Consider the following 40581-nt stretch of genomic DNA (forward strand, 5'->3'; position numbering starts at 1 on the left):
GTTAGCTTCGGTCCCGCTAATGCTGCAAGCAACAATGAAAAATTGTTGGCTTTACGCGTATATCGGGTTTAGGTGGCAAGGATAATCGATATTTTATCGCTAATTCCTTAATTAGTTTATCGACTTTATTATATGCTTTATTTCAGAAAGTCAAAAAAAATATAAGCCATGTTTACTTATCTCAATTTAACCATCTATAAATCGTAGATAGTAAATATATTAATAAACCCCAATCAAGCTTTCTGCAGGAATATTCAAAACCTCGTGAAGTTTCCTAATCATACTTAAGCTCAATTTGCGTTTACCACTCAGTATTTCAGACTGACGACTTCTCGCTCCAAATATTTTTGATAGTTCTGTTGGTGTTTTACCTAATTGTTCTAATCTGAATTTTATAGCCTCGATTGGTGTAGGAGGTAGTACAGGATAATGGCTTTCTTCGTAATACTCAATCAGTAGGGTCAGCAATTCCAATTCATCAGCTTGTTCAGAACCTAAAACAATATCTTCTTGCATAAATGAATATGCTTTTTCCAAAGCTATTTCATATTCTTCCTCTGTCTTAATTATTTTTAACATAGCTTATTTCCTCCACTTTTATTTTATCATATTCAGCATGTGTTCCAACCCAAACAATAAAAACAATCTTTAATTTAAATTCAACATCTACTATTAATCGGTAATGGTTACCCTTTATATTAAAAACAAATCGTTTTCCCGTTATTACATCTGCGGTGGAATAAAGCCTAATAATATCTTCAGGTTTATCCCAACTTTGTTCCACTACTTCTCCATACCATGCTTCTAAGCTTCCTTTAGCAGAGGCATGTTTACTAAAAAAAATTACAAGTGTTTTTTTCGAAATAACTCGCATGGTAAATTTTCAAACAAATATATTACCAAATTGGTAACAATACAAATTAGCAATTTAAAAAGTTATAAAAAATAGCTGCCCTTTCGAGCAGCTATCTAACCAACCAATTTAAACTTATAATTTTACGTAGGCCTCAAAGTTGGCCAAACATGGGTAAGGGGTGCCTTCTAACAAGGTGATTTTTATATACCTAATTGCCGATGATGGTGATACAGCGAACTTCTGTTCATTAATTGTAGCTGGATTAAAATTGCGCTCATCACCAAGATTTGCATATGTTGTACCATCTACACTTCCTTCAATCTTAAACTTACTAAAGCCTTGCTTTGCATCTGTATGTGCATTTAGACCAATATAAGTAAGCAGATTTGCCTTTTTCATGTCAACAATGATCCAGTGCGGGTACGGATGAAAAACATCATAATCTGCTTGCCAGAAAGAAGGAGTAGATGTAGCTGTTGGGCTTTTTGCAGAGATTGGGTCAACTATAAAAGCAGCCAAATTTGTTTCATCACCCGGAAAGTTTACTTCACTCGATGCGGTAGCTGTCCAGCCAGTTTTATCAAGAGCAACATCCGTAATAGGCACTCTTTCTTGCAAACCTCTTATATTAAATTCTGCTAAAAAGGTAATAGATCCGGTTTGCGTAGCAGCTTTATCTGATGCAGTCAATTTGATGAAACGCACATTTCTTGCAGGGGTAATCGCAAAAGATTGCTCGGTAATTAAAGCCGGGTTAAATGTGAATTCGCCAAAGCTTGTAAAAGTTGTGCCATCTGTACTGCCTTCTAATTTAAATTTTGTAAACCCTTTTACATTATTTTGTCTGGCTGTTAAATTAACCTGTGTAATTACATTTTGCTTTTTCATATCAATAAGAAGCCAATGAGGGTATGGAGTTTGGCCCCCTGTATAATTTGAGTGCCAAATGGTATTTACATTACCATCTAAAATTGCTGTTGCAAGACCAGTATTGTCCCCAGTTAACTGCTCGCTCGAAGCAGTAACAGTCCATTTGGATCTATCAAGCGTAGTTTCTTCCAAGTTGGAGGTTAATTCTGCGCTTTTATCTTTCTTACAAGAGCTGATTACTCCTATTATTGAAAATAGCAGTAATAAACCGTATAATTTTATTGTTTTCATTTTGATTGAGTTTAATTAGTTGGCAAAGTTGCAAGGTTTACTGTTGGTGCTACAGCTGTAGGAGTTCTGGTAAAATTGGTATTGTTGGGCACAAAATCGTTAAAGAATGCCCCATTCTGCAGATAAAATTTGCCGTCTTCTATACCACCTTTAAAGTCCATACGTTGTTCGGTAGTTCCGGTTGGATCACATGTAAACCTTGCTGTAGTAACTTCCGTCCAAGTTCCTGCTGTATTTCTGAGCCATAAATTATTGTATAAGGCTTTTCTTCCAGTGTAACCTAATTCGACATTAAAATTCTCTAAGAAAGAATTTAAACCTGTTGCATAAGTTGAGGTTGCAGGTCGTTTAAAAGTAGCCATGAATTTCCATACACCGAGTTCTGGCGCATAAAACCAAGAAGAATAAATGGTATTGCCTGAACCATCGGGCTTAATTTGTGTTAAGAATTTATAAGTATTACCTGCTTTCCAGTTGTAAACCAGGTAACTTTGACCTCCAGTTCCTTCACCACTAAAATTTCCATTAGTTACATCTGCACCTTTACTTGTTAGAACTGTTTTAGCGCCAGAATCTGCATCCCAAACGGAGAACAACACCCATCGTTCTGTTGCAGATTTAACCTGAATACCAAAATAGCCTCCACTAAAACCGTTAGACATATAATAAGAACCAATATTATCTTGACCTACCGGCACCGTAAGTTCATTATACATCCATTCGCTATTTCCTGCTGGATTGGTGTAATTTAAATGCACAGATGGCCCTCTTCTTGACCAGTAATATTGGTTATCAGCACTAACACTTGCATATTGTAAGTTGCTTGCAACAGCTGTTCCGCCAACCATAATATCAGAAACTTCTGCAAAGGTTATTCCCTCCTTACTAACGCCCTGCAAATCTACTTTGACGTAACCAGGTGTAGTAATATCTATTATTCCTGCCGGAAATACCGCTGGTGTAGCGCCAGTTAAAGTCACATCAAAAGAAGTTCCATTAACAGTAAGTTTTACAACACTTTTCCCAGTGATTACAGAACCCTTAATAGCCAGATTTAATTTACCGGATTGACCAACCTTAAAATAGGTACTAATTACACTAGTGGTATTTTTCCAATTAGAAATGGTTGCTCCAATAGCTTCGGTTGCACCAGATGCAGATTGAGTTATATAACTATTTCCCTCTACTGGTATTGCCTTATTGGTCTCTATCACAACCGGAGTAGGTTTATAAGTATTTTCAAGAGTTTGCTCTCCACCTTTCTTACATGATAAAAAGAAGACACCTAGGCTTAGCATCACTAAAAAGCAACATATTTTTTTCATGGCTTTGTTATTAAGGGTTTTGAGCAAGATTTTTATTATTATCGATTTCATATTGTGGTATATAAAATATAATGCGGGCATCAGTTGGTAAAATTGTTTGTGTTATATTGGTTGAAGGTGTATTATTTAGTGCATGGGTACCCGGATAATTTCTAGTCATAGGTCTATTGTTTCTAAATAAATCATAGGCACGTTGTCCTTCAAATGCAAATTCCAATCTGCGTTCTTCTAAAACGACATCCAATGCTGTTTTACCCGCTGTAGCAATTCCAGATAGCGTTAATGCTGGGACACCGGCACGGCTTCTAATAATATTTACATCGTTTAAAGCAAGTTGTGCATTGCCAAGCTTTGCATTTGCTTCTGCCTTATTTAGATACATTTCTGCGAAGCGCAAATAAACAGGTGAACTTAGGTTGGCTATTCCTTCTTGTAAATTATATTTGGTTACATAATACATAGGTACGTTGGGCGCAATTTTAGTGTTATATTGCAGTACACCATTTATTTTATATGGAGCAACAAAACTATGCCTCAAATCAGCAGGGTTCTTATCCAATTCCGTTATATATTGTTGCGAGGCATAAATCTCGCCATAACCTGTACTACCTTGAGGACCTGGCGTAGCTAAGCTTCCAGGTGTACCGCTGTAATACATAGAGCCAATGGCACCAAAATCTTGATCTTCGGTTTTTGTGTAACGAATCGCAAAAATAGTTTCCGAATTTGCTTCAGGAGTTTTCGTAAAATAACTCTGATAATCGGCACCTTGAAGCAATTTGTAGCGGCCAGAAGCAATTACCAAGTCTGCATATTTAATAGCATTATCATTGTCTCCCATATTTAAATAAATACGAGATAGTAAAGCATAGGCAACTTCTTTTGATGCAAATACATTTTGCTTGGCAACAGTTAATAAATCTGCTGCTTTAAGTAAATCAGCTATTGCAGCATCATAAACCTCTTTAACTGTTTTCCTTGCTGGCGTTGTTTCGTTTGTCCCTTCCTTTAAAACCGGAACCCCTGGATTAGCTCCACCACCTTGTGTGTAAGGCCTGCCAAATACGCGAACCAAGTTAAATTCCATCATTGCTTTTAAGTACAGGTTTTCGCCTTTAAGCTGTCGTAGTTCGGAAGAAGCATTATCTGGAATTGCAGCTATAATTTTATTAGCTGCAACGATTACATAGTATGCCTGTTTCCAAAAATTAGCGCCGTGTGTACCTGTTGGAATGTGTGTGTAACGGTAACATCTCGAAAGATCATCAGAAGATGGTTGTCCTTGGGCTATGTTATCACCTTGGTACTCTGTTAAAAAATGGGCACTTCTTACATAGGTTGCATTTCTTAAAACGGCATATGTACCAATTGTTGCAGTTTCAATATCACCCGGATTAGTTAACGCAGATTGATCATCAATCGCTGTAGAAGGTTTAACTTCCTTTTTACAAGCACCTGCACTTATAAATAATGCAAGTACTCCTGTATATAATTTTATTCTAATTGTCTTCATTATTTTATCCTCCTATAAACCAATATTTAAACCAAACAATACCTTTTTGCTAAGTGGATATTTGAAGCTTGAGATCCCTGAACCCAAATCAACTTCCGGGTCTAATCCAGAAAACTTAGTACCAGTCCATAAGTTATCTCCACTTACAAAGATGCGGACACTGCTAATTTTAATTTTGCTTAACCAATTTGTAGGAATTTGATATCCTAAAGTAATATTGCGCAAACGGATATAACTTCCATCTTCAAGATAGCGGGTAGATTGCTGATTTGAATCATGATTTCCACCCAATACTGGCTTTGGATGTGTGGCTACATCGCCGATTTTTTCCCATCTGGTCCATCCAGATTTTAGAACCATTGCATTATAACTTTCGTATAATCCATCGTTATCAAAATAGGCACGACTATTATTATACACATCATTGCCATAAACAAAGTTGAAAAATGCACTTAATGAAATCCCTTTATAAGATAATGTATTGGTGATACCACCGGTAAATTTAGGCGATGCCGATGTACCAGTGTATTGGCGAGTTGCCTGGGCATATGTGTTTGTTACCGCAATATGATTAGTACCATCCGCATCGGTGATAACTTTTTCCCAAAGCGGATCTCCATTATTAGGATCTACGCCAGCCCAAACAGGCATTTTCCAATCAAAAATATCATGCCCTACAGCTCTAGGCTGTGAACCTCCAGGTGTTATGGCATCTTTACCTTCATTAAGTTTTAAAATCGTATTTCTATTGAATGCCATATTTAAATTAGTCTCCCATTTAAAGGCACCTGTGAAATTTTTGGTAGTTAAATTAAATTCTAAACCCCTATTTTTCAAAGCACCTACATTTTGAAAAACATAAGAATAACCTTCAGTAGATGGCAGTGGAACCTGGAATAATAAAGCGTTAGAGCGCTTATCATAAAGATCGATAGTTAAATCAATTCTATTCCAGAAACCCATATCAAATCCAATATTTGCGGTTTTTTGCTTTTCCCATGTTAAATCGGGGTTTCCCTTTTGTGATGGACTGGCACCTGGTACACCAGCATAACTAGCAGAAACATCAATAGCATAAAGACCTAAAGAAGGGTAATCGCCTATTTCTGCATTACCCGTTGTACCATAACTGGCCCTTAACTTCAAAAAGCTTATAGGTTTAACGCTTTTCAAAAAGTTTTCGTTGCTTAAAATCCAGGATGCCCCTAGTTGATAAAAATCTCCTCCACTTTTATTTATCCCAAAGCGAGATGAATTTTCATGAACAAAAGAGGCAATGGCGAAATACTTTCCAGCATAATTATAATCTATCTGGCTCAAATATTTGCTAAAGTTATATTCATTCGTTCCTCCCGAGGGATTACTAATAATATCGGTAGCGGTTGACATTACCGGACGGCCAGCAGGTAGGTTTTTTCCATTCAAACTGGCAACGTCATAATAAGATTTCTCAGCCTCTCCAACTGCTAAAACGGTTAGGTGATTTTCTCCAAAGCTATTTTCGTATTTTAACCTGTTTGAAGATAAAAGACGATTTTTGTAAGACGTTGTATTGTACAACTCACCATTGTTTGCACCACCCTCTTTTGTTCTTTTGTCATAATAATCAACATAAAAATCATTAAAGAAATTGGTTCTGTTGTAACTTGCAAAGGTTAAATTTTTAGCGATGCTATAATCTAAATTTAAATCAGCACTAACATTAAAACTTCTGCCGTTTGAGAAATTGTACTGATTTGAATGTAAAAAATTCTCAACATCTCTACCTAACCAGCTCGGTGTAATTCTAGGGTCAACGGGTGTGCCATCAACATTATAAGCCGGGTCAAAAGGTAAGTTAAGATAAGCATCTCCAAGGGTATTGCTAGTTTGGTAGTTATCTTTTGAGAAAACACCATTTAGCAATAAACTAACTTTTAATTTCTTAGTTAGCTGGCTATTTAAATTGGTTCTTAAGTTGTAAGCGTTCTTATCATTGTTAACAATTGTACCTTGTTCTCTATAATAATTACCGGCAATGTAATACTTAACCTTTTCTGAACCGCCAGACGCTGATAATGTATAGTTTTGAGTCATTCCGCTTCGGGTTGCTAAATCCCACCAATTCGTATTGGTATTTAACACGGAAGATTTAGGATTAGAAAAGGTTTTCTGATAATCATGTAATTGCTGACTATCCATTAATTTAAAATTACCCGTTGTGGGTGTACTGAAACCTAAAGTAGAATTAAATTCGATTTTTGATTCACCAGCTTTTCCTGTTTTAGTAGTAACAATGATTACACCACTACCAGCACGAGAGCCATACAAACCTGTGGCTGCCGCATCTTTTAAAATCGTTATGCTTTCAACATCAGCCGGGCTATAAGTTGCACCTTCTGAGCCATAAGCGCCTAAAATATTTCCATCAACAACTAGCAAAGGAGCTGTACCACCATTGATGCTGCTTACACCTCGAATGTTAATGGATGGAGCTGCAGTTGGATCTCCAGAACCTGAAGAAACTACAACACCAGGCGCTTTACCTTGTATCATTGATATAATATCATTTGAAGCAATACCTTTAAGTTTTTCTGCGGAGATTACTGATACAGAACTGGAAAGCTCGCCTTGCTTTTTTGATGAATATCCGACAACAACGACATCCGATAGATTATTATCTTCTTCATCCAATGTAATATTCAAAATTGTTTTACCTGCCACCGGAACTTCTTTTGTTTTATATCCGATAGATTTAATAATCAGAATACCATCTGCAGGTGCGGTAATTACATAGTTTCCTCCTCCATCGGTTGATGTACCAATATTTGGATTGGATTTAAGTGATACTGAAGCGCCTGGTACTGCCCCAGATTTATCAGTTATTTTGCCTTTAATCTGGATATCCTGAAATGCATTGGGCAAAATGCTTGCAACGTTACGATTGCCAGAAATAAACTTGTTTTTTTTGCTTAAGAAATCAATTGTGTTTGCCTGACTTTTTGGTAGCCAGAGCAGTACAATTCCACCTAAGAGCAGGACTAACTTGATCTTCATTGGTTTGGTTGTTGGTTAGGGAATAGTTGTATAATTTTGAGTCGTATATCATAAGTTTCTCATGCATACGCTTTCGCTTGGTAAAAACGAAAGCTCAAACTGGTTTTATTAAAGCCTAAATTATAAGATTTGTGAAAGGAAAAATTTACAAACACAACGCAAACGTTTGCCTACTTATCAGCATTAATTAAGGTATTTTCGGGAAACTGGAAATGTAATTGGAGTGTAAAGAACTATTTATGCTCCGACATAAAACTAAAAATTATCATTTTTTAGATTTTATCTTTTTAATGAGAATTTTTGTTGAGAAATGAACAAACAGTTTTTTAGATAATTGCCATCTTACGTTGTTAAGGCGGCTTTGACAAACGTTTGCGTTAAAATAAGTTACAAAATTTAATTAAATAATAGCCGCAAACATCTGATTAAGATTATCCTGTTACTATCAATGGATATTTGTATGTTTAGTTAGCTATTTACCTGGGTTCGATTCTTAAATTTAATATTTTGCTGTTTTGTCGCCGCACTGCTTCTACGACACATCATGCTAAATTGATTTCAGCATCTTTCTTGCATAAAAGACCCTGAAGAAATAAATTCAGGGCGACGTAAACTAAATCATTGAAAGTTAAAGATCTTAGAGAATAGTATTTATTGATTTTTATGAATCAAATTAAGATGTTTGTTGCCTAAACAAAATATTTACACATACTAATCATTAGAAAAGATTAGTATATATAAAACTATTTATGAAACGTTTCTAAAAATAAATCTTCTACCTTTTTACGAGCCCAGGGCATTCTGCGTAAAAATTTCAAGCTCGATTTAATGCTTTGATTATTAAGAAAACAATCTATTTTGATAAGCAAACCTAATTTTTCCCAACCATAATGAGTTTGTAAATCGGTAACGACTTTTTCCAAGGTAATACCATGTAATGGATTATTTTTCTGCTGTTCAGCCATAGCACAAAGTTAAATCAATTTGTAAAATTATTGAGGAGTAATTTGCCTTCAAAAAAGAAAAGCCATTCTGAAATCAGAATGGCTTTATAAAAAGTTTAATTTAACCTTAGTTCGCAGTTCCGCTCCAGGTATTATTATCTGGGTTAGAATCTGGCAGAACCTTATTGGGATCTAAAACAACAGAAACCACTTCCTCTGTTGTTGGATAGCGAACCGTCCACGATGTGTTTTTCATCCAAACATCAACCGGAAGTTTAATTATATCTGTTTTACCACTTTTTGTTTTTACCTGCAAAATAATTGGCATCGGCATTTTTTCTAAATTGTTTACTTTAATGGTATATGCAGTAATGTTTCCATCTGTTTTTACTGCTTGAACATCTGCGATTGCCTGGTCCATTTTCCAACTGTTTAAGAACCAGCTTCTCCAAAACCAAGCTAAATCTTCTCCTGCTCCATTTTCCATCGAACGGAAAAAATCAAACGGTGTTGGATGTTTAAATGCCCAGTTTTTAATATACTCACGGAAAGCATAATCAAATCTATCTTCGCCCAAAATTTGATTTCTTAAGATATCCAATCCCCATCCAGGTTTGCTGTATAAGTTTATTCCAATATTTCTTTCTGCCATCCCATCTGGCATTAGCATAATGTTTTCTAACGCAGGATTACCAATTGCTGATTTTCCGATACGGTTCATGTCAGTAGGGCGAGGTTTATATTCGCCATTGTTAAAACTTTGAGCAGAAATTCCGTTGATGAATGTGTTAAAGCCTTCATCCATCCAACCGTATTTGCGCTCGTTCGAACCTACAATCATCGGGAACCAGCTGTGTCCAAATTCATGGTCGATTACACCCCAAGCAGAACCTTTTTTAGCTTTCCAGCCACAGAAAACAATTCCTGGGTATTCCATTCCACCAATGTTGGTTGCAACATTAACTGCCATTGGATATGGGTATTCGAACCATTTTGTAGAATAATGCTCAATTGTAGATTTCACATATTCAACACCACGTCCGTATGCATCCATCCCATTGCTTTCTACAGGTTGCGCAGAAACCGCTAAGCCTTTTCTTCCACTTGGAAAATTGATGCGGGCGGCATCTAAAACAAATGATTTTGATGAAGCCCAGGCAGCATCTCTCGCATTTAAAATTTTAAATTTCCAGGTAAGTTTATCTTTTGCCGGACGAGATTTAGCATCGGTAACCTCTTCGGCAGAACGAATGTGTATTGTTGCATCACTTGATTTTGCTGCATTCCATCTTTTCAATTGTTCTGCTGTAAAAACTTCTTGTGGATTTAATAACTCTCCCGAACCCATAACAATATGAGTTGCTGGTGCAGTAATTGCAAAGTTTATATCACCATACTCACAATAAAATTCTCCTCCACCCCAATAAGGTAAAGTGTTCCAACCCAAAACATCATCATAAACACACATACGAGGAAACCATTGCGCAATGGCAAAGATTTCGCCATTTTGCGTAGTTAAATGTCCTGTTCTATCTGAGCCTTCTTTTGGAACGATGTAAGAATAATCCATTTTCATGGTAACAATACCTCCATTGGCAGCTAATGGTTGAGCCAAACGAATTTGCATTCTGGTATCTTCTACAATTGAGGTAAATTTTACATCACCAGTTTTCTGAGAAACATTTACATTTTGAATTTTGTAACCACCATCGAAAGCTTCGCCTTGAGCACCGTAGCGACTACGGGCAGGCGTAACTTGCTTACCACGAGAACCTTCTTTAAATGTGTTCTGATCTAACTGTAACCATAAATATGGCAACTTATCAGGACTGTTATTTTTATAAGTTATGGTAACCGTTCCAGTAACCATACTTTTGGTTTCATCAAGGCTTGCCGTAATGCTATAATCAACACGGTTTTGCCAGTATTTTGCACCAGGTGCACCATTTGCAGAGCGAAATTCATTTCCGTTTTGCGTGTAAAACAATGGTCCAAACGCCTCTGCAGGACTATAATTGGTTGTTGGAGTTGTGGCAGCTTGCTGTGCAGATGCAGAAAATGCAACCGCAAGGCTTACTAAACACATAGTAATTAATTTGTTTAGTTTGATGTTCATGATGTTTATGTATTTGGCGGCAAATATAAAAAATAAGCACAAACAGAAATGTGTGTGCTTACATTGTTACTTTACAAGACTTTAAAATCTATAATCACAAAGCTTAAATTGTTTGAGAATCACATAATCAATACTCAATTAAATGAACAAGATTAGGTTTAGTTTTTCTTACCTAAATCAGGTAAATCTTGTAACTTTCTTTCTTTTGGAGATAATTTTAACCAGGCATGATAAGCCTGTACAATGTAGTATGAATATTTGAATGGTCTTTCAGATTGTACTTTAAGAACCGATGGGCGATAAATAATCATGAAATTCTTTAAATCGTCACCTTCCAATTTTAAAAGATTTCCTATAGTTTTCTCATTAAAGTTTTCATCAATTTCTGCCAGGTAGGTTTCTCGCTCTTCCAGCTCTGCTTCTTTACGTTGCTGGCGTTTGTATTTTCCATAGCCTAAGTTTAGACTTAAACCGCCCACTTTATCAGTCATCTTTTTTCTTTCTAAATTACCTCCAGTGCCCATTTGTGTATATTTTTCTGCCATTGGGTCGGGAGATAAGATAGACTTATTTATTTTTACACCTCTAATATCAACATCATTCAAACTGTTACTTTTATCAACCATATAAACCGCTTTTGGAAGTAGGCTGGTTAAATAAACAGTATCAGTAACATATCCTATCAAAGAAAATTCGAGTAAATCGCCAACTTTTGCATTTATGCTAAATTTACCTGCTGCATTTCCACTAACTATTTTTTTACTATTTAAGTTTCTAACCGTTACTCCCGGCAAAGTCATTGTTTTTTTAGAAAAATCATAAATAGCACCTGTTGCCACACTACTTTGCGCAAATGTGCCAAAAGGAACAGCAATTAATAAAAATAAGATTAGCTTGTACATATTCAAAAGTAGATTAGTTTAAATGTTAAAACTTCGTTTTAACAAACTTTAACATTAACAACTTGATTAGCCAAGTGTTTCAGCATAACTATCTTCTTGAAAAGAAATTAAAACCGCTTTATTGTTTTTTTCGATAATTGGACGCTTAATCGCACTAGTATTATTAATCATATATGAAATGGCTTTATCCTGATTATCAATCGCTATTTGTTCATCCTTTGTTAGTTTTTTCCAGGTTAAGCCTTTGCGGTTTAATACCGCTTCCCACCCAAAAGTGTTGCACCATTCGGTCAATTTTTCTGCAGTTATTCCTTTCTTCTTAAAATCATGAAATTCGAATTCTATATTGTGCAGCTTTAACCAATCAAGCGCCTTTTTTACTGTATTGCAATTGGGTATTCCGTAAACTATCATTTGAGTTCTAAGTTATGGGTTCTAAGTTATAAGTCTAGTTGCAAATCATCAACTTTGATAGCTTTTCTTACTTAAAACTTACAACTTATAACCTACAACTCCATCATTCATCACATTTTTCTTTAATTCCATCACATTTATAAAGTTTATTGAAATTAGCGAAGTAAAATTGCACCAACAAATCATCAGAAAATGAATATTAAAGATTTACAAAAGGTAGAATTTTGGGTAGCAACAGCTTTGTATGTGTTAGTAATAATCTTATTAATTTCAGGCGCCGATGGCCGGATTAATAACAACAGCTATTATCAATTTAGAGGGGCAGATTTAGAATATTCCTATTTTTCAAATTATCTTGTTCCAGAGTTGTTTCGATTCACGATTTTGTATTTAAGCTTTTTAGCTATAAACTTTTCTATCATTCCTGCCTTAATCAACAAGAAAAATGTTGTCGCCAATAGCTTCTTTTTAGTAGGAATTTTCGTTTTCGGCGGATTAATATTTAGCATTTGTAAAACCTATACCGATGCATACCTATTAGATGAATATGATGATTTACAACACGCCTACAATAGAATATTTTTTAAAGGATACATATACAGTATGTGGTCTATTGTAATTATCTCATCTTATGCGCTATTAAAAATTTTTGTAAAACATCTAAGCGAAAACAAGTATAAAGATGCTAGTGAAAACACTTTAGCAAAAGTAGATATGTCTTTCGGTTTAGCGTTTTGGTTTGTAGGTTTATTGTTGTGGATATCTACAAATTCGGCTTTAGAAATTAGCGTATGCTGGACATTGGTAATCTTCTCATCAATTGGTATTGTAATTTATTCTATTTATAAACTTTTACCAGAAAACTTTGCAAAAGGCAAACCATTCAAAGTTTACTTTTGGCAGGTTTTTTTCATATCTATTCTTTTAGCAGTTCCTTTAGGTTTAATATCAACTTTGTTTATTTGGCGGGTTGAAATGTTTTTCATTGTTTTTCTTTTTCATCTCCCAACACAGTTAGTTATTAGCGCACCATTATCGTGGTATATTTATAAAAGACGATTGGCTAATCGTACAGAAATTAAAACCCTAAAAACTGAATTAGGCAAATCAGATGCGAGTTTAAGTTTCTTGCAATCGCAAATTAATCCTCATTTTTTATTCAATGCATTAAATACACTTTTCGGAACTGCCTTACAAGAAAATGCAGAGCGTACCGGTGAAGGCATACAAAAACTTGGCGATATGATGCGTTTCATGCTCCATGAAAACATGCAGGATAAAATATCACTAACACGAGAAGTAGAATACTTAAGCAATTACATAGACTTACAAAAACTTAGAACTTCACGCTCTGCCGATATTAAAATTGAAACGCAAATAGATGAGCAATTAAACAATTTGCAAATTACACCTATGCTTTTAATACCCTTTGTAGAAAATGCATTTAAACACGGCATTAGCTTACAACAGCCATCTCATATTAAAATTACACTGCAAACTAAAGAGCAAACACTTTACTTTGATGTTCATAACAGCATTCATTTAAAGGCTGATAACGACCCTGAAAAATTAAAAAGTGGTATAGGTTTAGAAAATGTAAAACAACGATTGGCTTTACTTTATTTTGGAAAACATGAACTAATTATCCGCGAAAGCGCCAAAGAATTTTTTATTCATTTAACACTTCAATTAGACTAGCAATTGCTTTTTTTGAAAATGAACGTTCTATGCTATTAACGGTGTGCAGCCCCGCTATCGCCAATAGTCCTCATTCGTGCCTCACTCCGGGCTATTTGGCTTTATCGGGTTTATAAACAAAGGTTTTTGCTGTAAATTGCCAAGCGCAAAAAACCTAGTTAAATAGCCCCGACAAACACGAAAATACTTTTGGTCGAATAAACTACAATAAGCAAAACCATTAACCAAAAGATTGTAGTATAGGCGGGAATACTTTGCCAAGGATTAATGGCTATGTGCTGCAGAAAATAATTTTTAGAAAGAATTTTAAACCAAATCGTACCTTTAAAAATGATTGCAATTGCTATAGATGATGAGCCCATAGCGCTCGAAATTATCAGGTCTCACGCATCAAAAGTGCCATTTATTGAGTTAAGTACTACTTTTACAAATGCATTTGAAGCCATAAGTTATTTGCAGCAAAATAAAATCGACCTGATTTTTCTGGATATAAAGATGCCTGATATAAGTGGTATCGATTTTCTTAGAAGCTTGAGCAAACCGCCAATGGTGATATTTACCACCGCATACACCGAACATGCAGTACAAAGTTTTGAACTTGATGCGGTTGATTATCTATTAAAACCATTTTCGCTATCTCGATTTTTAAAGGCTTGTAATAAGGTACACGAATTATACAATTTTCGTAATCAACGGGCAGAAAATAAATCAGAATACATTTTTATAAAAGATGGTTACGAGCAGGTAAAAGTAGAATTAAACGAAATTGTATTTGTGGAGGCTTCAGGAAATTATACCCAAATACAGCTAAAAGATAAATTGCTGAGTTCGAGAATTACCATAAATGATTTGGCAGAACTCTTACCTAAAACAGATTTTATCCGTTGTCACCGGGCATTCATTGTTGCAAAAAATAAAATAACCAAATTCGATCGCAGTCAAATATTTATTGGCGAAAGAATAATTCCTATTGGAGCAACTTACAACAACTTGCAATTGCTTTAACAAATTACAACATTTAAACATTACTACTTTTATCATTCGCTGCATAGCACTATCTTTGCCGCATGTCAAGTCAATTAAAAAACCTTTCCGATTTTTCTCATACAACCGTTCCTAATGGTGCAAACTATAAATTTGGGATTATTGTTGCGGAGTGGAACGCAGAAATTACAGGTGCATTGTATAATGGTGCTTTAAAAACGCTGCTAGATAATGGAGTAAAGGAAGAAAATATCATTTCTTTAGCTGTACCTGGCAGTTTCGAATTAACCGGTGGGGCTGAAATTTTATTGAGCAAAAAAAGTGATTTAGATGTTGTGATTTGCTTAGGCTGTGTAATTCAGGGTGATACGAAACATTTCGATTTTATCTGCGATGCTGTGGCTCAAGGCGTTACAAATGTTGGTATTAAATATAGCAAACCAGTTATTTTTGGTGTGTTAACTACAAATAATTTAGAACAGGCGCAAGATCGGGCAGGTGGTAAACATGGCAATAAAGGCGATGAAGCCGCAATTACAGCCATAAAAATGGCCGATTTTTCTGCAAATATTTAATATTGCCGTTTAATAATTATTTGTACATTAGAACTTTAAAATCACTATCTGAATGAAAAAAGTTGCAATCCTTTTATTGTCGGTATTTTGTACCATTACTATTTTAGAGTCTTGCTCTTCAAAACTTTGTCCGGCATATAGTTCATATCCTGAAGGCAAAAGAAGAAGAAATTAATTTACAAACTCGTATTTCATTTTTAAGTCATTTGCAGAACTTTCTGTTGTGCAAAACGTTTACCTATCAAAATCATTAATATAAATTATGACCTGGGTTAATTTAACTTCTATAGATCAGCTTGACGATATTAAGGGCGCAAGTGGTTTCAGCCTTATTTTTAAACACAGTACACGCTGTTCTATCAGTATGATGGCCAGAAAAAATTTTGAAATGGATTGGGATGTAATTCCTGAAGATACAAAATTGTACTTTTTAGACTTGATTGCTTATCGCGAAATTTCTAATAAAATTGCAGAAGTTTTTCAGGTTGCACACCAATCTCCACAAATATTATTAATTAAAGATGGCGACTGTGTATTGGAATCGTCACACAGTGATATCTCTGCAGATGAAGTTGCAGAAGTGATAGCTGCCTAGTTAATAAAGCCAAAATCAATATTATTCTTAATATACTTTAGCCACAGATTACCAGATTAAAAACTAAAAATCTGTTAATCTGTGGCTATCAAATTTAAATGGTTTCTATTTTTAATATTTGTGACGTTCTGCTTCGGATTGATTTACAAAGTTCTGTATCAGCAGCTAAATATTATTTTTAATATACTCTAGCCATAGATTACCAGATTAAAAACTAAAAATCTGTTAATCTGTGGCTATCAAAATTAAATCGTTTCTATTTTTAATATTTGTGACGTTCTCCTTCGGGTTGATTTACAAAGTTGTGTATCATCAGCTAAAGCTTTCCCATAAGTAGGAATCATATCTTTAACCTTTGCTTGCCATTCTGGAGTTGCCAAATCTTCTGCGAAACAACGATTCAACAAATCAAGCATAATCGAAACCGCGGTCGAAGCTCCTGGTGAAGCACCAAGCAAAGCAGCTATTGAACCATCTGCAGCGCTTACTACTTCTGTACCAAATTCCAAAACGCCACCTTCTTTTTCATCTTTCTTTATTACCTGTACCCGTTGACCGGCATACTCTAGTTCCCAGTCTTTTAATTCGGCAGTAGGTAAATACTCTTTTAAAGCTTCTAACCTATCTTCTGGCGACTGCCTTACTTGGTCTATCAAATATTTTGTTAAATCCAGGTTATGTAATCCGGCAGAAAGCATCGGGCGGATGTTATTAAACTTTATTGATTTTGGTAAATCTAGAAAAGAACCATTTTTTAAAAATTTGGTAGAAAAACCAGCGTATGGACCAAACAACAATGCTTGTTTGCCATTTATCATCCTGGTATCTAAATGTGGTACAGACATTGGTGGTGCTCCAACCGCAGCCTTACCATATACTTTTGCATGGTGTTTGGCAATAATTTCTTCGTTGGTACATTTTAACCACTGGCCGCTAACGGGAAAACCACCAAATCCTTTGCCTTCAGGAATATCAGATTTTTCTAAAAGAGGTAACGAACCGCCACCAGCTCCTATAAAAACAAATTTTGCTACTCTTTTACGTTTATCACCAGCTGCTAAATCCTTTACGCTAATGCTCCAATTGCCATCCTTATTTTTTTTCAAATCCCGAATTTCGTGATTAAAATATAGGCTTACGTGTTCTTGGTTTTTAAGGTGATTAAACATATCACGGGTAAGTGACCCAAAGTTTACATCAGTACCCAGATCCATTTTTGTTGCAGCAACCTTTTCATTCTTTTTTCGGCCATCCATAATTAATGGTGCCCAATCTTTTACCACATCAATATCTTCAGTGTACTGCATATCGCTAAATAGATTACATTTCTGCAATGCATCATAGCGTTTTTTTAGGTAATCGACATTCTTCCTTCCCCATACAAAACTCATGTGAGGGATTTTACGAATAAAGTTTTCGGGGTTAGAAACCAACCCCTTTTCTACAAGATAAGACCAAAACTGTTTCGAAACTTCAAAATGTTCTGCAATTTGAACCGCTTTAACAGTTTCTACAGTTCCATCCTTTTTTTCTGGAGTGTAATTTAATTCGCAAAAAGCTGAGTGACCAGTACCTGCATTATTCCATGCATCAGAACTTTCTGCAGCTGCGATGTCAAGGCGTTCGTAAATTTCTATGCTTAAGCTGGGTTCTAATTCTTTTAATAAAACACCAAGGGTTGCACTCATGATGCCGGCCCCGATTAAAATTACATCTACGTCAGTTTTACCAACTGTCTTTATCTTTTTAGTCATCTTATTTTAAAGAAAGCGCAAATTTAAAATCATTTTAAACATGTCGCGAATTTTAAATAAAAAAAACCTAAAAAATTGCTAAAAAATTAGAAATAAAATAATTTAAAAGCCTATACAACAGCAAAAATTGAGCATAAAATATTGTTTTTATACAAAAAACACTTACTTCAACTAAATAACTACACCAAAAACAAAACTTAAATTGCTCAAACTTTTAAAACAACAAATTCTAGCTTTTAAAAACCAATCAACCATGAATGTTATCTAAATTTAAATTTACCGATGGCGACGATGAGAAAACATCATCACGGAGTTAAATATAACCTATAAATTATTTTTGCGATATAATGTCTGCAATGTGGAATAAATTTTTGATTAACTGTTTAAAATTCGAATTTAAAAGCTTTACTTAGTAATAGAAATCTAAAAAATCCCCATTTTAAGTTCATCCCCAAAATTATTATTCATTTTAATTGGTGATGAGAAATTCCATTATTTTTTTATGCTGTTTTTTCCTTGCAGGCTGTTCGGGCGAAAAGACTGACAAAGCTCTTTTAGAACTTGATAAACAAAGGCTTGACGAAAATATAAACTACGACAAGATAGTTTTTTACAAGTTTGCGAAAATTGCAGTGCGTTCTGCGGCCATTCAGGATACAACTTTGCCTGAATATCAAAAATTTGCTAAACAATCACGAAGCATTGTTAGCACCATGAACAAAATAGATACCAACAGCAAAGAAAGCATTTCTGTAATGGAAGCGCTGAGATTATACAAAGAATATCGCTCAGTTAAAAGCTTTGTAAAAATGACAGATGAAGATATTTTACCATTGCTTGTTGATGGATTTACGACAATCTTTAGCGGACAAAAAAATAATAAAAGCGTCAAAAGTAAAAAGGAGAAAATATATTTTCAAAATATTGAGCATGCAGTATTAAGTATGGCAGTTCTAACAACAAGAGATTTAGGTCAGCCTTTTGCTTTATACGAATGTTCCAAAACTCAGCCCGAACTTTTAGATGACAGTGAAATTAAAACCTTGCTTGAATTTGTGCGTGGTTTTCTATTTTTCGGCAATAATCTTTTTTACTTATCAGAAGATGGCTTATCAAGAAATATAAAATGGCTTGATAAAAATGAAGCTATTCCCCTACCTTATACAAAAGCTTTTTTTGATTGGAGAAATTTAAGCGATGAACAAACGCATACCGCTTTTCATGGTATGAATTACCTTTTTAGAGGTTTAGACAGAATGCGCATGGAGCGAAAAGTTGATGAAGAAAGATCATTAGAGGATTTTGATTCTTTTGTAAAAGACATGAACAAACTTGGCCTTCAAAGTGAATTGGTTTGGATAATTGATGCTTATTTGAATCTAAAAAGAGAAAATCCTGAAAAGGCAATTCCAGCTTTGGAAAAGCTCAAGGCAAGTCCGTTATTTTCTAATAGTGAGCGAGAAGCCATACAAAAAACAATTGATTACGTGAAAGATAGAGAACCCGATGCCGCTCTGAAAAACGTATACGATAAAGCTTTTATAGCAAAACTTGCTTCAAAATATATGATTTCAGTTTTAGCAAAAATTGATTGGGAAAAAGTGATGCAAGAGCATAATGTTCCGCACACAAAAGAAATTTTTAATGGTATCAATAAATTTAAAGCGCTTTCTAATTCGGTTAGCCAATATACTCAAGCGCCAACAATTGATAATGGCAAAAAGGAAATCACAAAGAAGGGAAGTGAATTGTTAGATCAAGCGAAAAGTTTGTGGTAGTAAAACTGCAATTTTATAATCTGCCTGTGCCACTTAAACCGTATTGAAGTGGCATCCCCCGATTTTTCATCGGGGATATAACGGAAAGACGGACCGAACTGTTAATATTTGCAGTCAGTATCTTTCCAAATAATTTCGGTTTTTGTTTAATCATCATACATAGGATTATTTTATTACAACCTCCAAACATTTCTGCGCTACAACATTTCAATCCTAATCCTTAACTTTGCTTTATGATTGATTTACCTGTAGTACCTGCTGTAACTGAAATTAAACGTAAACCAGATTGGTTGCGTGTTAAATTGCCTGTTGGAAAAGAATATGCACAGGTACGCAGTTTGGTAGATACCCACAAGCTACATACCATTTGCGAAAGTGGTAACTGTCCGAACATGGGTGAATGTTGGGGAGCAGGTACCGCCACCTTTATGATTTTGGGAAATATTTGTACCAGAAGCTGCTCATTTTGCGCTGTTGCAACCGGCAGACCATTAGCTGTGGATTTTGACGAACCCAATCGCGTAGCAAATTCGGTAAAATTAATGGGTGTTAAACATTGCGTAATCACTTCTGTTGATAGAGATGATATAAAAGATGGTGGTTCAATCATTTGGGCTGAAACTTTAAAAGCCATTCGTAAAGAAAGCCCGATAACCACGTTAGAAACATTAATACCTGACTTTAGAGGCATTTGGGATAATTTATACCGTGTTTTAGATGAAAGACCCGAAGTGGTTTCGCACAATATGGAAACCGTTAAGCGTTTAACCAGACAAGTACGTATACAGGCAAAATACGATAGGAGTTTAGAAGCTTTGAAAAGAATATCAGAATTTGGTTTACGTACAAAAACCGGCATTATGCTTGGTTTAGGCGAAACTGAGGAAGATATTTTTGAAGCAATGGATGATTTAGTGGCAAATGGCGTTCATATCCTCACTTTAGGTCAATATTTACAACCAACAAAAAATCATCATCCTGTGGTAGATTGGATTCATCCGGATAAGTTTGCCATGTACAAAGAGGTAGGAATGGCTAAGGGTTTGAAATATGTAGAAAGCGGACCATTAGTTCGTTCATCTTACCATGCAGAGAAACACCTTTTCCCAATCGAAGGAGTTTATTAATTTGCTAAAATTTAAATAGTTAAATCGAATTCCTATAAAGAATAAGTTTATAAAACATTTTTTTGCTTTTTGTGTTCAGTATTGTATCTTCGTAACTAACAGTGACTGCATTAAAAAAATTGACCCTAACCGAGCCTGAACTAGTTTTAGCATTGCAATCGAAAGATCCAGCGATACTTAAAACTTTGTATAGTATGTATTCGTCAGCGCTGTATGGCGTTATATCTCGTATTATAACCCACACTGAACTAGCTGAAGATGTGTTGCAAGAAACTTTTGTAAAAATTTGGCAATCTGCATCTCACTACGACAATACAAAAGGCCGCTTATTCACTTGGATGATGAATATCGCCCGAAATCTTTCAATCGATAAGCTTCGTTCCAAAGACTTTAAAAATTCACTCAAAAACCAAGATATAGAAAATAACGTAAGTTTCGTTGATGAGCAAAACAAGGTAAGTTTTAATCCTGATGTTATGGGGGTAAAACAACTTGTAGAGAACTTGAAACCTGATTTACAGTCTGTTCTCGATTTAGTTTATTATAAAGGCTTTACACATGTAGAGGCGGCAGAAGAATTAGGTTTGCCTTTGGGTACGGTTAAAACCCGAATCCGATTGGCTATTATAGAATTGAGAAGGAGTTTTAATTGATCGTGGAAAATTTAAAAGCATATATCGAATCTGGAGTACTTGAATTGTACGTTTTAGGTGATTTATCACCAGAAGAAACGTTGCAAGTTGAGGAAATGGCATCTCGCTACCCGAATGTAAGAGATGAAATAGCAGCCATCGAGCTGACTATCGAGCAATACGCTATGCAAAATGTGGTAGAGCCATCTGCTGATGTAGAATCGAGGTTGTTTGAGAAGTTGGGTTTAAAAGATGATGACATTAGTAGCATTCCTACACAATCTACAATTACTCCAGGACCAAAAATTTTACAAATAGATGGAAGTGATAGTAAAGTTAGAACATTACGTTACGCCCTTGTAGCGTGTATTGCTTTATTGGCAATGAGTACAGCGGCTTTATTTATAACATATAACAAACTTGGCGATGCGCATGAGCAGATTGCTAGCTTAAATTTAGATAAACAGAAGTTTGCGGGTGTAGTTAGTAAACTCGAATTTGAAAATAAGGGTTTAGATAACATGGCGGCAATGGCCGACAGCAAGGAATGGGCAACTATTCAAATGGCTGGTCAAGCTTACAGTCCGAAATCAAAAATGAAAGTTTATTGGAATAAAAACGATAAAAGTGTTTTGATTAATTATGTGGCTATGGATTTGCCGAAAGCTGATGAAACACATGAATATCAATTGTGGGCTTTAGTAAACGGAAAACCAGTAAGTTTAGGCGTTTTTGGTAAAACAGATTCAACTTCTAACGAAGCGATTGTTAAAATGCAAACGATAAACGAAGCACAGGCATTTGCCGTAACTTTAGAGCCAGCAGGTGGAAGCGTTAATCCGACAATGGAAAAACTTACCGTTATGGGTGGTGTTTAACAGCAAATTATTTTAAAAATATAAACCTCAACAATTTTAAATTGTTGAGGTTTTTTGTTGGAAGAGTAATTGGTAATGTGATTAATTATATGCTCAGAGCCAGAGTTAAATTTTGATAAGGAAATTGCTTTCTGCTTTCCAATCGAGAAATTACAAATCTATTTATACTAGGATTTTTGGACGTATTTAACTTCTTCATAAGGTTGTACTAAAACCCAACCCTCACCAAAAAATTCTAACTGAAAAGATTCGCCGCTACCCCTGCCAATAAATGAACCAAAAGTTAAGTTAGTTTTTATATTAGGCGATAAATTTTCTGACCAGGCAACTGTTGCGTTGGGGTCGGTATAAACTGGTTGATTTGCACTAACCTTAAGTAAAATAGGTTCTCCATGAGTAGTAATTGCAATATAACCACTACCAGATAATTTTACCTGAAATAAGCCACCACTCATCATTCCGGCAATGCTTTTAAGCATTTTAATTTCATTTTTAATATTATCTTCTAACGCCAAAACATCATTGCCATTTACAAAAATCGATTCGTTTTGAAGTTTGATAATTTTAACTTTTTTACCTTCATCGGCCAGATAAAGTTTACCTGTTCCGGCAGCATGCATTAACGATGTACCTTCTCCTGATATTGCTTTCTTTAACAAACCGCCCAATCCTTTGCTTAGTAAGCCTTCTTTTTTAAAATCAATATTACCAATGTAAGCAACCATACTACCTGCTTTGGCCATTATTTTTTGATTCTTCAAATTTACTTCCAGCATGGCTGGCTTCTCTAATTCAAAAAAATCATTTTCATTTGCATTTTCAGCCGATTCCTGAATCAATTCGGTTAAGGTGTATTCTCTTTTTTCCATAGTAAACGCGTTAATATATTTTGTTTAATTTAAGTATTTCTTTAGGAATTTGTTGAGCAACTTGTGATGCTGTAGCTACAAAAAATTCTTTCGCTAAACTATCTCCAGCTTTACCGTGAAGATAGCAGGCTAGTATCGCAGCATCTTTTGATGAATATTTTTGAGCCATAAAAGCCGCGATTATTCCCGTTAACACATCACCCATACCGCCTTGCGCCATTGCCGGATTCCCTGTTTGATTAATGAGAACCTTACCATCAGGGAGGCAAATAAACGTAAATTGATTCTTAAGTACGATGACAACATTTAATTTTTGTGCCTGTATTTTAGCACTTTGAATCCGCTCCCACCAATGCTCATGCTTCCCAAATAACCGATCGAATTCTTTCATGTGGGGTGTTAATATGGAGTTAACAGGAATCTTATCTATCCAATCAGAATTTTCTGCCAATATATTTAAGGCATCAGCATCAATAATTAAGGGCTTTTGACCTTCAATTAAACTTTTTAACAAATTTTTACTTTCAGCCGAAAGCCCAAAACCTGGTCCAATTGCAATGGCTTGATATTTTTCCAAATTGTCAAGTTTTGACATCCCATCTCTCGGTAAAGCCATAACTTCGGGTAACGCAGTATTTAATGCTGTTAATCCGCTTTGCGGGATGCATGCCGTTGTTAAACCTGCACCAGCATGCAGGCAAGCCATAGATGATAATAAGGCGGCACCCATTGTATTCGTATCGCCAGCAATTATCAACCCATGTCCATAAGTGCCTTTATGCGTAAATAACTTTCGTGGTTTCAGCATACTTTTAATGTCGCTTTCTTCAACCAAATAGAAATCAGCACTTTGATTTTGAATAAAATTTTCATCTAATCCAATCTCTACAACTTCAAATTTTTCGGTTGCTGCTGCTGATTCTGGAAAGAAAAAATTAATTTTCGGACGCTGAAAGCAGATGGTCTTATATGCTCGAATACCATTATATTCTTTTATAATTATACCTTCTGTCGGAAATCCCGTTGGAACATCAACAGCGTAAATTCTTTTATTTAGTTTGTTTATCGCTTTAACTACTTCTGCAAATTCTCCTTCCAAAGGTTTGTTTAAACCAGAACCTAATATTGCATCAATTATTAAATCCGCTTTAATGTTTTTTAATTCCGAAGCTCTACTTAAAATAACCTTTTTACAACCTGATTCATCAATGCGTTGTAGGTTTATTGCAAAATCATCACTTTGTTTCTTGTTAAAATTGATGATGTAAACTTTAATATTTTCGTAGCCATTTGCCAATAAAATATGCGCTATTGCTAATCCATCTCCTCCATTGTTTCCTGTGCCACAAAAAATAGCAACACTTTTGCTAGTATCAAATTCATATTTTAAAAAGCATTGGACAAATGCTCTTGCAGCTTTTTCCATCAAATCAATCGATGCAATTGGTTTATTGGCAATGGTAAATTCATCCGCTTTGCGCATTTGAACCGAAGTAAGCAATGTTAGCATGTACCGAAGATAAGCTTATCAGTTAAGAAAGCAAAAGATAGACGTTGTTTTGATTTTCATAATATCACTCGAAGACTCGCAGGGAAATTCATGATTTTTTAACTTAAAAGACTACCATACAAGCTGAAATAATTAGTACATTAACAAACCATTTATTTAATTATTCCCGAGCAGTTTAATTATAATTTACATTAAATGATGGAACAAAAAAACGGTTTGAGAAAATCGCTTACTCCATTTATGCTATGGGGTTTGGGTGTTGGCTATGTAATTTCTGGAATGTATTTCGGCTGGAATTTAGGTCTGGAAAAAGGCGGCACACTTGGTATGGCCACTGCAACCATAGTAATTATGGTAATGTACGTCACCTTTAGTTTTAGCTATGCCGAGTTGGCTTGTGCCATTCCAAAAGCTGGTGGTGTTTTTGATTATGCGAATAAAGCTTTAGGCAATAGCTGGGGTTTTGTTGCAGGAATTGCCCAAATGATTGAATTTATTTTTGCACCACCAGCAATTGCTTTTGCGATAGGTGCGTATTTTAATGCGTTTTTTCCACAAGTCCCAATTATTACGAGTGCCATAGCCGTATATTTTATTTTTACCGCCTTAAATATTTACGGTATTAAAGCCGCGGCATCTTTTGAAGTAATCATTACCATTTTTGCTGTTGGAGAACTCCTTTTATTTTCAGGCATAAGCTTGCCAAAGTTTAATGCTGAAAACCTGATTCGCAATAATTTCCCTAATGGATGGAGTGGCGTTTTGGCTGCAATACCCTTCGCGATTTGGTTTTTCTTAGGCATTGAAGGAATTGCAAATGTTGCTGAGGAAACAAAAAATCCGCAGCGAGATATAAGTAAAGGCTTTGGATGGGCCATATTTACTTTAGTCATTTTGTGCGTCATTATTTTTATTTCGGCAATTGGTATTGGTGGTTGGGAAGCCATCGTTTATAAAAATGGAATTTCAGGCGAAACTTCAGATTCACCACTACCCCTCGCACTTTCGATGATTACGGGCGATAATCATTTACTATATCACCTGCTCATTACAGTAGGTTTATTTGGTTTAGTTGCATCTTTTCATGGCTTGGTTTTGGCGGCTGGGCGCTCTACTTACGAAATGGGCAACACTAAAAATATTCCATCTATTTTAGGTAAAGTATCGCCCAAATTTCAAACACCAGCCAATGCGTTAATAGGAAATATGATAATTGGAATCATTGCCTTGTTAACAGGTAAAACTGCCGAAATTATTGTGATTTCAGTATTCGGGGCTTTAGCATTATACATCATTTCTATGATTTCGATAATAATTTTGCGCAAAAAAGAACCTGATTTACCACGACCATTTAAAGTTCCTTTTTATCCGATTTTTCCGTTTGTAGCGTTAGTAATTGCAAGCGGATCGTTTATCGCGATGTTGATTTATAACCTTAAATTAGGACTACTATTTTCGGGCATTGTTTTAGATAGCTTTCTTTTATACAAAATTTTTAAAAAGCAAACTAATGAGTACAAATAAAGAAATTTTGGATTATGTGATGAATCATCCATCAGGCAAAGTTAAAGTTGCCGTTGCAGATATTGATGGGATTTTAAGGGGGAAATATATTGCTGCTGAAAAGTTTGCATCACTTGTAGAAGGACGATTAGGATTTTGCGACGTTACATTTGGTTGGGATATTGGAGATGTTGCTTACGATAAGGGAAAATTTACCGGCTGGCATACCGGTTATCCTGATGCACAGGTTAAAATCGATGTAAACACATTTAGAAAAATTCCTTGGGAAAACGATGTGCCATTCTTCTTGGGTGATTTTATTGATGATAATAATGTAGCAAATTATGTTTGCCCCAGACAATTGCTCAAAAAATTAACTTCTGAATGTGAAGATCTTGGTTACTCACCATACTTTGCTCAAGAATTTGAATGGTTTAATTTTTCTGAAACACCAGAATCAATTCAAGAGAAAGGATTTAATAATTTAAAACCTTTAACGCCAGGCATGTTTGGCTATTCGATTTTGCGTAGCTCACTAAAAAATGAATTCATGACGGATTTATTTGAGCTTCTGAATAAGTTTAACATCCCTATTGAAGGTTTACACACAGAAACTGGACCAGGTGTTTATGAAGCCGCAATACGATATGCACCAATTTTACAAGCTGCAGACCAAGCTATTTTATTTAAAACATCGGTTAAGGAAATTGCTTACAAACACGGCATAATAGCAACATTTATGGCTAAATTTAATGAGAATTTACCTGGTTGCAGCGGACATGTTCACCAAAGTTTATGGGATAAAAACAGTAAAATCAATTTGTTTTATGATGATAAAGATGAGCACAAAATGAGTGAATTGATGAAAAGCTACATCGCTGGACAGTTACATTGCTTACCTCATATTTTACCTATGATTGCCCCTACCATTAACAGCTACAAACGTTTGGTAGAGGGTGCTTGGGCGCCAACTACGCTAACATGGGGAATTGATAACCGCACAACGGCTTTACGAGCTTTGCCAGGCAGTAAAAAAGCTACACGACTAGAAACGAGAATTGTTGGCTCAGATACCAATCCTTATTTGGCACTTTCTGCTTGTTTAGCAGCCGGAATGTATGGCGTAAAAAATAAAATGAATTTGCAGCAACCTTCAACCAAGGGCAATGGATACACAGATTTATCAAACGGTGTTTTAGCTGGTAATTTGTTTGATGCGACACAGAAAATGAAAAACTCTGACTTGGCAAAAGAACTATTGGGAAATGATTTTGTGGAACACTTCACCATGACGCGTGATTGGGAATGTAACCAGTATGCGAAAGTAGTAACCGATTGGGAATTGAAAAGGTACTTAGAGATAATTTGACTAGCTAATATAAAAACAGCAATTTACGCAATATGAATTTGCATTTTTAAGGCCAACGTAGTGTTTCTTCGTTCTACTTTAAACCGGCATAACAAATTTTTGGGGATGCATTACCCAAGCCGAAGTACAAAACTTAAATACAAAAATTTTAAGCCGGCACTTTTGTTTCTTTTGGTGTCAAAAGAAAAAAGCCTGTCCGGCCAAGACAAATAAAACACCCCGCCCTTCGGGCACCCCTCTAAAAGAGGGGAATTGAAAAAATAAAAACAACATCAAATGATATTCGATAAAATCCGTCAATTTAATTTCCCAACAACTATTCGTTTTGGTGCAGGTGCGGTAAAAGAATTGCCTGCTTATTTGCATAAAAATAATTTAAAAAATCCGCTTATTGTAACCGATCCAACGATAGCGCAATTGCCTTTCTTTAAAAAGATTGTGGAGGATTTAAGTAGTAAAAATATTTCAGTCGAGGTTTTTAGTGATATTCATAAAAACCCGATCAAGAGTGATGTTTACAAAGGAAGCGATGCCTGGGATGCCACTAATCGCGATAGCATTATTGGTATTGGTGGTGGTGCTGCTTTAGATGTTGCCCGTGCTATTGTGCTTCGGGTTAATCACCGCGATGATTTATTTAAGTACGATGATTTAATAGGTGGCGATATTTATGTAATCAATGATGTTCCTCACTTTATTACAATCCCAACCACATCAGGTACGGGTAGCGAAGTTGGTCGCAGTGCAATAATTGCTGATGATGAAACCCATCAAAAAAAGATATTATTTTCACCAAAATTAATGGCTCAAATCGTTTTCGCCGATCCGGAATTAACGATGGATTTACCTGCTTTCATTACCGCAGCAACCGGAATGGATGCGTTAACCCACAACCTGGAAGCCTACCTTGCAAAAAACTTTAACCCAATGTGTGATGGCATTGCACTCGAAGGAATTTCATTAATAAAAGACGCTATAGAACGGGCAACCAACAAGCCTGATTTAGAAAGCCGTAGTAAAATGTTAATGGCATCAATGATGGGTGCTATAGCATTTCAAAAAGGTTTAGGCGTAGTTCATTCTCTAGCACATCCACTTTCTTCGTTGTTAGATACACATCATGGTCTGGCAAACGCAGTAAATCTACCTTACGGAATGCAATTTAACATTGAGGGATTTGAAGACCGTTTTCGCAAAATTGCCCAAACTTTAGAACTGAAAGAAGAAACCGGAGCTGCAGTAGTTCAATATCTTTTTGATTTAAACTCCAAGGTTAACATTCCACACAAATTAGGTGATATCGGTGTTAAAGCCGAACATATTGAAACACTTTCTGATTTGGCCTTTGCTGATTTTGCACATCCTAACAATCCAAAACCAGTAAGCAGAGAAGATTTTAAGCAACTGTATCTAAAGGCACTATAGACCAGGATTAGATTGATTTTAGGATTGTAGGATTATGGGAGGAATAAAAATTGCTATAATTTTATTTCCGCGAAAGAGATAAGCAAAAGATAATTACCAATAACATATTCAATATTATTAAGTATGTCTGATAAAATAACGATAGGCGTTACCGATTGCAGTAAATATGAAATTTACCGTGATTGGGTTTTATCCTACAACAAAAATGTAGAAGTAATTCAACTCGGTTACAAGCTAAATAATTTCGATTCAATTGAAAAATGTCATGGTATCGTTTTAACAGGAGGCGAAGATGTTCATCCGAGGTTTTACAACAAATCTGAATATTATCCTTATTGTTATGAAAATGATATCGACGAGCTACGTGATGAATTTGAATTTAAGGTTTTAACATATACTGAGAAAAACAAAATTCCTTTATTGGGTATTTGCAGAGGAATGCAGGTTGGCAATGTATTCTTCGGTGGCACATTAATTCCTGATATACCAGCATGGGGAAAATTCGACCATTCTAAAATGCCTGATAAAAGCGATCGTTACCACGAAATAATTGTTAATCCATCTTCGTGGTTAAATACAATTGTAAATACAGATAAAGGATTGGTCAACAGCAATCATCATCAAAGTACTGATAAAACTGGTAAAGATCTAGTAGTAAGTGCTATGTCTCCTGATGGTGTTACAGAAGCTATGGAACGTTTAAATCCAAATGGAAAATCGTTTCTTTTATTTGTGCAATGGCATCCGGAAAGGTTAAAAGATCAACAAAGTCCTTTTAGCAAAAATTTATATGAAGCATTTATTAATGCAATTAAATATTAACCACAGATAAAAAAGGATAAACACAGATAAGTTTCGATTAAATCAATCAGTGTAATCGACTAATCTGTGTAATCATCCCGAAGGAAAATTAACCACAGATAAAAAAGGTTAAACACAGATATTGACGGAATCGGATTTTAACCAATCAAAATCTGTGTTCATCTGTAAAAATCTGTGGCAAAAAAAAATATAATCACACCGAAGGAAAATTAACCACAGATAAAAAAGGATAAACACAGATATTGACGGATAGTTGAGTCGGATTTTAACCAATCAAAATCTGTGTTCATCTGTGAAAATCTGTGGCAAAAAAAAATGTAATCACACCGAAGGAAAATTAACCACAGATAAAAAAGGATAAACACAGATATTGACGGAATCGATTTTAACCAATCAAAATCTGTGTTCATCTGTAAAAATCTGTGGCAAAAAAAAATAATATGCAAATCATCAACCCAGCAACCGAAGAAATTATATCCACTTTAGAAGAAGATAATCAAGCTTCGCTTCAAAGCAAATTTGGAATCCTAAAACAGGCTCAACCTAATTGGGCGAAGCTAACCTTACAAGACAGAATATCTATTCTATCAACTTTCAGCGACATTTTGGAAACTGAAATTGAGGGTTTAGCTTTAATTTTAACCAACGAAATTGGAAAACCTCTGCAGCAATCTCGCAATGAAATTAATGGCGCAAGGGCAAGAATTAAATGGATGCTAAACAACGCAGACAAATATCTTGCGGATGAAGTAATGATAGATGAACCCGGTTTGAAAGAAATCATTAAATACGAACCTTTAGGTGTTATTTGCAATATTTCGGCATGGAATTATCCATATTTAGTGGGTGTAAATGTGTTCATTCCTGCTTTGCTCAGTGGCAACGCAGTGATGTATAAACCATCAGAATATGCAACCTTAACAGGTTTACAAATAGAAAAATTACTAAAAAAAGCAGGTGTACCTGAAGAAGTTTTTCAGGTGGCAATTGGCGCTAAAGAAACAGGTTCAGCATTGCTGGATATCAACTTTGATGGATATTTTTTCACGGGTTCGTACAAAACCGGAAAATATATCTACGAAAAAGTAGCTTCGAAAATGGTTCCTTGTCAGCTGGAATTAGGTGGAAAAGATCCTTTGTACATTGCTGAAGATGTTGCAGATGTTTCAAATACTGCCATCGGAACTGCAGACGGCGCTTTCTATAACAATGGACAAAGCTGTTGCTCGGTTGAGCGAATTTATGTAAACGAAAAAATCTATCATGACTACCTTGATGCATTTGTTAATGAAGTAAAAAGTTGGAAAAGCGGTTTGCCAACTGTTGATGGGGTGTATCTGGGTGCGCTAACCAGAAAAGAACAGATTGCTGTGTTAGAAAATCAAGTTAAAGATGCTTTAAAAAAAGGTGCAAAATTACTTACTGGAGGCAAATCAGGGAATGGCAAAGGTTACTTTTTTGAGCCAACCGTTTTAACTAATGTAACCAATGACATGCTCGTAATGCAGAAAGAAAGTTTTGGTCCCATTATCGGCATTATGAAAGTAAAAGATGATGAAGAAGCTTTGAAAATGATGCAGGATACTGATTATGGCTTAACGGCCTCAGTTTATACGGCCAACCAATCACGGGCAGAAAAAATTCTGAGTCAGTTAGATTCGGGTTCGGGATATTGGAATTGTTGTGATAGAGTAAGTGCCTCCCTACCTTGGAGCGGACGCAAATATTCTGGTATTGGCGCAACACTTTCTCACCAAGGTTTAAGGGCATTTACAAAACCAAAAGGGTATCATTTAAGAGGCTAAATCTTATACCTTAAATAAAATGGCTATTAAAATCTTTTTTAATAAATTGCGGATTATACTTAATTGGGTTTATCCGCAATTTATTAAGAATGAAAAAACAACTCTTATTTATCATTTGCTGCATTTTAGCGAGCAAAAGTTATGCTCAAACCATTGTTAGCGAAAGCGAAATCGGCGATGCAGAAAGTGCAGTTGCACAAACACAAATTGCGATAATTCCTGAACCAGTTTCTTTAATGAAGAAAACAGGGACTTTCATCTTGCCAGAAAATATTAGCATTCTGGCGCCCAAAAATGAAGATTTAAAACAGGCAATAGCGTTTTTATCCGATAGGATTGAAAAAGCAACGGGTAAGTTTGTGAGTTCAGTTACGAATGCAAATCATCCAACAATAAAATTTATTCTAAATACCCAAAACGATGCTCAGTTGGGCTTAGAAGGATATAAATTAAATGTAAATCCAACTCAAATCGTAATTACGGCCAATAAACCTGCAGGTATATTTTGGGGTGTTCAATCCTTAATTCAGCTTTTCCCTGCCGATATAGAAAGCAAAGAAGTGGTTCAAAACGTAAAGTGGAAATTGCCTTGTGTTGATGTTGTTGATTATCCTAAATTGGGTTGGAGGGGTTTGATGTTTGATGTTGCTCGTCATTTCTTTACCAAACAAGAGGTTAAGCAGTTTATTGATGATATGGTTCGTTATAAATTTAACTTACTGCATTTACACCTAACAGATGATGAAGGTTGGAGAATTGAAATTAAAGGATTGCCAAAACTCACAGAAGTTGGTGCATGGAGCGTAAAAAAAACCGGAACTTTCGGCGATTTTATTCCACCAACTGCCGATGAACCTCGTACTTATGGCGGATTCTATACACAAGAAGATATTAAAGAATTGGTTCAATATGCACAAGAACGTTTCGTAAACATAATGCCCGAAATTGATATTCCAGGGCACAGTTTAGCTGTTATTGCTTCATATCCAGAACTCTCCTGTACACCCGAAGCTGTAAATTATAAAGTTAGATCGGGTGAAAAAATTATGGACTGGAGTCGTGGCGCTCCCCCAACGGCATTGGTAGATAACACACTTTGCCCAGCAAATGAGAAAGTTTATGTTTTCCTTGATTCAGTAATTACCCAGGTAGCCAAACTTTTCCCTTTCGAATACATACACATGGGTGGCGATGAAGCACCTCACAATTTTTGGGAAAAGAATGAACAAGTTAAGGCATTAATGCAGCGTGAAGGCTTAAAAACAATGCCTCAGGTTCAGGCATATTTTGAAAAGCGCCTTGAGCAAATTGTAATTTCCAAAGGAAAAAAATTTATGGGCTGGGATGAAATTTTGGAAGGTGGAGTTTCTCCAACAGCTTCGGTTATGAGTTGGAGAGGAGTAAAATACGGCATCGATGCTTCAAAAGGAAAGCACAATGTGGTGATGAGTCCAACTGATTTTGCCTACCTGGATTACATGCAAGCCGATCAAATTACTGAACCTAAAGTTTATGCTTCGTTGCGATTAAATAAAGCATATCAGTTTAATCCTATTCCGGCTGGTGCCGACCCTAAATTTATTATCGGCGGACAAGCAAATTTATGGACGGAGCAAATTTTTACTTTTCGCCAGGTGCAATACATGCTTTGGCCACGTGCTTTTGCCATTTCAGAATCTGTTTGGAGCCCAATTGAAAAGAAAAATTGGACTAACTTTATTGCCAGAACGGAAGAACATTTCAAACGCTTAGATTTTGCAGAAGTGAAATATGCTCCGGCCATTTACGACCCAATATTTACCGTAAAACGAAGTGCTGATAAACAATTGATGATTGAATTAACACCCGAAATTGATGGTTTAGATATTTATTACAGCTTCGATAATTCGAGTCCCGATCGCTTCTATCCGAAATATACAGCGGCATTGCCTGTACCAAAAGATGCAAGTATGCTAAGGGTTATTACGTATAAAGGTAAAACCCCAGTAGGCAGATTAATTAGTATGCCAATTACTGATTTACAAAAAAGAAGCAGATAATGGGGATAGAAATTGAAAGGAAATTTTTAGTTCATCATAAGTTATGGGAACAGGTTGATAAACACGCTGGAAAACAACTTAAGCAAGGTTATATTTCGACAGATCCAACAAAAACTATTCGAGTAAGAATAACAGAAACCAAAGCCTGGCTTACCATAAAAGGCATTTCAGTTGGCGCCACGAGGTTGGAATATGAATATGAAATCCCTCTAATTGAAGCTGAAGAATTACTGGGTAATTTCTCCGAATCTTCATTAGAAAAAATACGTTATGAAATTAAATCAGCTGGAAAGGTTTGGGAAGTTGATGTTTTTTCGGGTGATAACCACGGATTAATTGTTGCAGAAATTGAACTATCATCAGAAGAAGAACATTTCGAAAAGCCTGATTGGATTGCTGAAGAAGTTACCCACGATAAGAAATATTACAATTCTAATTTAACTAAACATCCATTTAAAAATTGGATTTAATCGGCGTGTTGCTTAACAAATCTGTTGGCTAAAGCCATAGGCGAAGAATAAAAGCAATTATTAAAACAAACCATTGGCTAAAGCCAGCGGCAATGAATGAGCGGCATCAATAAAGCAAAACCCTATTGCTTTTTACGAAGATTTAACTGTAGCCAAAAAAACATGCCTTCTCCTCTTTAATTCTTTTGAAAAACCATCTTGATATGATGTGATCGAGAAAAACTCAATAAATGTGTTTGCATAAACAGCTTCTCTACACCCTTTTTGGCGCAGGGAATGGATTTCAATTACATGCAAAATTATTAAGGCCTGTGGGTATAAAACTCATTAGATAATGATAAATTTCGAAAAGCAATTGCGTTTTTTGAGTAGTCTTTTAAGCAGAGTGTACTCAAAAAACGCAATATAAAAATAATGAAATGTGAATTTATGAGCTGCTAGGAGGCCCTTTTCTAGTTTCTACGACTTGTGATTGTTTCGTATATTTATGAGTTGTGCGTCACTTTACGACCGACCCGCTGACGACTTATAAGAATAGATTAACACATCTGTATGGAAACTATAATCATTAGACGCTCAAGAAAAGCAATCAGAACTTACCTATTAATTTTACTTTTTGTAGGGTTACCATTTTCTGTATATTTTTAAGTGCGTATGTTGACCCTGTAGATAATGAAGACAGAAGCGATAGTATATTCTATTTAACGCTTTTAAATTTATTGTGGATTGGACCGTTTGCATATTTACTTAACAAATCGTATAACAGTTATAAGCCTGAAATAATATTGACAAAAGAGGGAATTGAATTTAAAAACAAAAAATCATACAATTGGGAAGATGTGATTAGTTACAAATCCCAGATATACACAACCTCAGGTGGTGGAGATGGAAGTGAAATAGATTTAGAAACATTATTTATTTATTTTAGTGACAGGACAGGGAAAAGTTTTCGAATTACCGAATTTCCACTTGATAAAACAGCTAAAGAAATTTTCAACCTTTTTGACCAATATAAAATGACTATAGGAGAAAGTGAGAGAACAAGTTGGATTTTGAAATTTAACGAATCGCCGAGATACCGATAAAATACACGAAAAAAAAAAGCGAACGCACAACAAGGGTTTTGCGTCAGGCGGGCTGAAGTGCAAAACTCAACGGCAGTTTTTCAATTGAACTTTAGTAATAATATCAGCTTTTGTGCTTCGATTTCCCGCCCGAACGCAAAGCCCCGAAACGTTAGCGGTCAGGCTACCCGAACAACGAACCAATACAAGAGATGAAACTTTGGACTAAAATAATGTTACTTACAATAATTGACTTTGCAGTTATTTGGCTTTGGGTAAGACAAATGGACCCAGACCCAAGTGTTTCTATTGGTATATTATTGCTTGTTCCATTTGTAGTTGTATTAAATTTGATAATTGCATTAATTTTATACTTCGCGAAAAGAGAGTTGTCAATTTTATTTGTAATAAATTCCGTTATAGCAGGTGTTCTAATGTACTATTTGTTTGGCAAAGGAATTGACAACCATCAAACCAAAAGACTTGAAAGTTGGAAATTTAAACTACAGGATACGACCTATGTTATTACACATTGGAAACTTGAAAATACATTTAGTCTTAGCCAAAGTACCAGCCAAGGCTCGTCGATAGAATTTTTAGAAGGCAAGTTTACCAAAAAAGGAAATGAATATTATCTAACAACTGACACGACAGAATATCTTATTAAAAATGAATATTTTTATAAATTTAGAAACTCATCTGACAGTATTCGTTTGGTTAAAATTGAAAGATAAATAAACAAAATACAAGCCCGAACCGCTAACAGTGGTTTTGCTAATTTTTGGGCGACAAGAGATATGTGAGTTCAGTAATTATTTATTAAGTTAGGGCTGTGGCTAATTGCAGTAAGTAAAATCAAAAATTCGCAAAGCCCCAAAACGTTATCGGTCAGGCTATGACAACACCGCCACGACAATAACGACATTGACAAAAATGAGAATGAAACTAATTTTAGCATCTATCTTGACATTTTTTGGTTGTGGACAAACAAGTGAAAAAAATAAAGGACAATTAGACAACGACAAGAAATTAAAAATGGACATTGACAAAGGTTTCCAAATTGACCAACCAAACATTTTTGTGCCTTGGAACATTGACGAGAAAACACTAACAGACTTATTCAAAGGACAAGACTTAAAACACGTTACTACTGGTTACTACAATATAAATTGCACTTCATTAGACAGTTTAAATTGTATGCTGGGTTTTCATTTTGACCCACGTTCAAAGGGACGACTAAACGAACTTGAATTTTTTAGAATGAACTATGACAACCAACAAAAATCTTTTGACGAGTTTCAGAACGCTTTTACAAATTATTTTGGACAGCCATCAAGCACGACAAAAGGAAACGAAGGTTTTAATAATTATGAGTGGCGACTGAACAACGTTCAAATTGTTCATTACGTTTTTGACAGGTTTGGACCAGAAGAACATATGAGAATTAAGAAACTAAAATGACAACTGAATTAAACCGACAATTAATCGTGGACGAAGAAGCCCGAACCGCTAACAAGGGTTTTGCGTCAGGCGGGCTGAAGTGCAAAATTCAACAGTAGTTTTTCAATTAAACTTTAGTAATAAAACCAGCTTTTGTGCTTCGATTTCCCGCCACATCGCCAAGCCGAAAAACGTTAGCACCAATTTTAGAACGACCGACAACAATGACAGAACAAGAAATAATAAAAGCAATTAGTAAAGTTGAAGGAATTGGCGGAATGACTGTTAATGAGCGACTTTATGTTTGCGGACTTATGGACGAATTTGACAAAGCACTAATTGTTGACAAAAACAAAGCGAAGAAAATATTAGAACTTTTAGGTGTTGACAAACCTTCAATTGAAAAAATTGTAGCAAAATGACAAGTCATAAACCTTTAAAAAGTGTATCTCACAATTTCGGACATTCATTCATAAGTTTAATGAACTATGTGAAAGACGATTATCTTTTAGGACACTTACTAAATCAAGCGAGACAAACAAACATAAACAAACTGACCGTTGACATTCTAAAAAATGTAGCTGAACCAAAAGAGTTATTGACAAATGAAATCAAGTCGTCTATTGAACATTGGAACAAATGGTTTCCAACTTTAGTAGAAACTAGCGGTTCGACAATGGATTTTGTAAATTCAGCGAAAATGACAATTGAATTTGATTTACAAAAAACAAGACCATATAATAATAATTCCGACTTTTTAGAAAGTCCGTTTATTTGTGAAATCGTAATTATTGACGACAGAGGAAAAGAATATAAACATAAATACGAAGGATGGTGGTTTCCAGAACAATCAGCGACAAAAAAACTATGGTGGGAATTTTGGAAATAATACTAAAGGACAGAAGAAAAACCGGTGCTAACATCGGTTTGGCAATATGGCGGGTTTAGTGCAAAATTCAACAGTTGTTCTTCGGTTCAACTTTTGTGCAAAATTGAAGATTCGTACTTCGATTTCCGCCACTTCGCCAAGCTGAAAAACGTTAGCGGTCATTGTAAAATGACATTAAACAACTATAAACAGGCGAAAAAAAATGAGATTTAAATAATGAAGATGATAAGGTTTAAACTGGCAATATTTATATTTCGTAGCAACAAACATTTCTTTGTTTGCACAAAATCCTTCATTAGACACATCAAGTAATAATATAGTAATGGAAAATCAAACAACTCATAAAGTGAATACGTTTTCAATTAATCCATATAGATGGATTTTAAAAACACGAATTATTAAAGGATTTGACGAATTGAATAAACAGAATTATCACTATTTGACTAACCTTTTTGACGATAACGTAAACTATGAACTTGAAGGAGACCACTCATTAGGTGGGACAAGGATTTCAAAAGGTGGAGTTGAAAAATGGTTTGAGAGATTACTACGACTATTACCCAGTAAATTTGTAGTTAATTCAATTGTTGTTTCTGGTCCTATTTGGAATACAACAGCAATTATAGAATTTACAGACACTGTAACACCCAAATTCGGACAGCCTTATATAAACAATGGTATACAGGTTATAAAATTACACTTTGGAAAAGTACTTAAAGTACACACTTATGTAAACACAAATAAAGTAATTAACGCATTAAATGTCCTATATGACAACGGAATAATAGAAGCAAAGGCTGACAAAATTGAAGAATAAATATGGAGAATAAACTATATGACAGAAAAACAACGAACCGCTAACAAGGGTTTTGCGTCAGGCGGGCTGAAGTGCAAAATTCAACAGCAGTTTTTCAATTGAACTTTAGTAATAATATCGGCTTTTGTGCGTCGATTTCCCGCCCGAACGCAAAGCCCCAAAACGTTAGCTGCAAGCATTCCCAAATACCGCTTAACATTGACAATTATGAATTTTGACTTTACAGAAAATTACATTTTAGAAAACGACTATGTTTTATTAAGACCTTTGGAAGTTTCAGACAAAGAAAGACTAATAAACTTTGCAATTAATGAACCTGAAATTTGGAAGTTTAATATTAATGGAGGAAATGGTAAAGAAAATTTTGACACCTACTTTGACACAGCTGTAAAGTTATTTAAAGAGAAAAATCATTACCCTTTTGTTGTTTTTGACAAAAGAAATAATGAATATGTAGGAATGACACGACTTTACGAAATCTCTAACGAATTTAAACGTCTTGACATTGGATTTACTTGGTATGGAGAAAAATTTCAAGGAACTGGACTAAACAAAAACTGTAAATATCTTCTTTTAGAGTTTGCCTTTGACAAACTACAAATGATAAGAGTAGGTTTCGGAGCAAACAGCAAAAACGAAAGAAGTATAAACGCAATGAAAAGTATTGGATGTAAAGTTGAGGGGATATTAAGACAATTTAGCAAAGATGCTGACGGAAAAATTATAGACGCAATAAAATTGAGTATCTTGAAAGATGAATGGGAAGAAAATGTAAAAAATAATTTAAAAGAACAAGTTGAAAAATATGCCAGCAGCTAACAAGTGTTTTGCGTCAGGCGGGCTGAAGTGCAAAATTCAACAGCAGTTTTTCAATTGAACTTTAGTAATAATATCGGCTTTTGTGCTTCGATTTCCCGCCCGAACGCAAAGCCCCAAAATGTTAGGCGTCACTTTAACGAACACCCGTAAACATTGGAACTATGGTAGACAGAGAACGAAGAAGAAAACTTGCATTTCATTTGCGACATCTTTCGGTTGGAGTTATTTCTAACGACGACTTCGAGAGCAATCTTATGGATGATGTGACTAATGGTTGGCTTCCTGAACAATATTACAGAGCAAAAGAAGCAAAGTTTGACGACCAAATAATTCAGCCAATGCTTGAACTCTGTTGGGGACTTTATGACGACACTAGAAATCACAAACTCAAAGGTTCAGACAAATTATCAGCAGAAAGTTTAAAAATTATTACTCGTTGCATTTTATTTCTTCATTCTGACCAAGAATATAATTGGCCATATTTTGATACCAACAATCCTTTACTAAAATTTTCATTTAAGGAAGTGGTAATTTCTATTTTGACACTTGGACAATATTATCGAGCCAAAAGAAAAGAACATAGTTTAGCATATATGGAATTTCAAAAACTTGGCAATTTTGACATTTGGCCATTTATGATTGAAAGCGAATATCAAACAGAATTAACTAACCAACCTTTTTTAAATGGGAAACCGAACAAATTATGAAACGTAATATGTTTTCGTTTTTTGTCGGCTGACAAAAAAGCGAACCCTCGCTGGCGCACGCGTGCCGCGTGTGAATAATTAAATAAAATAACAGGTGTCTCGTCCTGAAATAGGTTTACACAATTGTAAACAAAATGGAGAGATATTCAAAAACCCACAAGAGTAAATGGCAGAGCCAGTATAGCGAGGAATTCAAGCTGAAGGTCTGTAACGAGTACATCAATGGCAATGATGGCATACGTTTTCTGGAGAAGAAGCACGGACTTGGCAACTCTAGGTTGACCACTTGGCTGAAGTTATATGGCCTGGGGATTAGAAAAACCATTTACCTACCTTTAGATATAATGACCGCGAAGAAAAAACCAGTTGGCAACTCCAATGAGGCACTTAGCTTAAAGCTCTTGCGTAAGCAGCTTGAGGATGCGCTGTTGGAAAAGGAACTATACAGGAGGATGGTTGAGGTTGCCGAGAGGGAACTTCACATAGACATCAAAAAAAAGTCAGGTACCAAGTGATCCTTGAGATGAAGAACAGCCTGCCCGGCATAAGTGTCGATCATTGCTGCTGCTTGCTTGGTGTGACCCGTCAGTCCTATTACAAACATTTTCGAGGTCAGGGCTCGGCCCATTCCATGGAAAGGTTGGTGCTGATGGAAATATCCGTGCTTCGTTCCATCCACCCTGAGATGGGCGGGAGGAAGCTTTATGAGATGTTACGGCCATTCTTTATGGAGCACGGCATCAAG

The 40581-nt window shown here is 35.4% G+C and carries 37 protein-coding genes and 1 pseudogene; 25 read left to right on the forward strand and 13 right to left on the reverse strand.

The annotated features are described in order from the left end of the window. Positions 1-219 precede the first annotated feature (219 nt). The 10 genes from D7004_RS16450 to D7004_RS16495 form a co-directional block, all read right to left on the reverse strand. A complete protein-coding gene (locus D7004_RS16450) occupies positions 220-579 on the reverse strand; it encodes a helix-turn-helix domain-containing protein (RefSeq protein ID WP_123206907.1) in 360 nt (119 codons plus the stop codon). Next, positions 563-874, reverse strand: coding sequence for a type II toxin-antitoxin system HigB family toxin (locus D7004_RS16455; protein WP_123206908.1), 312 nt, complete (start codon positions 872-874; stop codon positions 563-565). The genes D7004_RS16450 and D7004_RS16455 overlap by 17 nt, the downstream gene beginning before the upstream one ends. A gap of 114 nt (positions 875-988) precedes the next feature. Beyond that, positions 989-2017: a discoidin domain-containing protein gene (locus tag D7004_RS16460; protein WP_123206909.1), complete on the reverse strand. Its 1029-nt coding sequence runs from the start codon at positions 2015-2017 to the stop codon at positions 989-991. 11 nt (positions 2018-2028) lie between these two features. Further along, entirely contained in the window at positions 2029-3342 is a 1314-nt protein-coding gene (locus D7004_RS16465) for a DUF3472 domain-containing protein (RefSeq protein ID WP_167459523.1), read from the reverse strand. A gap of 10 nt (positions 3343-3352) precedes the next feature. Next, positions 3353-4855 carry a RagB/SusD family nutrient uptake outer membrane protein gene (locus D7004_RS16470; protein WP_123206911.1) on the reverse strand — a complete coding sequence of 501 codons (1503 nt, stop codon included), beginning with the start codon at positions 4853-4855 and terminating at the stop codon, positions 3353-3355. Between the two features lie 12 nt (positions 4856-4867). Beyond that, the gene (locus tag D7004_RS16475) at positions 4868-7891 is read right to left on the reverse strand and encodes a SusC/RagA family TonB-linked outer membrane protein (protein WP_123206912.1); all 3024 of its coding nucleotides are present in this window, start codon (positions 7889-7891) and stop codon (positions 4868-4870) included. A gap of 743 nt (positions 7892-8634) precedes the next feature. After that, a complete protein-coding gene (locus D7004_RS16480) occupies positions 8635-8856 on the reverse strand; it encodes a VF530 family protein (protein ID WP_123206913.1) in 222 nt (73 codons plus the stop codon). Between the two features lie 106 nt (positions 8857-8962). Continuing rightward, positions 8963-10951, reverse strand: coding sequence for a M1 family metallopeptidase (locus tag D7004_RS16485; protein WP_123206914.1), 1989 nt, complete (start codon positions 10949-10951; stop codon positions 8963-8965). 158 nt (positions 10952-11109) lie between these two features. After that, positions 11110-11853, reverse strand: coding sequence for a hypothetical protein (locus D7004_RS16490; protein ID WP_123206915.1), 744 nt, complete (start codon positions 11851-11853; stop codon positions 11110-11112). A gap of 66 nt (positions 11854-11919) precedes the next feature. Beyond that, positions 11920-12267 (reverse strand): Spx/MgsR family RNA polymerase-binding regulatory protein, encoded by a 348-nt coding sequence (locus D7004_RS16495; RefSeq protein ID WP_123206916.1) that lies wholly within the window; start codon positions 12265-12267, stop codon positions 11920-11922. A gap of 192 nt (positions 12268-12459) precedes the next feature. Between D7004_RS16495 and D7004_RS16500 the strand changes: the two genes are divergently transcribed. The 4 genes from D7004_RS16500 (at position 12460) to ytxJ (ending at position 16119) form a co-directional block, all read left to right on the forward strand. Continuing rightward, the gene (locus D7004_RS16500; RefSeq protein WP_123206917.1) at positions 12460-13965 is read left to right on the forward strand and encodes a sensor histidine kinase; all 1506 of its coding nucleotides are present in this window, start codon (positions 12460-12462) and stop codon (positions 13963-13965) included. A gap of 330 nt (positions 13966-14295) precedes the next feature. Beyond that, the gene (locus D7004_RS16505) at positions 14296-14970 is read left to right on the forward strand and encodes a LytR/AlgR family response regulator transcription factor (protein ID WP_123206918.1); all 675 of its coding nucleotides are present in this window, start codon (positions 14296-14298) and stop codon (positions 14968-14970) included. A 62-nt stretch (positions 14971-15032) separates the two neighbouring features. Further along, positions 15033-15524 carry a 6,7-dimethyl-8-ribityllumazine synthase gene (gene ribH, locus D7004_RS16510; RefSeq protein WP_123206919.1) on the forward strand — a complete coding sequence of 164 codons (492 nt, stop codon included), beginning with the start codon at positions 15033-15035 and terminating at the stop codon, positions 15522-15524. A gap of 262 nt (positions 15525-15786) precedes the next feature. Then, the gene (gene ytxJ, locus D7004_RS16515) at positions 15787-16119 is read left to right on the forward strand and encodes a bacillithiol system redox-active protein YtxJ (protein WP_123206920.1); all 333 of its coding nucleotides are present in this window, start codon (positions 15787-15789) and stop codon (positions 16117-16119) included. A 245-nt stretch (positions 16120-16364) separates the two neighbouring features. On the opposite strand, the gene D7004_RS16520 is transcribed toward ytxJ, so the two are convergent. Then, complete coding sequence (locus tag D7004_RS16520; protein ID WP_123206921.1) at positions 16365-17873, reverse strand: malate:quinone oxidoreductase; 1509 nt, start codon at positions 17871-17873, stop codon at positions 16365-16367. A gap of 479 nt (positions 17874-18352) precedes the next feature. On the opposite strand from D7004_RS16520, the gene D7004_RS16525 reads away from it, so the two are divergent. From D7004_RS16525 to D7004_RS16540, 4 genes are all read left to right on the forward strand, one after another. Then, the gene (locus tag D7004_RS16525; RefSeq protein WP_123206922.1) at positions 18353-19651 is read left to right on the forward strand and encodes a short-chain dehydrogenase; all 1299 of its coding nucleotides are present in this window, start codon (positions 18353-18355) and stop codon (positions 19649-19651) included. A gap of 233 nt (positions 19652-19884) precedes the next feature. Beyond that, positions 19885-20778 (forward strand): lipoyl synthase, encoded by an 894-nt coding sequence (gene lipA / locus D7004_RS16530; RefSeq protein WP_123206923.1) that lies wholly within the window; start codon positions 19885-19887, stop codon positions 20776-20778. 101 nt (positions 20779-20879) lie between these two features. After that, a complete protein-coding gene (locus D7004_RS16535) occupies positions 20880-21431 on the forward strand; it encodes an RNA polymerase sigma factor (RefSeq protein ID WP_123206924.1) in 552 nt (183 codons plus the stop codon). Between the two features lie 2 nt (positions 21432-21433). After that, positions 21434-22288: an anti-sigma factor gene (locus D7004_RS16540; RefSeq protein WP_123206925.1), complete on the forward strand. Its 855-nt coding sequence runs from the start codon at positions 21434-21436 to the stop codon at positions 22286-22288. A 167-nt stretch (positions 22289-22455) separates the two neighbouring features. On the opposite strand, the gene D7004_RS16545 is transcribed toward D7004_RS16540, so the two are convergent. Next, positions 22456-23157: an AIM24 family protein gene (locus D7004_RS16545; RefSeq protein ID WP_123206926.1), complete on the reverse strand. Its 702-nt coding sequence runs from the start codon at positions 23155-23157 to the stop codon at positions 22456-22458. Between the two features lie 10 nt (positions 23158-23167). After that, on the reverse strand, positions 23168-24667 hold the full coding sequence (locus tag D7004_RS16550; protein ID WP_244214365.1) for an NAD(P)H-hydrate dehydratase: 1500 nt from the start codon (positions 24665-24667) through the stop codon (positions 23168-23170). Positions 24668-24862: 195 nt separating this feature from the next. Here D7004_RS16550 and eat point away from each other — a divergent pair, with 195 nt between their 5' ends. From eat to D7004_RS20880, 17 genes and pseudogenes are all read left to right on the forward strand, one after another. After that, entirely contained in the window at positions 24863-26191 is a 1329-nt protein-coding gene (gene eat, locus D7004_RS16555; RefSeq protein WP_123206927.1) for an ethanolamine permease, read from the forward strand. Further along, positions 26178-27539 carry a glutamine synthetase family protein gene (locus tag D7004_RS16560; protein WP_123206928.1) on the forward strand — a complete coding sequence of 454 codons (1362 nt, stop codon included), beginning with the start codon at positions 26178-26180 and terminating at the stop codon, positions 27537-27539. Before eat ends, D7004_RS16560 begins: the two co-directional genes overlap by 14 nt. A gap of 276 nt (positions 27540-27815) precedes the next feature. Continuing rightward, positions 27816-28964, forward strand: a complete 1149-nt coding sequence (locus D7004_RS16565) for an iron-containing alcohol dehydrogenase (RefSeq protein WP_123206929.1) — start codon at positions 27816-27818, stop codon at positions 28962-28964. Positions 28965-29087: 123 nt separating this feature from the next. Continuing rightward, positions 29088-29786, forward strand: coding sequence for a gamma-glutamyl-gamma-aminobutyrate hydrolase family protein (locus D7004_RS16570; RefSeq protein WP_123206930.1), 699 nt, complete (start codon positions 29088-29090; stop codon positions 29784-29786). A gap of 440 nt (positions 29787-30226) precedes the next feature. After that, positions 30227-31591: an aldehyde dehydrogenase family protein gene (locus D7004_RS16575; RefSeq protein ID WP_123206959.1), complete on the forward strand. Its 1365-nt coding sequence runs from the start codon at positions 30227-30229 to the stop codon at positions 31589-31591. 89 nt (positions 31592-31680) lie between these two features. Next, entirely contained in the window at positions 31681-33630 is a 1950-nt protein-coding gene (locus tag D7004_RS16580; protein WP_123206931.1) for a beta-N-acetylhexosaminidase, read from the forward strand. After that, the gene (locus D7004_RS16585) at positions 33630-34100 is read left to right on the forward strand and encodes a CYTH domain-containing protein (protein ID WP_123206932.1); all 471 of its coding nucleotides are present in this window, start codon (positions 33630-33632) and stop codon (positions 34098-34100) included. The genes D7004_RS16580 and D7004_RS16585 overlap by 1 nt, the downstream gene beginning before the upstream one ends. A gap of 785 nt (positions 34101-34885) precedes the next feature. Beyond that, positions 34886-35185, forward strand: a complete 300-nt coding sequence (locus D7004_RS16590; RefSeq protein ID WP_148042826.1) for a hypothetical protein — start codon at positions 34886-34888, stop codon at positions 35183-35185. Positions 35186-35397: 212 nt separating this feature from the next. Next, positions 35398-35898: a hypothetical protein gene (locus D7004_RS16595; RefSeq protein WP_123206934.1), complete on the forward strand. Its 501-nt coding sequence runs from the start codon at positions 35398-35400 to the stop codon at positions 35896-35898. Between the two features lie 205 nt (positions 35899-36103). After that, on the forward strand, positions 36104-36625 hold the full coding sequence (locus D7004_RS16600) for a hypothetical protein (RefSeq protein ID WP_148042827.1): 522 nt from the start codon (positions 36104-36106) through the stop codon (positions 36623-36625). Between the two features lie 203 nt (positions 36626-36828). Further along, the gene (locus tag D7004_RS16605) at positions 36829-37026 is read left to right on the forward strand and encodes a hypothetical protein (protein WP_123206936.1); all 198 of its coding nucleotides are present in this window, start codon (positions 36829-36831) and stop codon (positions 37024-37026) included. Continuing rightward, positions 37023-37493 carry a hypothetical protein gene (locus tag D7004_RS16610; RefSeq protein ID WP_123206937.1) on the forward strand — a complete coding sequence of 157 codons (471 nt, stop codon included), beginning with the start codon at positions 37023-37025 and terminating at the stop codon, positions 37491-37493. Before D7004_RS16605 ends, D7004_RS16610 begins: the two co-directional genes overlap by 4 nt. 322 nt (positions 37494-37815) lie before the next feature. Next, the gene (locus D7004_RS16615; protein ID WP_148042828.1) at positions 37816-38310 is read left to right on the forward strand and encodes a nuclear transport factor 2 family protein; all 495 of its coding nucleotides are present in this window, start codon (positions 37816-37818) and stop codon (positions 38308-38310) included. Between the two features lie 207 nt (positions 38311-38517). Next, positions 38518-39129, forward strand: a complete 612-nt coding sequence (locus tag D7004_RS16620) for a GNAT family N-acetyltransferase (RefSeq protein ID WP_123206939.1) — start codon at positions 38518-38520, stop codon at positions 39127-39129. Between the two features lie 161 nt (positions 39130-39290). Then, positions 39291-39836, forward strand: coding sequence for a hypothetical protein (locus tag D7004_RS16625; protein WP_123206940.1), 546 nt, complete (start codon positions 39291-39293; stop codon positions 39834-39836). Between the two features lie 134 nt (positions 39837-39970). Beyond that, positions 39971-40351, forward strand: coding sequence for a hypothetical protein (locus D7004_RS16630; protein WP_123206941.1), 381 nt, complete (start codon positions 39971-39973; stop codon positions 40349-40351). Between the two features lie 8 nt (positions 40352-40359). Continuing rightward, positions 40360-40581: pseudogene (locus D7004_RS20880) on the forward strand (hypothetical protein); the annotation flags it as partial.

It is taken from the genome of Pedobacter jejuensis (genome assembly GCF_003725795.1).
GTDB classification, from domain to species: Bacteria; Bacteroidota; Bacteroidia; order Sphingobacteriales; family Sphingobacteriaceae; genus Pedobacter; species Pedobacter jejuensis.

Bases quoted from the DNA above. Each gene is read 5' to 3' on its own strand.
- D7004_RS16450 (WP_123206907.1), bottom strand. From the start codon at position 579: ATGTTAAAAATAATTAAGACAGAGGAAGAATATGAAATAGCTTTGGAA.
- D7004_RS16455 (WP_123206908.1), bottom strand. From the start codon at position 874: ATGCGAGTTATTTCGAAAAAAACACTTGTAATTTTTTTTAGTAAACAT.
- D7004_RS16460 (WP_123206909.1), bottom strand. From the start codon at position 2,017: ATGAAAACAATAAAATTATACGGTTTATTACTGCTATTTTCAATAATA.
- D7004_RS16465 (WP_167459523.1), bottom strand. From the start codon at position 3,342: ATGAAAAAAATATGTTGCTTTTTAGTGATGCTAAGCCTAGGTGTCTTC.
- D7004_RS16470 (WP_123206911.1), bottom strand. From the start codon at position 4,855: ATGAAGACAATTAGAATAAAATTATATACAGGAGTACTTGCATTATTT.
- D7004_RS16475 (WP_123206912.1), bottom strand. From the start codon at position 7,891: ATGAAGATCAAGTTAGTCCTGCTCTTAGGTGGAATTGTACTGCTCTGG.
- D7004_RS16480 (WP_123206913.1), bottom strand. From the start codon at position 8,856: ATGGCTGAACAGCAGAAAAATAATCCATTACATGGTATTACCTTGGAA.
- D7004_RS16485 (WP_123206914.1), bottom strand. From the start codon at position 10,951: ATGAACATCAAACTAAACAAATTAATTACTATGTGTTTAGTAAGCCTT.
- D7004_RS16490 (WP_123206915.1), bottom strand. From the start codon at position 11,853: ATGTACAAGCTAATCTTATTTTTATTAATTGCTGTTCCTTTTGGCACA.
- D7004_RS16495 (WP_123206916.1), bottom strand. From the start codon at position 12,267: ATGATAGTTTACGGAATACCCAATTGCAATACAGTAAAAAAGGCGCTT.
- D7004_RS16500 (WP_123206917.1), top strand. From the start codon at position 12,460: ATGAATATTAAAGATTTACAAAAGGTAGAATTTTGGGTAGCAACAGCT.
- D7004_RS16505 (WP_123206918.1), top strand. From the start codon at position 14,296: ATGATTGCAATTGCTATAGATGATGAGCCCATAGCGCTCGAAATTATC.
- ribH (WP_123206919.1), top strand. From the start codon at position 15,033: ATGTCAAGTCAATTAAAAAACCTTTCCGATTTTTCTCATACAACCGTT.
- ytxJ (WP_123206920.1), top strand. From the start codon at position 15,787: ATGACCTGGGTTAATTTAACTTCTATAGATCAGCTTGACGATATTAAG.
- D7004_RS16520 (WP_123206921.1), bottom strand. From the start codon at position 17,873: ATGACTAAAAAGATAAAGACAGTTGGTAAAACTGACGTAGATGTAATT.
- D7004_RS16525 (WP_123206922.1), top strand. From the start codon at position 18,353: ATGAGAAATTCCATTATTTTTTTATGCTGTTTTTTCCTTGCAGGCTGT.
- lipA (WP_123206923.1), top strand. From the start codon at position 19,885: ATGATTGATTTACCTGTAGTACCTGCTGTAACTGAAATTAAACGTAAA.
- D7004_RS16545 (WP_123206926.1), bottom strand. From the start codon at position 23,157: ATGGAAAAAAGAGAATACACCTTAACCGAATTGATTCAGGAATCGGCT.
- D7004_RS16550 (WP_244214365.1), bottom strand. From the start codon at position 24,667: ATGCTAACATTGCTTACTTCGGTTCAAATGCGCAAAGCGGATGAATTT.
- eat (WP_123206927.1), top strand. From the start codon at position 24,863: ATGATGGAACAAAAAAACGGTTTGAGAAAATCGCTTACTCCATTTATG.
- D7004_RS16560 (WP_123206928.1), top strand. From the start codon at position 26,178: ATGAGTACAAATAAAGAAATTTTGGATTATGTGATGAATCATCCATCA.
- D7004_RS16565 (WP_123206929.1), top strand. From the start codon at position 27,816: ATGATATTCGATAAAATCCGTCAATTTAATTTCCCAACAACTATTCGT.
- D7004_RS16570 (WP_123206930.1), top strand. From the start codon at position 29,088: ATGTCTGATAAAATAACGATAGGCGTTACCGATTGCAGTAAATATGAA.
- D7004_RS16575 (WP_123206959.1), top strand. From the start codon at position 30,227: ATGCAAATCATCAACCCAGCAACCGAAGAAATTATATCCACTTTAGAA.
- D7004_RS16580 (WP_123206931.1), top strand. From the start codon at position 31,681: ATGAAAAAACAACTCTTATTTATCATTTGCTGCATTTTAGCGAGCAAA.
- D7004_RS16585 (WP_123206932.1), top strand. From the start codon at position 33,630: ATGGGGATAGAAATTGAAAGGAAATTTTTAGTTCATCATAAGTTATGG.
- D7004_RS16595 (WP_123206934.1), top strand. From the start codon at position 35,398: ATGTTACTTACAATAATTGACTTTGCAGTTATTTGGCTTTGGGTAAGA.
- D7004_RS16600 (WP_148042827.1), top strand. From the start codon at position 36,104: ATGAAACTAATTTTAGCATCTATCTTGACATTTTTTGGTTGTGGACAA.
- D7004_RS16605 (WP_123206936.1), top strand. From the start codon at position 36,829: ATGACAGAACAAGAAATAATAAAAGCAATTAGTAAAGTTGAAGGAATT.
- D7004_RS16610 (WP_123206937.1), top strand. From the start codon at position 37,023: ATGACAAGTCATAAACCTTTAAAAAGTGTATCTCACAATTTCGGACAT.
- D7004_RS16615 (WP_148042828.1), top strand. From the start codon at position 37,816: ATGGAAAATCAAACAACTCATAAAGTGAATACGTTTTCAATTAATCCA.
- D7004_RS16620 (WP_123206939.1), top strand. From the start codon at position 38,518: ATGAATTTTGACTTTACAGAAAATTACATTTTAGAAAACGACTATGTT.
- D7004_RS16625 (WP_123206940.1), top strand. From the start codon at position 39,291: ATGGTAGACAGAGAACGAAGAAGAAAACTTGCATTTCATTTGCGACAT.
- D7004_RS16630 (WP_123206941.1), top strand. From the start codon at position 39,971: ATGGAGAGATATTCAAAAACCCACAAGAGTAAATGGCAGAGCCAGTAT.